This window comes from Sulfurimonas sp., from assembly GCF_014859695.1.
GTDB lineage: Bacteria > Campylobacterota > Campylobacteria > Campylobacterales > Sulfurimonadaceae > Sulfurimonas.
This window is the reverse complement of record NZ_JACUTS010000011.1, coordinates 1-42,759: the sequence shown is the minus strand read 5'-3', so window position 1 is coordinate 42,759 and position 42,759 is coordinate 1. Positions and strand designations below refer to the sequence as shown.

Genomic DNA, 42,759 nt, shown 5'->3' with positions numbered 1-42,759 from the left:
GGCTAACCAAATCACTTATTCAGAATTGCAGAAATTAAAAGGTGCGTAAGGTCAGATAGTAAAATAGAAGTATTAAATTGCTTCGTTCAGGAAACTTATATGCCATTTTTACTACTTTTAATCGCACTATTTATTTTTGCTTTAGTTCGTGGTGAGCAGAATGCGTCGTTTGTTATTTTGATGATGATTGTTGTTGCACTACTTGCAACATACTACAAACCATTTAGAGACTCTTTGAGAGAGTTTTTTTAGTTTGTTTCCAAAATACCTACTTTTATAAACTAATATTTTATAAAAAGATATAAATTGAAAACAAACTTCTTGCTTTTGTTTTAAAAAATAGCTAAAATATAAATTATGAATTTACAAAATGATATAAAAATAAAACAACTATATCAAATGTTACCAGAGGGGGTAGTTGCTCCAGCTTCTTGGCTTGCAGAGCAGGGCTATTCTATGCAGCTACTTTATCAGTACACTAAAAGCGGTTGGCTCAAAAAAACTTCAAGAGGCTCATACATAAGAGGCGATGCGAAGCCATCTTGGCAGGGAGCTGTTTTAGGACTGCAAAAACTTAGCAATCAGCCATTTCACATAGGTGGTGTAACATCTCTTAATCTTCAAGGTTATGCTCATTATCTTCCATTGAACAACTCACAAACAATATATCTGTACGGCACTCAAAAACTTCCAGCATGGTTTAAAAATATAAAACTTGAACAAGAGTTTTATGTGATGAAAAAGCCCTATTTTAAGACAATAGGTCTGAAAAGCATACCATCAAATATAAAAGATTGGGAAATGGTAGTCTCATCTCCTGAGAGAGCTATCATGGAGCTTCTTTATCAAGTAAAACCCGATGGACTTAGCTTTGAGTTTGCAGCAGAGATATTTGAGGGATTAACAACTCTTCGACCATCTTTAGTCAATGAACTTTTAACTATGTGTGAAAATATAAAAGTCAAACGCCTTTTTCTTTTTTTGACAAGCTACTTTAACCACCCTTGGGCAAAGCATATAAAAAAAGAGGGTTTAAAACTGGGAACTGGCAGAATGCAAATAGTAAAAAACGGTGTCTTTGACAACGAGTTTTTAATAACAGTACCAAAGGAGTACCATGCTAGATAAAAATTCTATTTATTATAAACAAGTGCAGCTACTTTTGGAAGTATTGCCTTTTGTTTCAAAAGAGGAGTGCTTTGCTCTCAAAGGCGGTACGGCTATCAATATGTTTGTAAGAGATATGCCACGACTCTCCGTAGATATAGATCTTATGTATCTTCCAGTAGAAGATCGACAAACCAGCCTTCAAAATATTGCCGAGTCGTTTGAAAGAATTGCTCGTTCTATAGAGTCTTCAATGCGAGGTGTAAAAGTATATAGACTAGATCAACAAGGAGATGGAATACTCTCTAAACTTCAAATTGAAAAAAACAGTGTTCGCATCAAAATAGAAGCTTCACCAGTGATCAGAGGAACAGTGAGAGAACCGAGTGTGCTAAGTGTATCGGCAAGGGTGGAAGAGGAATTTGGTTTTGCAGAGACTAGCGTAGTTCACTTGGACGATCTGTATGCTGGAAAATTGTGTGCAGCACTTGATAGACAACACCCTAGAGATTTTTTTGATGTACGAGGACTGCTTGACAATGAGGGTATAAGCGATACTCTTATGGATGTTTTTATAGTGTACTTGATAAGCAGTAATCAACCTATATCAAAACTACTGCAACCAAACTTGATAGACATCAAAAGAATTTACGCCCAACAGTTTGTCGGGATGCCCATAGTTCCAATGCCATTGGAAGTTTTAGAAGAAACTAGAGTAGAGCTTGTTAGCACAATTCATTCTAAACTTACTCAAAATCATCGTGATTTTTTGATAGGCTTTAAAGAGGGTAATCCTGACTGGAGTTTGCTTCCTTTTGAGAACATAAAAGAACTTCCATCTGTAAAGTGGAAAATGCTCAACCTTGAGAAAATGCCAAAAGCCAAAAAAGTTGAAGTTTTACAGAAGCTAAAAGATACACTAAAAATCTAAAATAAGGAGAAGTAGCAATGGAACAAGTTAAAACCGTAATGCAAGAAGAGTTTACAAAAAACTATGATTTTCACAAAGATTATGATGATATGGTTATCCACAAAGAGACAGAACAAATTTTCAAAACCAACTTTGTAAACGGTATGGTTCAGTTAGTTCCAGTGAGTAACATCACTGCTATGGAAAAAATAGAGCAAGGGCTTAGTGAGTTTGCGAAAGAGTTGAAGAGGCAAGGGTTTTAAAATTATTTATTAGCGTTATTAAATATTAATGAATATAATAGACAAAAGCTTTTTAGAATATAATTTTTGATAAAATAAAATGCATAAAGAGGACACAATGACACGAGACGAAAAGCATATTTCAAGAATACTTTTTAAAAATAAAATCCATGAAGCAGATGGGCAAAAGTTTGAAGATATGTTTAGTGCCATTATGAACTATAAAGAGCCTGAATTCACACAGGTAAAGCCTTGGGGGAATATTGGTGATAGAAAAAATGACGGTTGTGTTTTAAGCAAAGGGATATATTTTCAAGTCCATGCACCTGAGGATGTAAAAAAATCGTATCATGAAATTATAAAAAAAATACAAACTGATTTTAATGGATTACAAAGCCATTGGGGAAATATACAAGAATTTTACTATGTATTGAATGACAAATATCAAGGTGTAAATCCTGATGCTCTCCAGCTACTCGAAACAATAAAGCAATCAAATAGTCTCAAAGGATGCAAGTTTATCGTAGCGAAAGACTTGGAAAATATGCTTTATAGTCTTGATGATGATCAGATTATGGCTATTGCAGGACATATTCCAGATCCTGCAAATTTAACATCATTGGATTATGACATTTTAAATGAGATATTAGAACACCTAAAAGGGAAGTCGTTAAACAATGGAGCCGAAAAAATTGTAGCTCCTGATTGGGACGAAAAAATAAAGTTTAATAATTTGACTATCAATGAAAGTGTAAGACTTACAAACGGCTACTTTCAGCTTGGAACTTTAAGTGAGTATCTCAAAAACAATAGTGACTTTGCCGCCCAAGAACTTCAAAATAAAATCAATGCCATGTATAAAGAACTTGCGAAATCCTACGGTGGAAGTGAACTTTTTTGGGAACTTGTAAATGAAATCTCACCACGAAGCAGTGCAGAGTATCAAGCTTCATCTATAGTGATTATGTCGATGTATTTTGAAACATGCGATATTTTTGAGGAGCCTGTGCAATGATAATGCCTGCAAAGCACATTAACTTCTCAGAATCACTTTTAGGGTTCGGTAGTTATATACTTCAAAATCTAAGTGAACCGAAAAGTGTAGATGAACTATGGCAGAAATATCAGCAAGACCTACAAAACGAGTTTTATTTTGCAAAACACAGTTTTGATAACTTGATTATGACCATTTTATTTTTATACTCTATAGATGCTGTCAAAGAAGAAAATGCGAAGGTGGTGAAAAATGAAACTCATTGAGCTGTCGGCAAACAAAGAAAGCTTTAAAACCGTAACATTTAACAAATCTGGACTTAGTTTTGTAATAGCTAAACAAAAAAATCCAGAGTCAAGTGATAATAGTAAAACATATAACGGTGTAGGTAAATCACTGATTGTTTTACTTATCCATTTTTGTTTGGGAGCAAAAAAAGATCATTACACTTCGTTTATAGAGAAACTGCCTGACTGGGTATTTTATTTGACCGTTGAGATAGATGGCACACAGCATGTAATCTCACGAAAAATGAGTGAACCAACAAAGATATGCTTCGATGATGAAGATCCTATGACGGTAGATAATTTTTATGAAAAAATAAGACAGATGGTATTTAGTTTTCCAGCAGATATACAAAATCTGACTTTTAGAAATACTCTACCATTTTTTATAAGACCTCTTAAAAAATCATATGTAGATGCTGACAACCCATCAAACTTTTTTACAGACTATCAAAAGCTTATAGTAAATTCATTTTTGATGGGATTAGATACAAATCTCGTACAAGAAAAATATAAACTCAGAAAAGAACAAGAGAGAGTTGAAGAGCTTGAAAAAAATATTAAAAATGATGACTTGCTAAAAGAGTTTTTTACTCAAGACAAAGATGTCAATTTAAAAATCATTGACTTAGAAGATGAGATAGAAAAGCTTCGAGAGAGCAGAGAAAAATATGAAGTGGCAGAAGACTACTACGATGTCAAAATAGAAGCGGATACCATCGAAAAAGAGCTTGCAAAAAAACACAACGAAATAGTGCTTTTAGGCAATCAGATAGAAAACATCACCAAAAGCTTAAAAACTTCACCTGACCTTGGAAGAGACTCTATAGAGAAAGTCTATGAAGAGGTAAAGGTAGTTTTTCCTGAAAATGTTTCTAAAACACTTCATGACCTTGAATCGTTTTATGCAAAACTCACAAGTAATAGAATCCAAAAGCTCTCAGAACAAAAACAACTCATCTCAAAAAGACTAGAAGAGAACCTTGAAAAAGAGGTAGAGCTTAAAAAAGAGCTAGATAATAAGATGAAATACTTAGGAGCACATCAAGCACTTGATGTAGTCATAAAAGTGAGTGACCGCCTTAAAGACTTAGAAGCTCAAAAAGAGAAACTTCAAAACTATGAAGAGCTTATAGGAAACTACCATAAAAAATCTTTAGAGATTAAAGAGAGCTTCATAAAATACGCACAAAAAACGGAAGAATATCTTGAAGAGATAAAACCTGTCATAAAAGAGAAGCAAGAATTTTTTAGAAAGTTGGCAAAACGATTTTACCCTAACAATGCATCGGGTATTACCGTGTATAACAATGAGGGAGAAAACCAACAACGCTACGCCATAGAAGCAAAAATAGAGTCCGATAATTCAGATGGTATCAACAATGTAAAAATATTTTGCTATGACATGACGATGCTATTTAAAGGGCACGGACACAATGTAAAGTTTAGCTTTCATGATAGCAGACTTTTTGACGGCATAGACGAAAAACACAAAGCGGAGATATTTAAAGTAGTAAATGAACTCTTTAATGGTACAGATTTCCAATACATCGCTACAGTAAATCAAAACCAACTCAACGAAGTTAAATCGATACTAACAGAGCAAGAGTACAAAGAGATCATAGAGCAAAATACGATTTTGACTCTAACTGATGAAGATGATAGTGAGAAGCTTTTGGGTGTGAAGGTGGATGTTAGGTATGAGTGAGATAGCTCAACTAAAAAATCTTATGTATAAACAAGAATTAATACAAGCAGCATCTTCTTTTCAACATAAGACCAAGAACTATTTAAATAAAGTAGGAAAAAATTGTGGTTAAGGGAACTGAACTAATATTAGATTTAGAAAAAAAATTAAATTTATACTCAAACCATATAGAAGAACAAAATTTTATTGAAAACACTCAATGTAAAGAGCTGGTTGATATTGTGTTTTCAGTTTTTGAAAAAAAAGAACTACAAAATGAAGTAAAAAATTTCAATGAAAAATATGATGAAGCTCTTTTAATTGAAGATAACAAAATAAAGTATAGTTATCCAAATAATTTTTCAAAAATAGGCATAGAAATATTTGAAAGGTTGTACTTTGATGATAAAGAAATAGCATTAAAAAAATGGCTAGAAATAATTGAACTATTTGAAAGTTATGGCTTTTGGTATTGGTTAGTTGAACTCTCTTTAATTGAAGAAATAAGAGAATACTTTTTAGATGAAATAACAGAGTATATTATTAAGAATAAGGAAATAAAAGAGGATTGGATAAAAAGGTTTGAGGAATATGAAACCAATAGACCATCCTATCATAGGTATTTTGATATAACTAGAATTCCAAAAAGTTTTGATAATTATTTTGATATTTATAAATTTTTTAAAGAGAATAAATATCAAGACTTTTTATTTGACAGATTTGGCATTGATACAAAAGCTTCATTTGTTTGGTGCTTAATACAGCATGAAGTCCCTCGTCCATATTATTATAATAATGATTCTTATTCAAGAATAAATAGGCTTTTAGTTGAGCTAAAAGATGATTACTTTGTCGTTGGAGAGATATTAAGTAGTGAAGAAGTAAGGTTTAATACTTATTTATTATCAAATTCACAATATTGCCATTATGGTTTTTTAAATATTATTACTATGCATATCTATGTGAACAATTTAGTAAAAAGTGATGAGTTTGATTACCGTAAACAATGGCTTGAACTCATATCTAATCAAACTGTTAATATATTTATTTCAACTCTAATGCATAGTAATAAAAATGATATAGCTCAAATAGTTTTTTATGTATTAAATTATTTGGCTCAAAGCTATTTTAAGTCAAAACAGGAGCTAGTCACTTTATCATTAGAGAAACTTTTAAATAAGTTAGGTTCATTAGTTTTAAAAGATGATACCTTGCTTTTTAACACTATTGTTGAGGAACTAGTTAAAAGACAAATTAAACTGTTTGAACATAATGATAGTATTCAAAAAGATTCCTATTTTATTTTAAATTGGTATTTAAAAAATCTTATTCAAAGAGAGAAAGTTGATGATGAAGACTATTGCACTTTAAAAGCAAAGATCACAACTGGTATTTATAAAAATATAAAAACAGCACTGCACAAAAGTATAGAGACAAAACACTTCTATATTAATAGCTCCGAATTGTTAAAAGATACAGACTTTCATCTTTTTTATGAATTATCCTCAGACGAGTTTAAAAACAATTGGACGAGCTTAGTAGATATTAAAAAGCTAAAAGATGAAATGCAAACTGATGATAGGCACTATGCTTCAAGTTTAGGAAAATTCTATTTAGAAGTATTGAACTTATTTTATAGCAAAACTTATGACGAAAGACTAGAAAAAACAATTGTAGAACTGGTTATTAAACTTGGTATAGAAGAAGAGTTGGGAATATTTTTTTCAACCCATGAAAACAAGCTTTATGATTCATTTTTAAATATATTAAATAACTTTCAAGATGAAAACTATCAATTATTCATAAATAAGATTTTTAAGGTAAAAGATATTAAAAATCTTTTACAGATTTATCATGTCACTATTTCAAATGACAGAAAAGAAGTTTTAAAAACGAAAATATTGAATTTTGATTTTAAAAGTGCGAAGTTTCACAACTATAATGATTTACAAAATAGTATCAATTTTGCATTAAATCATAATTTTAACGATATAGCAAATACCTTAGTTAAAAAATACAAAGAAGCACTAGAGCAAGACAAGCAAGAGCTATTAAAAAGAAAGAGTGCTAAAAAAGAAGACACAAAGATTGATAAAACAAAAGATACTAACACTGTTAGAATAGATCTAAATGATGTTTTAAAATCAAAGATATTAGCATTTGAACAGCTTAAATATAAAAAAGATTTAGTAGATATTTACCATGATGAGTCTAAAACCTTAGAAGAAAAACTAGAAGCCATAAACAGATTAAATTTACCATCAATAAATACAAAAAGCTTTAAGGATAATGAACTAAAACTAGAACTATCAGGTTATAAAGGTTTTATAACAGCATTGATTCATTTAGATGAAAAGCCTTTAACTGCATACGATATTTTAAGACGATTAAATCAAAATAAACCTAATCATCAGTATTTAATCAATATGCTAAGAGCTTATTATGAGGCTTATAAAGATGATGTACATAAAAAAGAGAAATTTGAACACATAATTAGTGAATATAAAAAGCTTGAAGAAAAATTAGAAAATTATGAAAAGGAACTCTACGATTATCAAGTTTTATTGGCACTTTATGCTGATATAGATGATTTTAAGTCATTTTCTGAGCTGTGGAGTGAATTACCAGAGGTGTATTACTATGATCTTTATATTGCACAGATTAGATGTAAGTTTTTACAAAAAAACAAACAATTTACAGAAGCATTAAACTATCTCGAAGAACTAAAACTACATCATAAAAGTTTTAACGAGGATGATACAAAAAAAATAAGTGAACTTGAAGAGAAAATAAAAAATCAAATAACTATTGAAGTAAAAGAAAAGATAACATCCCATGTAGTTTTAGAAAACTCAAGAATATTAAACAAGTATGAGGCAAAAAATTATTGGCTTCAAATAAAAGACATGGATGATCAAAGTCATGCACATATATTCGCAAGTCAGGAAAGTTTTGAAGAGTATATCAGAGATATTATGCTTCATATTGCCGAGGAATTACTAGAAAGAAAAGTAAACTTACATAGAGTGAGCCAAAACAATAAATTAGAATTAGAAGATATTATAAACGATTGGGTTACTTCTTTATTGTCACAAAGAAAGAGTTTTTTAGGATGGAAAGTTTTAGATCAAAAAAGAGGTGGTGTTTCAGGAAGCAAAGAGGGAGTTGGCGAAAAAGACTTGGTTGTCAAAAACTCAAAAGATAGAAACCTCTTTTTATTTGAAGCTTTTAAAAACAAAATAGAAGACCACTTAAATAAACTTGATGGTTATAATGCCACTGGATGTAAACTGATCTTAGTATTTGTTTACACTAAAGAAAAAGATTTTACTAATTATTCAACTAATTATAAAGATAAAATATCAAAAATGAATTATACAGGCTTTGACACTATAAATTTACCAGTGAATGTTGAAAAAGTTGATAGCCCAAGTTATACAATTCATCTATATAAAGAGATAAGACAAAAAAATAAAGAAGATACAATAATCTTGCATTATTTGTTAGATTTTAATTGAAAAGGCAAAACAAAAAATGAAAAAAAATATAATAGAAGAAAAGAGTATAAACGACAACAACTACCAAAAACTAAAAGAGCTTTTTCCTCATGCGGTGAGTATTGATGAAGATGGTAAATACATCATCGATAAAGAGAAGTTGCAGATGAGTTTGGACCCTAGTAAAGCCCAGATGAAAGAGGATGGGTATGGGCTTAATTGGGTTGGGAAGAAAGAGGCTTACCATAGTGCTTTTTCTAAAAACTATAAGGTTTTGAAACCGCTTAAAGATGATAGTAAGAATTGGGATGAGACGGAAAATATTCTTATAAAAGGGAATAATCTTGATGCCTTGAAGATACTTCGACACAACTATTTTGAATCTATCAAGATGATATATATCGACCCACCTTACAATACTAAAAACGATGGATTTGTCTATAACGATAATTTTACAAGTTCTACAGAAGAGACACTTGAAGAACTTGGATATGATAAAGAGTATATAGACTATATAGAAAATATTCAAGGAGCAAAAACGCATAGTGGGTGGCTTAGTTTTATGTATCCAAGGCTTTTACTTGCTCGTGATTTACTTAAAGAGGACGGGGTAATATTTATCTCTATTGATGATAATGAGGTGGCACAACTTAGACTGCTTTGTGATGATGTTTTTGGGCAAGATAATTTTATAGCCAATGTGATTTGGGAGAAAAAATACAGTCCACAAAATGATGCTAAATGGTTTAGTGATAATCATGATCATATTTTGGTTTATACAAAAAATAAAGAGATTTGGAGACCTCATTTGCTGCCAAGAACTGAGGAGCAAAACAGTAGATACAAAAATCCAGATAACGACCCAAGGGGAAATTGGAAATCAAGTGATTTTTCAGTTAAAACATATTCAGAAAACTATGATTATCCCATTACTCTTCCATCTGGGAGAGTTGTAAATCCACCTAAAAGTAGATGTTGGAGAACATCGAAAGAAAATTATCAAAAATTATTAAACGAAAATCGTATTTGGTTTGGAGCGGATGGAGATAATGTTCCATCGATTAAACGATTTTTATCAGAAGTGCAACAAGGTACAGTTCCTTTAACAATATGGAAGTATAAAGATGTTGGACATAACCAGGATGCTGCAAAAGAAATTAGAGATATATTTGATGGGTTTGCACCTTTTGATACACCTAAGCCTACTAAGTTAATATCTCAAATTTTGAAGTTATCTACTAAAAATAACGACCTTATCCTAGACTTTTTCGCAGGAAGTGGAACAACGGCGCATGCGGTTATGGACTTAAATGCCAAAGACGGTGGAAATCGTAAATTTATTTGTGTACAGTGGGCAGAAGCTACACCAGAAAAGAGTGAAGCACGAAAAGCTGGGTATGAGACTATTTTTGATATCACAAAAGAGAGAATAAAAAGAGCTGGGGAGAAGATTGTAGCGGGAGACTTAACCAAACAAGATTTAGACATAGGTTTTAGAACTTTTGAAGTGGTAGAAGACCAAAAACAAAAGATCTATCAAAAATCACTTGAAGAGGTAAGTCAAGACGACTTGGTGGAGATGATGGAAAAGCCTGATATTCAAACTTGTGAAGAGATACTTTACAACCTATTTGTAGCCGAAGCTTTACTACTTAGCACAAAACACGAAGAACTTATAAAAGATAAACTTTATTTGGCTTCAAATGTAGCGTTTATACTTGGAGATATAACATCTGATGAGTTGGTTGAGGCACTAAACGATAAAAAAGAGTGTGAGTATATCACGGTTTATAGCCCAAATATCAGTAACGATAAGTTTACACTAGAGATTGAGAGCAATATAAGTAAACTTGGTATCAAACCTGATAAGTTGAGATTTAGGGGTTAAGATGAAAAAAGAGCAGATATTAGAGTATTTAAAAAGTCACAAAGATGAGTTTGCTAAAAAATATCAAATTACAAAACTAGCTCTTTTTGGCTCAGTTGCAAGAGATGAAAGCCATGAGAGTAGCGATATTGATATAGCTATTGATACAAAACTAAGTGATTATTTTTTGCTTTATGATTTCAAAGAGAGTTTGGAAAAAGCATTTGGTACAAAAGTAGATATTGTAAGAGTTAGAGAAAAAATGAATGCATCTTTGAAAAAAAGAATTTTAAAGGATGGTATCTATGTATGATAAAGAATTAGTGCTTGATATTTTAGACCAGATAGTAGAAGCGATAGAAATAGTGCAAGAGCGATGTAAGTTTGCGAATTGTGAAAATGACTTTATGGATACAAAAGAGGGACAAGAGAAGTTAGATAGTATATGTATGAAGCTTATAGCTGTAGGTGAAAGCCTTAAAAACATAGACAAACTTACAGATAAAAAACTTTTAGAAGAGTATCCTCAAATAGAGTGGAGAAAGATAAAAGGGATACGAGATTTTATTTCACATCACTATTTTGATTTGGATGCGGAGGTGATATTTGGGATTTGTCAAGACCATATTAATGATTTGTTGGTAGTGTTAAAACAGATGAGAAGTGATTTAGAGTAATGCTAAAAATAAAATTTGATAGACTAGATTATCAAGAACAAGCGGTAGATAGTATCAGTGATGTATTTAAAAATATAGCTTTTATACCAAATGACAATAGAAAGAGCAATCCGACCTTTGAGCTTGAGAGTTCAAAAAGTATCTTAGTAGAAAATATTACAAAAGTACGAGAGTCGAACAAAGTCGATATAGGTGAAGTGTCTATCAAAGATGAGCTAGTAGTGGATACTTTGATGGAAACAGGTACTGGTAAGACTTTTACTTTTTTGGAGTCTATCTATAGGCTTAATCGTGACTATGGACTAAGTAAATTTATCATCTTAGTACCTTCCAACCCTATACGACAAGGTACAATCAAAAATATAAAAATCACAAAAGAGTTCTTTGTAAAAGAGTATAGCAAACAAATATCAGTATTTAACTATAGTGAAAAAACTGTATTAAATTATATCAATGCGAGTGATCAAAATATCTCAGTGCTTGTATCGACTTACCAGTCATTTAACAAAGCTTCTAACAACATAAATAAAAGTAAGATAGAACAAAGCCTCATCGGTCGTGCAAAGAGCTATATGCAAGCTATCGCACAGCTTCGCCCTGTAATAGTCATAGATGAACCGCATCGATTTGAGGGTAAGCAGACTGCAAAATACCTCAAAGAGTTTAATGCACTTTTTACCTTGCGTTTTGGAGCCACTTACAAAGGGGAAGAGTATAAAAATCTTATATACACTTTAGATAGTGTTGATGCTTTTAGTCGAGGTCTAGTTAAAGCTATCACGGTTGATACTGTTGGAAATGAAAATGTAGATAATCATACTATTGCATTTACAAAAGTAGCTGGAAGTAGTCAAAAAGATTATAAAGCTACTATTGAGTACAAAGATGTAAACTCTAAAAATCAAAAAGTAGTTTTAGAAAAGAGTGAAAACCTGGGCGAGAAAGTGGGTATAGAGTATCTTAATAGCTATGTGGTAGAGAAGATTACTAAAAGTGAAATAATCTTTACCAATGATATTTCACTGCCTCTTGGAGTTAGTGAGAGTTATGGTGTGCTTCTTGATGAGATGCAGCGTGTTATTGTAGATACTGCTATTAAAAATCATTTTGAGAGGGAAGAAGAGCTATTTAAACTTGATATAAAAGCACTTTGTCTCTTCTTTATAGATAGAGTTGATAAATATCTTACAGATGAGGGTATAAATGGAGAACTAGCGAAACTTTTTGAAAAATTGTATCTTAAAAATTTAGAAGAAGTTTTAAAAAGAGAAAACCTTGATGAAGAGTATAAAAAGTATCTTTTGAAAACAAAAGAAAGTCTAAACGAGATACATAGCGGATACTTTGCTAAGTCTAAAAAAGAGGGAGATGAAGCGGAAGCGATAGAGCTAATACTCAACAAAAAAGAGGAGCTACTCTCTTTTGATAGTGATTTGAGATTTATCTTCTCTCAGTGGGCTTTACAAGAGGGGTGGGATAACCCAAATGTAATGACACTGTGCAAACTGGCCCCAAGTAGCTCTAAAATATCCAAACTCCAACAAATTGGTCGTGGACTTAGACTGGCTGTTAATCAAGATGGTAAGAGAATAACTGGGGATGATAGTAATTTTGAGTTTATTAATGAGCTTTTTGTAGTGGTGCCATCAACGGAAGAAAACTTTGTAGCTTCCATACAAAATGAGATAAGTGAAAATAGCATTAAGCAAGTTTCAAAACGGTTTAACGAAGATGTTATGGTAGAAAATCATATAGCAGCTACACCAAGAGCGGCAACTAAACTACTTGATGAACTTGAAGAGATGGGATTTATTACTATCAATGAAGATGACATGAGTGAAATAACTATATCAAAAGAACAATATAGCTCAAAATCAAAAGAGTTGGAGTCTTTAGAGATGAAAGGGTGCGATAGCAAAAAACTAAAAGAGTATTTTGATAGCTTCTTTAAAACATCTAACCGAGTTAAAGCTAAAGATAGAAGTGGTAAAAAAGAAAAAGGAAAAATCAAAATTCATCAAGCCAACTTTAAAAAGTTTAAAGCTCTGTGGGACAACCTAAACTATGATGCAGTTGTAAAGTATGATATTGATAGCGATACTTTAATCAAATCAGCGATACAGATGATAGATACAAACTTTGAGATAAGCGGGCAAGATATCATCATAAAAAGAGATAAGAATGTTGAAAGTAAAGAGAAACATGATAGCCAAAAAGATACTGTAGCAGTTGAAACTCACTCGATTTTTACACTTTATGAGTTTATAAAAGCATTATCAAACAATACTAAACTTAGTATGCAAACAATAGCTAAAGTCATGCATGGAATTAAAAAAGAGAAGTTTGACTTAATACCTCAAAATGAGAATTTAGCACTTAAAAAGATAGAAGAACAGCTTATCAGTGCAATCTATGAAACGATTATAAATAAAATATCTTATGACTTAAGAGAGATAAAAACTTGTAACACTTCTCTTACCGATAAAAATGGCAACATGAAAGAGTTTATACAAGAGGGCAGTCTAGGTGTTGAAACTTATAAAATAAAATCAAAAAATGTAAGAGAAAAGTCAATTTATGATGAAGATTTTATGGAGGTTGATAGTAGTATTGAAAAAATAACAATAGATGAGTCAAGTGATAAAAAAATTGTAGTTTTTGGAAAACTGCCAAAAGTCAATATTCCGACCGCTCATGGAAGAAACTATAATCCAGATTTTGGATATGTAATAGAGTCTAGTGATCACAAAGAACTATACTTTGTTGTTGAGACTAAGGGGTATGATAAATTTGATGATATAAGCACTAAAGAGAAATTGCAGATAAAAAGTGCCGAAGCATTTTTTAAAGAGTTAAAAGACAAAGGTGTAAATGTAGAGTATAAGACCAAGATAAATAAAGATGATTTATCTCAAATGATTAAGGATATTTTGAAGTAAGATTTTGTTAGTTTTTTTGATAAAAAGGCTAAGGTAGCTAGTCCTAGCCTTTTTAATTAAATTGAAGTGTCTCTATTCTTACATTTTTACTTTTAGAGTTAAATTTTTTTCAGTTATCAAATAATGATCACTTTTGATACTTACTTATATATAAATTTTGCTTGTATATGAGCAAAACCTCTCGATTTCCATTCATTTGTTTTTTATCTAGTTCAAATGTAAACTATACTCTATATTAGCCCTTTTACAGATAGAAGGGCACTTTCACTGAAACTATATTTTCCACCATCAGAAATTCTGTAATGTTTATTTATTTTCAATATGTCCCCTTTCTTTATTCTTTTTGTTAAAGTTTTTGTCGATTGATAACCTAATATTTCAATGGCTTTTTCCAAGCCTCTAATATTAAACTCATCAAACAAATCAACTTTGCTGCACTTGCATAGCATCGCAGTCTCTACAACTTTTCTTAGATCTCTTATCTCGTTGATAATGATCTGATTGACATTAGGAATATTTTCCATAATGATCAATACTAAAGATAGTTCGGGTCTAAACTAGATGTCAATCATTAGAAAAACTTTAAAGCTCATAGTGCTTTCAAACTGACTTAACATACATTTCAGCTCTCGTTTTCCTCTTAAATTCGCAGATAAAGCAAGATACGAACTCGTCTTTTTCCATTTAGAGCATGTCGGCTACTTCCTGCGTGAGTCGGACATACTCTTCTTATTTTTATTATATAATGCAGAACCACTCTGCTTCTTGTTTTGCGCTAAACTTCTAAGTTTACATCTTAATTAATTTAATTCATTATGCATAATCCGAAAGTGTCAACTATGACTTCACTCTCTCTTTGTGTCATGCATTTTATATTTTTAAAGTAGGAACTTCAATTTTGTCAAACCATTGTGTTTGAACACAAAAATTTTAACCAAAAAAAGTAAATTTGTAAAAGATGGGTAGCAATAGGGTAACAATGAAGTTTTTTTCGTAAGCTTAAAGTGTTGTTTATAAGCCTATTTTAGGGAGTTTTAAAGGATTTTAAAGTGGTGGACCCTCAGAGATTCGAACTCTGGGAGGTATAACCCTCGCCGGTTTTCAAGACCGGTGCAATCGACCAACTCTGCCAAAGATCCACGTTTATAGTTGAAAAGATTTTTTAAGTTAATAACTGGAGGTGCCACCCAGATTTGAACTGGGGATAGCAGCTTTGCAGGCTGCGGCCTTACCACTTGGCGATGGCACCAGTCAAAACATATAAAATCAATGGTGCCCGAGGCCGGACTTGAACCGGCACAGTATTACTACCGGGGGATTTTAAGTCCCCTGCGTCTACCGATTTCGCCACCCGGGCAACGATGGGTGTTTTTTTAACAGTTAATAATTTAAAATAAATGGAGCGGGAAACGAGGTTCGAACTCGCGACCCCAACCTTGGCAAGGTTGTGCTCTACCACTGAGCTATTCCCGCAACTTATGCACTTAATTTTAAGTGAGCGGAATTATAGCCATTTTATTTTTGTTTGTAAAGAGGTTTTATAAAAAAATCTCAAAAAAATGTTATAATCGCATCAATATAAGATACAGCGATTAAAAAATGAAGGATTTTAATGAGAAGTGATACTATAAAAAAAGGTTTTGACAGGGCTCCTCACCGTTCACTACTCCGTGCAACGGGGTTAAAAGATGAAGATTTTGACAAACCATTTATTGGGATAGCGAACAGCTATATAGATATCATCCCGGGTCATTTTTTTCTTCATGAGTATGGTGAAATTGTAAAACAGGCAATCCGTGAAGAAGGTGGTGTTCCCTTTGTTTTCAATACTATCGGTGTTGATGACGGTATAGCGATGGGGCACGACGGTATGCTCTACTCTCTTCCTTCCCGCGAGATTATTGCGGATTCTATTGAAACTGTTATGAATGCTCATAAACTTGATGCTCTCATCTGCATTCCAAACTGCGATAAAATCGTTCCGGGTATGATTATGGGTGCGCTTCGCGTAAATGTTCCGACTATTTTTGTCTCGGGTGGACCGATGGCGGCAGGTCACAAAAAAGATGGTACTCCAATTGACTTGTCAACCGCTTTTGAAGCTGTAGGAGAACATGCAGAGGGGAAAATGACAGATGAAGAGCTTTATGAGATAGAGTGTAATGCATGTCCAAGCGGCGGAAGCTGTTCAGGGATGTTTACGGCAAACTCTATGAACACTCTTTGCGAAGCTATGGGAATTGCACTGCCTGGCAACGGTACTATTTTGGCAATGACTCCTGCAAGAATCGAGCTCGTTAAAAAAGCGGCAAAGAGAATTGTTGAGATGGCAAAAGCGGATAACAGTAAGTACAACATGAAAAATATTCTGAATGAAAAAGCTGTTCACAACGCATTTGTGGTTGATATGGCTATGGGCGGAAGCTCAAACACGGTTCTTCATATGCTCGCAATCGCAAGAGAGGCAGATGTTGATTTCCCGATAGAGAAGATCAACAATATTGCAGACAAAGTAGCGCATATTGCTAAGATATCTCCTTCATTAACAACTGTTCATATGGACGATATAAATAGTGCAGGCGGTGTAAATGCGGTTATGAAAGAGGTAAGCAGAAGAGGCGGTCTGCTTCATCTTGACAGCCTTATGGTAACGGGTGAAACGCTTGGCGAGCGCATAAAAGATGCTAAAATCTTAGATGAAAACATTATCCATACAAATGAAAATGCCTACTCTCCAGTCGGTGGCTTGTCGATTCTTTTTGGAAATCTTGCACTTGAGGGCGCGGTAATTAAAACTGCAGGTGTTGAGTTAAAAATGAGACAGTTTAAAGGCAGTGCAATTTGCTTTAACTCCCAGAGTGAAGCAATCGCGGGCATAATGAGTCATAAAGTGAAGCCGGGCAATGTTGTTGTCATCCGCTATGAGGGTCCAAAAGGCGGTCCTGGAATGCAGGAGATGCTTGCACCTACGGCACTTATTCAGGGCATGGGGCTTGGCGAGAGTGTTGCGCTTATTACTGATGGCAGGTTCTCCGGAGCAACCAAAGGTGCCAGCATTGGACATGTTTCTCCCGAAGCTGCAGAAGGCGGTTTGATAGCGCTTGTAGAAGACGGGGATGAGATAGAGCTTGATGTAGATAAGCATATCTTGCAGCTTAATGTAAGCGAAGATGAGCTCCAAAAGAGAAAAGCTGAGTACAAGCCTCATAAAAATGAGGTTAAATCTAAGTGGCTTAAGCGCTACCAGCTTTTAGTTTCAAATGCTTCAAACGGAGCAGTTTTAAAGACGGAAATTTAATCGAAAAATACTTTGTCGTTCTCGAAAAACTTGTTTTTCGTAGCTTCAGGGGGTTGTAGGGACTTTAGTCCCTGCCACTGAAACGGACGCGTTCGTTTCAGTGTTTAACATTAATAAAATAGAGAAATAGGAATAAAAATTTTGAATGTAATTGCAATAAAACATAACGGAGAGATTATCGATTTACAGACAGCCAAAGAGCTTGGTTTTGAGGGTAAGCAGATTCATCTTGACAACTCGCCCGACTCTTTGGAGGTTCTTCGACACTCAACGGCACACCTTATGGCTCAGGCTATAAGATCGCTCTACCCAGATGCAAAGTTCTTTGTGGGACCAACTGTAAAAGAGGGTTTTTACTATGACTTTAAAACGACACAAGAGATAGGTGAGGGTGACCTTAAGGCAATAGAAAAAGAGATGCTTTCACTCGCTAAAAAGAAGTATGAGATACAGAAGTATGAGATCTCCATGGCTGAGGCAAAAGAGAAGTTCAAGGATGACCATTTAAAACTTGCAGTCATGGAGCGTATCCCGAGCGAGACCGTTTCTATCTACAAGCAGGGTGAGTTTGAAGACCTTTGTCGCGGACCGCACCTTCCAAATATCGGGCTTATAAGATACTTTAAACTTACAAAAATAGCAGGCGCATATCTCGGAGGAGACTCCAAAAACGAGATGCTAACGCGTATCTACGGTATAGCGTTCGCTGATAAAGAGGCACTTAAGTCTTACCTTGACATGATGGCAGAGGCTGAGAAGCGTGACCATCGCAAAATTGGTGCTGAGATGAAGATGTTTGCATTCCGCGAAGAGGTAGGAGCCGGCTTTCCTATCTGGCTTCCTGCAGGCGGAAGACTTCGCGCAAGACTAGAATCACTTCTATTTAAAGCACATAGAAAACGTGGATATGAGCCTGTTCGCGGTCCTGAGATGTTAAGAAGCGATCTTTGGAAGACGTCTGGACACTACCAAAACTATGGCGAAAATATGTATTTTACGCATATTGACGAGATAGAGTTTGGCGTAAAACCTATGAACTGTGTCGGTCATATTAAAGTATATGAAGAGGATTTGCACTCGTACAGAGATCTGCCTCTTAAATACTTTGAGTATGGCGTTGTTCACCGTCACGAGATGACCGGCGCACTTCACGGGCTCTTTCGTGTTCGTGAGTTTACACAAGACGATGCGCACATCTTTTGTAGAGCAGACCAGATTGAAGAGCAGATTATAGAGGTTGTTGATTTTGTAGATAAAATTATGTCCACATTTGAGTTTGATTACAAAATGATGATCTCTACAAAACCTGAAAAAGCAGTTGGAAGTGATGAGGTGTGGGAAGTTTCTACACAGGCTTTAAAAAATGCGATGGATAAAAATGGGCTTGTTTATGAGATAGATGAAGGCGGCGGAGCATTTTACGGACCCAAAATTGACATCAAAATAACTGACGCAATCGGCAGAGAGTGGCAGTGCGGAACGATTCAGCTCGATTTCAATCTGCCTGAGAGATTTGAACTTGAGTACAACGGCGAGAACAATGACAAAATTCAGCCTGTCATGATTCATAGAGCAATTTTAGGTTCTTTTGAGCGTTTTATTGGTATATTAACGGAGCATTACGCTGGAGAGTTTCCGATGTTTATCGCTCCGACACAGGTCGCAATCGTTCCAATCGCTTCTACGCACAACGATTACGCTAAGGAGTTGTCGGATAAGTTGATGGATTTAGGGGCAGATAGTGAAATCTACTCTAAAAATGACTCTTTAAACAAAAGAGTCAGAACAGCGGAAAAAACAAGGGTGCCTATGTTAGTAGTTATAGGCGATGAAGAGGTTGCATCTCGAACTGTTGCGATTCGTGACAGAAGAACGAGAGAACAATATAACTTAAGTGAAAGCGAATTTCTTTCTCTTATACAAACTAAAATAAATGAGGTAAATTTTTGAACAAAAAAGACCGTGTCATAATGAATGACGATATTCGTGTACCGGAAGTGCGTTGTAATGTAGATGGAGCAGAATCTTTAGGAATAATTTCAATTGATGAAGCTATGCAAAAAGCGAATGAGTTGGGTTTAGATTTGGTTTTAATAGCTCCAGATGCAAAGCCTCCCGTGGCTAAGATTATGGATTACGGTAAGTTTAGGTACCAAGAAGAGAAGAAACAAAAAGAACAGAGAAAAAATCAGGTTAAGATTGATGTTAAAGAGATTAAGCTCTCTGTTAAAATTGCAGAAAATGATATTGCATATAAGGTCAAACATGCAAGAGAGTTTCTTGAAGAGGGCAAACATGTGAAGTTTCGCGTATTTTTAAGAGGTCGTGAAATGGCAAACCCTAGTGCTGCAAAAGATGTACTTCTAAGAATTTGGCCTATGGTTGAAGATGTTGGCGTTATGGACAAAGAGCCTAAGTTTGAAGGTCGCTACTATAACATGTACGTTATCCCTCAAAAATAGCGAATAGCGGTTGCGAAGCAAATTTTCTTCAGAAAAATAGCTCTTCGCGAAAGAGGTAAGATTTTAAATCTTACCTTACTTCTTAGCTATTTTGGCTTTTAACTCTTCCATCTCTATCGCATCTTTTACATATTTTACAACAATAAGTTTTTCAGTATCGTTTATATACCACTCTGCAATGTGCTCTTGCTCAAGGCTTTGAAGCTTTGAGACATCAACATCATCTTGTGGAAGGTAGAGATGAGAGTATCTGGTCGGATTTTGAAGCTTTAGCGTCCATAGAAGCCATAAGAGAGCTGCAACAGCCACTGAGATACCGATTGTTTCTCTATCGCTAAACTCTAAAAGAAGCCCCGCAGTCGTACCGCCCACGAATGTTGCAAAATAGGCGATAGAGTTGGAGATACCAAGAGCGGTACCTTTTTGGTGTACTTTGGCAAACTTGGTAATCATTGATTGAACAAGAGGCTCCATCATGTTAAATGCAACAAAAAACATGACAACGCCAACTACAAAGAAGGTGCTTGAAGTAGTAAGCCCCATAGTCAAAAACGAGCCAATAAAGAGAACTATAGAGAGAAGAAATATCTCTTTTGGTTTGTTGTATTTTTCGCCAAATACTGCAGCAGGACCCATCGCTACAAGACCAAATAGCATTGCAGGAAGATACGCCATATAGAGGTCTGACTTCTCCCATGCAAAAGTGTCGCTTGTCAAAATAATAGGAATAAGAACAAAGGCGATAGTCATAAGACCTTTTTGCATCGCGTTGATAATAATCATATTTAAGAGATTCGGATCTTTTAATATATCTGAAGTTTTTGACGTTGCATGGTATGTATGTTTGATTTTGGGAGGTGTGGGAACTTTTGTAAAAAGAAGAATTATTCCCAAAAGAGCAAAAATTGCTGTAAGTATAAAAAGAAAATCTACCCCATAAGCAGCACCCAAAACAGGTCCAAGCCCCATAGCAAGAGCAAAACTAAGAGCAATTGACGCGCCCATAATTGCCATGGCTTTGCCGCGAATCTCCTCCGCAACCAAATCAGAGATCATAGCTGTAATAACCGAGCCAATCGCGCCTGCACCTTGAAGAAAACGTCCAATCATAAGAGTGTATATATTGTCGGAGTATGCACAGATAATTGAGCCGATTAAAAATACGAGAAGACCAAAAAGCAGAGTAGGTTTTCTGCCTATCTTATCGCTCATGGTCCCAAATGGAACTTGAAAAATAGCCTGAGTCAATGCATAACCGCCGACGACGATACCTACGAGAAGAGGAGTTGATCCTTCAAGCTCAAGTGCATAAATGGAGATGACCGGTAAAACCAAGAAGAGACCTAAAAACCTTAGAGAGAGGATTGCTGAGAGGGGAAATACTTTTTTAAACATTATCTACCTTAAATATTATATAATGGCGTAATTATATTGAAAAGATTGTTTACACAAACTTTTTAAATCAAAAAAACTTATGTTTAAAGTAATTTGCAAGGATGTTATGTGAAGTTGGTACTGGCTACTTCCAATAAGGGGAAAGTAAGAGAGATAAAAGCGCTTTGTGAAGATTTTGAGGTAGTTCCTTACAGCGAACTTATTGATGAGTTCGAGATTGTAGAAGATGGAGATGACTTTAAAGAGAATGCTCTTATAAAAGCAAGAGCTGTTTTTAAAGCCCTGAATGATAAAGATGTAATAGTCTTGGCAGACGACAGCGGAATAAGCGTTGATATTCTTGGCGGGGAACCGGGAATTTACAGTGCAAGATACGCAGGAGCGGATGCAACGGATAAGGACAATCTGTATAAACTCATAGATGCTCTAAAAACAAAAGGGGTAGAGAGTTCACCGGCGCACTACACTGCCGCTATAGCAATAGTAACAAAAGAGGGCGAATACTCCGTTCACGGCTGGATGTACGGAAATGCAATAAACAGGGCTATAGGGGAGGGCGGTTTTGGATACGACCCTATGTTTGTTCCGCTTGGATACGACAAGACCTTAGGCGAGCTGGACGATGAGACAAAAAAGAGCATCTCTCATCGCGCAAAAGCACTAAGTTTGGCAAAAGTAATTCTACAGACTTTCTAAAAGTCTAGAGAACTTTCAGACTTAGCCTATAAAGAGCATCTTCCATTTTAGTTAAAAAAGTCTCCAGTTTAGAGTTATATATAAGTAAAGTACGCATCTAGTTCCCCTATAAATTATAACCCCCATAAGCAAATGTTATTCCCGAGTTACAATAGAGGCAAAATCTAGTTGAACATAAACAGTAGAAAAACTCCAAAAACTATTCTATAAACTCCAAAAGAGACAAAGGTAAATTTTTCTAAAAATTTTAAAAAGAGTTTTATTGTGAGGTATGCGACAACAAAAGAGGTGACAAACCCGATTGCTAGAACAATGATATTTGTTTGTGTAAAATCTTCATAATGTTTCAGTAAGTCGTAAGCGGCAACTGCAGCCATGACAGGAAAAGCAAGCAGAAAGCTAAACTCTGCACTTGCCTTTCTGCTTAGACCTACAAGAAGTGCACCGATGATGGTTGAACCCGCTCTGCTGGTTCCGGGGATAAGAGCAAAGACTTGAGCAAAACCTATTATCATGGACTGCTTGAGTGTTATTTTTTCTACGTCATGGATTGTTTGTTTATCTTCATGTACAAAAAATTTCTCTACAATCAAAAATATCACTCCTCCTATTATAAACATAATAGCGACTATATTTATGCTAAAGAGCTCCTTTATCTGGGAGGAGAAGATGAAGCCTATAATAGCCAAAGGAAGAAAAGCTACAAAAACCTTTATCCAGAGATCTATCTTTTTGATAGTAAATTTATCTTTGTAGTTAAAGATTACGGCAAGAATTGCCGAGAATTGGATGATGACCTCATACGCCTTATTGACAGTATTTTGTTCAATCTCCAAAAATTTGCTTGCTACTATTAGGTGTCCTGTAGAGGAGATAGGCAAGAACTCCGTAAAACCCTGAATTATGCCTAAAATTATCGAATCATATACCGTCATAAAAGCCTTTGTGTGATGAGAAGTTTAGAAACTTTGCTGCAATTCTAGCATAAAACTAAAGTAAGGCTTTAAGTTATTTGGATATAATGCGAGGTTTTAAATTATAATTTATTAGGAACTTTTATATGTTACTTTTCACGCCCGGACCTACTCCGGTACCTCAAAATGTTCGTAATGCCATGAGTGATGAGACGATGCACCATCGTACTCCGGAATTTGAGGCTATTTTTGAAAAAACAAGAAAATATCTTTTTGAGCTCTTTAAAAGTGATGAAGTCGTTATGCTTGCCTCAAGCGGAACAGGCGCCATGGAAGCGGCTGTTATAAACCTCTCTCACAATACGCTCTTAAATATAAACTCAGGAAAGTTCGGAGAGAGATTTGGCAAAATTGCCACGGCTCATGGACTTGGAAATATCGAGATTAAAAACGAGTGGGATACTCCCGTAAGTGTTGAAGCTGTTGTAGAAGCTGTTAAAAACAACTCAAACATTGATGCTATTGCAGTTCAAATTAGCGAATCGGCAGGCGGCTTACGTCACCCTGTAGAGGCGATTGCAAAGGCTGTTAAAGAGATTAATCCAAATATTATGATTATAGCTGACGGCATTACTGCTGTGGGTGTTGAAGCGATTGACGTGACAAATATCGACTGTCTAATCGCTGGAAGCCAAAAAGCACTTATGCTTCCTCCCGGACTTGCAATTTTGGGTCTTAGCAATGCTGCGATAGAGAAGATAGGCAAAGGAAAAGGGTACTACTTCAACCTTGCAACAGAGATAAAATCTCAAAGAAAAAACACTACTGCATGGACGGCGGCTACAACTCTTACTATCGGTCTTTTGGAGATACTAGAGACGATTGAGAAAAACGGCGGTCTAGAGAAGCTCTACGAAGAGACTGCGGTAAGAGCCGACGCCGTTAAATCTGCGCTTGAAGCCTTGGGTCTGCATATCTATCCAAAAATGCCGGCACTCTCCATGACAACGGTAGACGATGAGAACGCATCGCAAATCAGAAAAATGCTTAAAAATGATTTTGGCGTAAATGTTGCGGGCGGACAAGACCATTTGGATGGTAAGATTTTTCGTATAAACCAGATGGGATTGATTGCTCCCTATGAGATTGCATGGGTTGTAAACTCCATTGAGCTCTCTCTTGCAAAACTCGGTCGCAGACCTTATGATGGAACTGCAAACAGAGTATTTAATGAAAAATATTTCAAAGTAGGTGTGTAGATGATTTTAGAGCATGAGATTCCTAGCGGTTCAAAACTCTACTTTGGCAATAGCGCTAAGATAAAAAGAGAGATAGAAAAAGTTGCTAGCGATATCTTGTACTCTAAAGGGTTTGAAGAGATTGTTACTCCGATATTTTCATATCATCAGCATAAAAGTATTGCCGATGAGAGAGAGCTTATCAAAGTCAACGATGAGAAGAACAACTCCATCTCGCTTAGAGCCGACTCAACCATAGATGTCGTGCGAATCATAGAGAAGAGACTTGGGCGCAATACAGAACATAAAAAATGGTTCTATATTCAGAGTGTTTTTCGTTACCCTACGGATGAGCAGTACCAGATAGGTGTTGAGTTTATGGGTGAGAGCAAACTTTCATCGGTTTTAAACATAGCGGTAGAGATTTTTGATGCACTCGAAGTTAAGCCACTTGTTCAGATTTCAAATATGATGATACCAAAACTTTTAGTTTCAATGTTTGATGAACTGACACTTGAAGATTTTCGCCATGTAAATATAGAGAAGTTTTTAAATCTAAGAGTTGATTGGCTGGAGAAACTTGTCTACCTTCAACATGAACATCAAGTAGATGAACTGCTTGAGATAGTTCCCCCTGAGATAAAAGCGGAACTTCAAAAAATGAAAAATCTATGCGGTGCACTCTCTTGCCAAAACAGCGTATTGGCACCGATGTACTATGCAAAAATGCTCTACTATGATGAGCTCTTCTTTAGAGTGATAGATAAAAATGAAGTATATGCAAGAGGTGGAAGATATAAAAATTCAGAGCTAAGTTCTGTGGGTTTTGCAATCTATACAGATGTGTTAATAGAAACAAAAGCGAAGTAAAAGAGGTAAAATGATAAGAATTCAGAGTGGAAAGTGCCATATGATAGCACTTCTAAAAGTTCAATGCAGGGAGGCACTAAATGCCGAGTCGTAAAGCAGATTTAATAGTTGGTATACAGTGGGGCGACGAGGGCAAAGGCAAGATTGTAGATAGGCTTGCATGTGAGTATGATATGGTTTGCAGAAGCCAAGGCGGGCATAATGCAGGGCATACTATATGGGTTGATGGCACAAAGCATGCGCTTCACCTTATTCCCTCCGGTGTACTAAACCCAAAGGCAATTAATATTGTCGGAAACGGAGTTGTTCTCTCTCCTGAGTCTATTATTAAAGAGATGGAGCAGTTTGAGGGTTTAGAAGGACGTCTTTTTATCTCCGATAAAGCTCATCTAAATCTTCGCTACCATGCCATGATAGACCAAGCTAGAGAGAAGCTAAAAGGCGAAAAAGCTATCGGTACGACAGGCAAGGGAATCGGTCCTGCTTACTCTGACAAGATTAACCGCATAGGTGTGAGAGTGGGCGAACTTCTAAATCCTGCAAAACTTTGCGGCTCGATTATGGCTTATTTTGAGCAAAATAGAGAGATGTTTGATATTTTAAAAATCCAAACACCAAACGAAGCTGAGCTTTTAAGTGAACTTGAGGGGTATAAAAAAAGACTTGCTCCTTTTATCACAGATACGACGCAGATGATTTGGAGAGCGCTTGATGAAGAGAACAAGAGAGTTCTGCTTGAGGGTGCTCAGGGTACGATGCTAGACATTGATCATGGAACATACCCGTATGTTACTTCAAGCTCAACCGTGAGTGCCGGTGCATGTACCGGTCTTGGCATCAATGCTAAAGATATAGGTAAAGTAACAGGCATCGTAAAAGCGTACTGCACGCGCGTCGGCAACGGTCCTTTTCCAAGTGAAGATTTGGGTGAAGAGGGCAAAAGACTGGGTAAGCAGGGGCATGAGTTTGGAACAACAACAGGTCGTGCTAGAAGATGCGGCTGGTTTGATGCGGTTGCATGTAGATATGCAAGCCGCCTAAACGGTTGTGATGAGTTGGCACTTATGAAGCTGGATGTCCTTGATGGATTTGAAGAGGTCAAAATCTGTGTCGCCTATGAACTGGACGGCGTAGAGATAGATTATCTCCCTCAAAATCTAGAAGATGTAACACCGATTTATAAATCATTTAAAGGCTGGAGAGGTTCTGCCGGGGCTAGAAGATTTGAAGATTTGCCACAAGAAGCGCAAGAGTATGTTAAACTGATTGAAGAGATTACAAAAACAAAAGTAGGTATAATTTCTACATCTCCCGAGAGAGAAGATACGATAATCTTATAAGTAAAATCTGAAATCACACTAGTGTGATGGGCTTCCTGCCGAAGTAGTCGTAAGACTTTCTGTGAGAAAACCCAGCGTTCAGAAAAAAATTTAGTTTTTTTCTAAGTCATGCTTTAGCATAGAAGCGTAGCTATCGGAATTACTTCCGATTGCGTTATAATACAAAAGAAGGTTCCCTTCATTTTATGAAATAAAATTAAGGAAAGATTGTGAAGACTCGCTTTACTCCATTGGTCAAGTTTAAAAAAAACAGGATGCAAAAGAGTGAACAGTCTTTACAAAAAGCTAACGCTAACCTAAACAGCGCTGCTATTGCGCTGGAGTTGTCTTACAACTCGCTTGAGGACGTTGAACCGCCAAAGAGCGGTAAGATGAGCGATATGCTCGCTTCAAGAGTTTTGCTTGGATCTCAAAGAGAGCTCATACTTCATAACAAAGAGTGGGTTTCATTTGCTTCAAATCAGGTCACTCAAGCAAAAAAGCAACTAAAAGTCGATATGATGGAACATGAAAAATTTCAATACTTAGAACTTCAAGAGATAAAACAAGAGCTTAATAAGAGAAAAGTAGCAGAGGCAAAAAATCTGGATGAAATTGCTTTGATGGCTTATAACGGGAAGAAAAAATGATAAAACTATTCACAGCTCTTTTTTTTACTTTAGCAACTTTGAGTGCGCTAGAGACCAGCGATAAACTTTTTGAGTGTACGGAGATATTTAAAGCAAGAAAGAGCGAACTTCTTGTAGAGCTTGAGAGAATAGATGAGCAAAAACAGGCTCTTAGCGCGCTAAAGACGGCAACGGAAGAGCTGCTCAAAAAAAGAGAAGTAACGGTTTCTCAAGATGAAGAGGTGGTTGAGAAAAAATTGGCAGAAATCTCAACTAAAGAGAATACGATAAAAAAAATGCTCAAAAAAAATGAAGAGATTTTAAAAGAGATAAAAGATGTCAAGATGGACAAAATGTCCGAGACTTTTGCAAAAATGAAAGCGGCAAGCGCGGCAAGCGTACTCTCAGAGATGGAGCCCCAAGATGCCGCAGCTATACTTACTTCTTTAAAACCAAAAACAGTCGGAACTATTTTGAGTAAAATGGATGCAAAAAGAGCATCGGAATTGACTTTGCTGTTATCAAAATAATTAATATTAAGAAATCTTAGTTAGAATTGATTGAGAGCAATTAGGTGTAAGGGTTTTTAGTGCTTAAAAATATTAGTTTTTACGATTTTATGCATAGACAAATCCTCGTACTAATAGCACTTTTTTCTACAACGGCTTTCTCCTATGTAATATTTGGCATAGTATATGAATCATATTTTATAGAAATATTGTGGTACCTCTTAGTCCTCGGTGTTTCATACTGGGGGTATATTCTCTATAGGGCATACGCTGATAACGAGTATACGATTAAACAAAAAGAGGAGTGGCTAAGCAAGGTAAGATATTTTATCTTTTTCTACTTCTCGACATGGACGATAATGTTTCTGGTCTATATCGCCCGAGATAATTTACAACTTCATTATCTGGCAATTTTTACCCAGCTCGGCGTCTCTGTAGTTGCCACCACCATTCTTGTTTCAGAAAAAAAGTTGGCAGTTTTAATCCTTATCTCGTCAATGTTTCCAATTACAATTTACCTTATTTTTATAGGAGAGTTCTACTCTTATGTAATAGCCATACTTACGCTTGTTCTTGCATGGGTTCTCTTATACGGTTCAAGAAATACATATAACTATCTAATAAAAAATCATGCGCAGGCATACAGAGATTACCTGACGAAACTTGGGAACAGACGCCACTTTATAGATTTGCTTGAAGACGCTATAAAAATTCAAAAAAGTAGCAATAAATATATGTATCTTATACTTATTGATTTAGATCACTTCAAAACTATTAACGATGCATTGGGGCATGATATAGGCGATAAATTGCTTATAGAGGTCTCAGAGAGGATGCAAAATCTTACAAAAGAGCATAACGGAAATATCTCCAGGCTCGGCGGTGATGAGTTTTGCATACTCAGTGCTGAATTTAAAACAAAAGACGAGTGCATTGCAGATGCAGAAATTTTTGCAAAAGAGTTGCTAAATAGCATAAAACAAACATATATTATAGATGATCATTATCTCTACATTAGTGCCAGCCTTGGCGCAAGCATTATTGACAAGCCAACGCTCAGCGCCGCTACGCTGATTAAAGAGGCCGATATTGCCATGTATGAAGCAAAGGCAAAAGGCAGAGACAGTGTTATTATGTTTAACAATGAGCTCTCCATCAGAATAGAGAGAAAGCTTTCAGTTGAGAGGCTTTTGCACTTTGCCATTGAAAATAGAGAAATAACACTTGTGTACCAGCCTCAGTTAAATTTTAAAGGCAAGGTAATAGGGTGTGAAGTTCTTGCTCGCTGGAGCAGTGAACAGCTTGGTTTTATTTCTCCAGATGAATTTATACCTATTTCAGAGGAGACGGGCATTATTATAGAGCTTGGCTACTTTATTCTCCAAGAGGCGTTTAAAACATTTAAAGAGTGGCATGAAAAAGGTATAGAACTTGAACAGTTCTCCATTAACATAAGCATGAGACAGATATTTCACACAACATTTATAGATGATGTAGAGAAACTCTGCAAAGAGTATCTAAGTGATGAGCTAAGGTCAAAAATAGTCTTTGAGATGACTGAGACAAGTGTTGCTGAGGATGTGAGCATTATCATTAAAAAGATGAACAGGCTAAAAAAATGTGGTATTCGTTTCTCCATGGACGATTTTGGTACCGGATACTCATCCCTTAGCTATCTGAGTCAAATCCCTATAGATGAGCTAAAGATAGATAAATCGTTTATATTTGAGTTGAATAATTCAATCGATAGTACAAATATGGTAAAAACCATACTAAATATTGCCAAAAATTTAAACCTAAAGATTGTTGCAGAGGGCGTAGAGACAGAGTTGCAAAAAGAGTTTTTAATCAAAGAGTGTTGTGATATATTGCAAGGCTACTACTTCTCTAAGCCATTAACCAAAGATATGTTTGAAGAGTATTTTGGCGTAAACTCAAGAAGCTAGAAAAGCTTGGCACACTTTTGTCAAAATAACCTTTTTCTAATCGTAAACTAACCTTACTTATTGTAAAATACAAAAATTTAATTCTGAACAAATAAGGTCCGTCGATGAAAATATCACTTAAAACTATACCTCATATAGCCAATAAGATCGCAATTGATTTAAATAAAAGTGGTGTTGTTACGATGACAAAGGGTCTTGAGAACGTTGCAAAAGAGGCCGAGAAGATATTAGTACATGATGTCAAGCAGGAGATGGCTCTTGAAGAGAAGGTGCATGAGATATGTGAAGAAAATGAAGAGGAGATAGAGTTTAATCTCGTCGATGAGAGACAGCTCTTTTTTATGATTAAAAAGAAATTAGCTCCGGAGTTCGGCGTGCTTTTGAATTATGAGGAGAGATACTCTGATCTCTCACACAAAATTCTAGATGAGCTTTATGAAGAGGATTTAATCCACTTTGATGTGACGGAAAATCGTATAAAAAATATTATTTATAATGCAATCACATCATTTATTACGGAAGCTTCTGAACTTGATACTATCATCATGGATAAAATCAGAACATATAAAAAAAGATATATTCCCGGAACTGATGAATTTGATATTTTATATGAAAAGCTTTATAAAGAAGAGCTTTCAAAAAGAGGCATGGAGTAGTGAACATGAGTAGTTTGAAAAAAGCTTGGTTATATTTTGAAAATGGAACTTTTTTAGAAGCAAACAGTTTCGGCACTGAGGGCAACGTAGTGGGAGAGGTTGTTTTTAACGTCTCTATGAGCGGATATCAAGAGATAGTCTCAGACCCCTCTTATGCAGGACAGTTTGTGACATTTACTATGCCTGAGATAGGCAATGTGGGAGTCAACTCTCAAGACATGGAGAGCAGTGCTGCCCATGCAAAGGGAGTGATTGTTAGAAAATATCAAGAGAGATACTCTAACTTTAGAGCAGAGGGTTCGCTTGCCGATTTTTTAAAAGAGCAAAATGTTATGGGTATTTGCGACATTGACACAAGATATATAACAAAGATGTTAAGACGCGAAGGCGCTATGATGATGGTTGCTTCAACAGAGATAAGCGACAAAGAGGAGCTTAAAAAGATTTTAGAAAATAGCCCTAGAATAGAAAATGTCAACTATATAGAGCAGGTCAGCACGAAAACTCCATATATGCATACACAGTCCGTTTATGATGATAGAGAGTTTGAGTATAATGCAGCGCCGCAGCCCGAAGCAAATATAGTAGTTTTGGATTTTGGCGTAAAGAGAAATATTTTAAACGAGCTAGTGGGTGCGAAGATGGGTGTTGAGGTTATTCCAAATGACTTTAGCGCGCAAAACCTTATAGATAGATACAACAAAAAAGAGATTGACGGTGTTTTCCTCTCAAACGGCCCAGGCGATCCATTGGTTCTTAAGCATGAGCAAGAGCAGATAAAAAAGCTAATAGACGCAAAAGTACCTATGTTTGGAATATGTTTGGGGCATCAGCTTCTCTCAATCGCTCATGGATACGATACATACAAGCTCAAGTTTGGTCACCATGGCGGAAATCAGCCGGTTAAAAATATAAAAACAGGGCTTGTTGAGATTACGGCTCAAAATCACAACTACAATGTTGCAGAGAATATTGTAGAGGTTGCAGAGATTACGCATATGAATCTTTTTGACAATACGATTGAGGGACTAAAATACAAAAATGCCCCAATTTTTTCAGTGCAGCATCACCCCGAAGCAAGTCCTGGACCAAAAGAGAGCAGATATATCTTCAATGAGTTCTTATCTTTGATAAAAAGATAAGGATTCGTCCGTCCAAATCCTTCATATAACAGCAAATTGTTAATTTTACGTTAATTGTAAACAAATAATTAACAAATTTGCAAAGTTTGTCAAAAAGTTGTCATTATTTAAGAAATTTTAAACATTTATACTGTTATTATACTACCTGTTAATTAGTTTAATAAATTTAGCTTAATTTAATAGACTTAATTGCTTTGAATCTTTAAGGAGGCTATATATGGAGAATCGTCCATTAGAGTACGACTATACAGTTGCAAAGATGTTCATGTTTACAACAATTGTTTTAGGAATTGTTGGTATGCTCATCGGTGTAATTTTAGCGTTTCAGCTTGCTTTTCCAGGGGTTAACTTAATTCTTGGAGAAGGCTTGGCTGAATACACTAACTTTAGTCGTCTTCGTCCGCTGCATACAGATGCGGTTATATTTGGTTTTACGCTAAGCGGTGTTTTTGCAACGTGGTATTATGTTGGTCAACGTGTTTTAAAAGTGTCAATGGCGGAGTCAAAGTTCTTGATGACTTTGGGCAAGATACACTTCTGGCTCTATTTGGTTGTTGTTACAGCAGCTGTCGTTTCGCTTTTTGCGGGTGTTACATCTTCAAAAGAGTATGCGGAGTTTGAGTGGCCGATTGATATTGGAGTTGTAGTTGTATGGGTTATCTGGGGTATGGGTCTTTTCGGTCTTATCGGTATACGCCGTGAAAAATCACTCTATATCTCTATTTGGTACTATATTGCTACATTCTTAGGTATAGCTATGCTTTATCTTTTTAACAATATGGCTATTCCTACAATGCTTGGAGCATCGGCTGCAGGTGAATCTGGCATAGGTGCATGGTATCACTCTGTTTCTATGTACGCAGGTACAAATGATGCGTTAGTTCAGTGGTGGTACGGGCATAATGCAGTTGCATTTGGTTTTACGGTTCCTATTGTTGCTATGATCTACTACTTTTTACCAAAAGAGTCTGGTCAGGCAATCTACTCATATAAACTCTCACTTCTCTCTTTCTGGGGACTAATGTTTGTTTATCTATGGGCTGGCGGGCACCACCTTTTGTATTCAACCGTTCCGGATTGGATGCAGACAATGGGCTCAATATTCTCCATAATATTGATTCTTCCGTCTTGGGGTTCGGCTATCAACATGCTTCTTACAATGAAGGGTGAGTGGCAACAAGTTGCGGCTTCTCCGTTGATTAAGTTTATGATTTTAGCTTCGACTTTTTATATGTTCTCAACATTAGAGGGTCCTATTCAAGCGATTAAATCAGTTAATGCGATAGCACACTTTACCGACTGGATTGTTGGTCACGTTCATGATGGTGTTCTTGGTTGGGTAGGCTTTATGATTATGGCTGCGCTTTACCATATGGCTCCGCGTGTATTTAAACGTGAGATTTACTCTAAGTCTTTAATGGTTGCGCAGTTCTGGATCCAAACACTGGGTGTTGTTCTATACTTCACTTCTATGTGGATTGCAGGTATTACGCAGGGTATGATGTGGCGTGCGCATGATGAGTTTGGTAACTTAGCATACTCATTTATTGATACGGTTACTGTTTTACATCCTTACTACACTATTCGTGGTATAGGTGGTCTACTCTATTTAGTTGGTTTCTTGATGTTTGCTTATAACATCTATAAAACTATGTCTGCTCGCCCTGTTGAAGAGCGTGAGCTACAAAATGCATCGCCTATGGGCGCGTAATAGAAAGGATTTAATATGTTTCATTGGTTAGAAAAACATCCGTTCTTTTTTGCGGTAGGTGTATTCGTAACAATTGCTTTTGCCGGTCTGGTTGAAATTCTTCCAAACTTTGCTCAAGCATCTCGTCCCGTAATCGGTACGGCTCCATACTCTACTTTAGAGCTGGCAGGTCGTCACGTTTATATTAAAAACAGCTGTAATGCATGTCACTCGCAGCTTGTTCGTCCGTTTAAATCAGAGACTGACCGCTACGGTCACTACTCTCTAAGCGGCGAGTATGCATATGACAGACCATTTTTATGGGGTTCAAAAAGAACTGGACCTGATTTGATGCGTGTTGGTAACTATAGAACTACCGACTGGCATGAAAATCATATGAAAGATCCTGCTTCTGTTGTTCCAGGCTCGATTATGCCTGCATACAAGTGGATGTTTGCAAATAAAGCAGATATTGATACTGCTTTTGCAGAGCAGTTGACGGTAGCACAATACTTCTCAGTTCCTTACAATGAGCCGGTACCTATGAGAGACGGTTCTAAAAAAATTGTTAAAATGGGCGCTAGTATAGCAGAAGCAAATGAGTTGGCACTCCAAGAGGCGAAGCTTATTGCAGCAGATATGAGAGATCAAGATGTCAAAGATGCTGTGGCACGTGGCGAGATTCCTGAGATAGTCGCATTAATTGCATATATGAATAGTCTTAAGTAGAGGTTTGTAGTGGATATAGCACAATTACAAGCATACGGATACTTTACATTAATAATATTGCTTGTCATAGCGTTGTATGGTTATATATACCATCTCTATACCAAGAAGAAAGATGTTGATGGAGTAGATTATGAGAGTTATAGTGATATGGCACTTAAAGACGACTTGGATGATGCTCCGGTGTCACCGAAGTCTGATGACAAAAGCACCCTTGAGGGTGCGCAGAGAAATAGGAGAGAGATATGAATAAGCTTTATCTTGGGGGAATCATATTTACTGCTTTGATGTTGATACTGACATATTTATCTGTCGGTGGATCAAAGGGCGGTTTAAATGATGATATTGTCAATGTACTTGCAGTTACGGGAGCGATTGCACTAGTAATAATTACTGTTTTCGTCGTAATCAAGTATGTACGTCAGATGCAGGTCGATACTGCATCCGGTGAGCTTGCGGATGAAAATTGGGATGGAATTGGCGAGTTTAAAAACAGTGTTCCGACCGGTTGGGCAGTTATGTTTTTACTTACTATGGTATGGGGAATGTGGTATTTTACAATCGGTTATCCGGTAAATGCATATTCACAAATCGGTGAGTACAACGAAGATGTTGCTGCGCACAATGCAAAATTTGAAGTAAAATATAAAGACATTACGGGCGATAAGCTTGTGGAGATGGGCGAATCTGTTTTCTTGGCAGAGTGTAAAGTTTGCCATGGTCTCAGTGCTGATGGTATTGACGGGAAAGCGGCTAATTTAAATATTAGAATGGATGAAGCATCAGTCAAGGCTGTTATTGAGAATGGTTCAAACAACCAACTTATAGGTTTTGAGATGCCGATGCCCGATCGCAATGGGTTAATGAATGCCAACACAGGCTATGCTCCTATAACCGATGCTGAAATAGATATAGTTTCTGCTTATGTCGCTAACGGTTTTAGCGGTAAGGGCGCGGATATATTTGCAGGTACTTGTGCATCTTGCCACGGAGAGGACGGTAGAGGTGTCGAGGGTTTAAGCCCAAATGTTAGAGAATTTGATATTGCATTGGTTAACAATGTTCTCACACATGGCAAAAAAGGCATAATCGGAGTTATGCCCAAATTTGACAGACTTAACGATAAGCAAAAAGAAGCTGTTGGCGCTTACATCGTTAACATAAGTAAATAAGGAGTCAGGGATGAATGATAACAGAAGTATATTTTCTCTCGACGGTATAACCGGCATGCTAATAGCAACTGTTTTGCTTTTAGTTATTTTGGTTGGATTAACAGCTTGGGCAATAAATGTTCAAAACACAAGTGCGACAAATTTTTATGATATTAAAGATGAGCATCTTATACAAATGAAGAGCGTTGATAACGCTAAGCATTTGGTAGATGTTAAGTAAGGAGTGTAGAATGGAAAAAATCATTTCATGGGGTCTGGTTATAATGGCTCTGTATACTCTTTACGCGGTTTTAACGCCAAATCATCTTTTTATCGGCTAGGAAATTTCTTTGAAGTTTTCAAGAGGGCTCGGTGCCCTCATACTAGCACTGCTTTTTAACACTTCTCTTTTTGCAAACTATTTATATAAAGATGAACTTATTTTTAATCCTGCGTTTAATGTAGAGGTTGAAAAACTTGGCTTAGAGCTACATCAAAAAACCGGAATATCTCTAAGGCTTGTAATGCTTAAAGAGTTGCCGCAGAAGATGAGTATAGTAGAGTATGAAAAAGAGCTGATGAAAGATTTTAGCGAGCCTACTATTTTGCTTACGTTTTCTGAAATGGACTCAAAAGTTGATATTTATGCAAACCAGACATCATTATATGAGTATTTTGATAAAAAACAGGTGTTAAGCCCTGTTTCATCATCCGTTCAAGCATTTGTTGTCGCACTTCTCAACATGGATTTTAGCGACATGAGCAGCGGCGGTACGATTTTGCCTCTGCTTGCTCAAAAAGCAAAAGAGGACGAGCTTTTAGGGAAGTATTCAGGTTCTATGTTTAACGGCTATGCAGATATTGCAGAGCAGATTGCCAAAAGCAAGGGAATTGTGCTAGAGAATGCAGTGGGCAGTGCAAATCAGACGAGCATTTTTCTTGTAAAAGTGTTGTTCTACGGTTTTATTTTTTATGGTATATTTCTTTACATTAAAAGAAAATTATATATTAGAAGGCAAAAAAATGAATCTAAGCAACGGTAGAATTTGGCCTTACTCGATTGCTGCTTCAATCATATTTATATTTGGCGCTTGTGTAGCTACGGTAATAGTTGCCAATACTCTTCCTGTTGAGAAAAGTGATACCTATATGATGGATTATCATGAAGCAAATGCAAAAGTAAACGATATCTTAGAATCTGCTATAGCATTTAACAAAAAGTATAAAATAGAGTATATAACAGATGGACTCAGTACGCAAAACAGCACTATAAAATATAGAGTTAGCGATATTGATTCTAACCCTGTAAATGATGCCCAAATAAAAGTTATTGTAACCAGACCAAACAACCATAAGCATGATCAAGAGTTAAGCAATCCAAAAATAGAAAACGGAGTCTACACTTTTGACTCGATTGAGCTTCCGCAAGAGGGAAGATGGGACGTTATGGCTAAAGTAGCGGTAGAGGAACTTCATAGATTTTACAACGTAAAAGCAGATACGAGAGCCAAGGAAATCATAGAATATTAGGTTATAATTAGCCTATGAATGAATCTTTGATTGTCCTCCCCTCGGCTCGCGCAATAAGACAAAAACTTCTCCATGTAGAGGGTTCTACCCTCTTTCTTCCAAACTATATTACTATGAGTGAATTTATCTCAAAGCTCTGTATGGTCGAAGATTTTAAGGCGCTCGATGAAGATGGCAGGATTTTGCTTCTGCTTGAGGCAAGCGACTTTAAAAATTTCACAAATCTTCAAATCCAGAGAAACTTTTTCACCTTTACAAAAAACTCATCCTACATATTTAAATTTTTTGAAGAGTTAAGTGCAGAGATGTACGACATAAAAGATTTGGCAACCTCGGACATCTACGGCGAGTATGAGGAGCATATAGCCATACTTGGGGAGCTATATGTAAGATATGAGGCACTCTGCAGGGAGCGGAAACTTCTAGATAGAATATTTCTGCCAAAACTCTACACTTTCAACAGAGCGTACATAAAAAAATATAAAAATATAGAGCTTCATGTTGATGGTCATTTGACAAACTTTGAGCTTGAACTTCTAGAGAAGTGCTGCGAGTTCAGCAGCATAAATATTCTCTTTAGTGCGAGCAGATTTAACACCAAGATGCAAAAAAAATTCTTATCTTTAGGCATAGGACTCGAGGCTGGAAACAGATATAAAATCTCGCTAAATACAAAAGAGATATTTCACAAACAGATGATAGAGCAAAACACTAAAGTGACATGTGAGTCCTTTAGCGAGCCTCTTTTGCAGGCGGCATTTGTCAAAAAAAAGATATATGACTTTGTGCAGATGGGCTACAGGGCTGAAAACATTGCAGTTATTTTGCCCGATGAGAAGTTTGCGCAGCTGCTTAAGAGTTTCGATACAAAATCAAACTTTAACTTTGCCATGGGAGAGCCGTTTAGCACAACCTCCATCTATGAGAAACTCGATGCGACATGCAGCTATATTGAGCAGGATTCTAAAGAGAATGAGGCGAGACTAGAGAGAGTCGGGGATGAGTTTTACGCTCCGCTTCGCTCAATCTATGCAAAAAAAAGCAAAGATACAGAGATATTAGAGTTTTTAAAGAGCTACAAAGAGAGTTTTTCTTCCAAAAGAGAGCTTAAGATTTTTAATGAGGAGCTTTACGGTCTTAAAAACATCCTCCCTTTTATGAGAGAGATGAGCGTGAAATCTCTGCTGCTTGTTTTCCTCCAAAGGCTCTCAAGCCGGACAATCGATGATGTAAGAGGCGGAAAGATAACCGTCATGGGTGTTTTAGAGACCCGCTCTGTTGAATTTGACGCGGTTGTGATAGTTGATTTTAGCGACAGTAACGTTCCTAAAAAAAGCGATAAAGATATGTTTTTAAACACACATGTAAGAGAGATGGCAAACCTGCCGACCATGAGCGACAGGGAAAATCTGCAAAAACATTACTATGAGATGCTTATAAACTCAAGCAAAGAGGTCGCAATCTCCTTTGTAAAATCCAAAGAGAGCAGCGCTTCAAGGTTTTTAAAACAGCTTGGCATAAAAGAGAGTAGCATCTACGGCGAAGACTCTTATGCCGGAGTGCTTTTTGCAAGCCCAGCGCCAAAAGTCAAAGAGGAAGAGGAGATAGTTTTAGAGTACAGTTTCAGGGGCAAAAACCTCTCAGCCACAAAACTAAAAACATTTCTTACATGCAAGAGAAAATATTACCACAAATATATAGAGCATATAGAGGGACATGAGATACCAAAAGATATGCCTAAAGAGTATGAAATCGGCTTGGATGTTCATGAAGCGCTAAAAGAGCTCTATGGCAAAAAAAGCTCTTATGACGACGTAGAGATGCTGAAAAAAGATCTGCATGCAGAGCTTGATAATGCGTGCGGAGAGAGTGAGCTTGAGAAGTACCTTATAGCTATGCAAAAGAGAAGAATGGAACTGTTTTGCGAAAACGAAGTAAAGAGATTTGCAAAGGGCTGGCAGGTATATAGATGTGAAGAGAAGATGCAGACAAGCTTCGCAGGAGTGACACTAGAGGGCGTAATAGACCGAATAGATAAATGTGCAAATGAGATAGCCGTACTTGACTACAAAACAGGCGCATATCCTCTCTACACTGAGAAAAACTTCACAGAGGCTACAGACTTCCAGCTGGAGTTCTACTATCTGCTGGCGGGCGGCTTAGGCAATATAACAGAGTGCGGATACTACGACCTAAAAGAGTCCAAAATAGTAGATGAACCGCTTTTAAAAGAGAAATTGGCACTTCTGGAGTCGCATGTGAATGATTTGCTAAACATAGAAGATGTAAACTTTAGCAAGTGTGAAGATGCGAAAAACTGCCTGTTTTGCGACTATAGAGTAATGTGCGGTAGGGAGTGATGTTTAATAATTGTCATTGCGAGCAAAGCCTCCTCGTCATTGTGAACGAAGTGAAGCAATCTCATGAAAGAATTTATAAAATTCTATAGCATAAGGGTATAAAATCTACCATCATAGAGGTAAAAAATGCTACCTTTGTATTTTAACTAAATATTTTCTATATAGAAAAAAACTATATAAGTATATTATATATAGTATAATACAAGCAATTTATATTTTTCCAACAAAGGATACCAATGTTTCAAAGTGGAAGCCCCGTAAAAGGAAAAGATTTTATAGATAGAAAAAAACATCTCCCACTTTTCAAATCATATCTTGATAACAATCAGCATATTATGATAAAAGCTCCTAGAAGATTTGGAAAAACATCGCTCATCAAGCATATGTTTGACTACGAAAAAGGTTATGATTTTATCTACATTGACATAAGACTGCATCACTCTCTAGATTCGTTGTCCAAACAAATAGTAGACAGTGCATATAGTTTTGTAAAGATTGAAAACTTCATCAGACAGACAAAAAACTCACTTTTAAAGCTTTTAAAATCTATCAAAACCATCTCCATTCCTGACATGGCAGAAGTGACTATTGATTTGGTTAGTAAAGAGAGTGACCCCATAGAGCTTTTTATCCACTCTTTAAACGTAGTAGATAGCATAGCGACCTCAAAAGGTGCAAATATCAAAGTTATATTTGATGAGTTTCAAGACATCACAAAACTCTATGACAAAAATATCCTAGAAGTGCTTCGTTCAGTTGCACAGCACCATGAAAATATTACATATGTTTTTTTAGGAAGCATCGAATCGATAATGACTGAAATCTTTGAGAGCAAAGCATCCCCATTTTTTCATTTTGCAAGTGTGATAAAGCTAGACGGTCTTGACGCTGATGAACTTTTTGACTACACCAAAACAGAGTTTGACAAACAAGGCATTGTCTATGACGCAGAGCTTTTGCGTAGCACCATAACTTTTTTAGAAGGTCATCCTGAGTACAGCGCAAAAGTACTCCAAACGCTTTACATAAACGCCATGTTAGAAAAAAAGCCCATAGATTACAGCTCCGCTCTTGAGGCTATAAGCTTTAGGGTAATAGAAAACAGAGCCTATCTTGACGAGCTTATAGCAAAACTTAAATCTAAAAAGCACCATTTTGAAGTGGTCTATGAAATGGCAAATAACCTTAGTCATGATGTGGATTCAGCCACACTTTACAACACTAGAGTATCACTAGAAAACATGGGACTTATAGCAAAACTGCAAAAAGGCGAGTACAAGATAGTAGATATATTTTTAAAAATCCTCTTGCAGCAACATGACGATAAAATGGTTGCACTTGAGGGAAGATTGGATATCGGGCTTGAGTATGATTATGAGAAATAAGGGAAAAATATGGAACCAATAACAAACTTTCTAAAAAAAATAGATGAGTACATAACTAAAGAATCCATAGATTTGCATAATTACGAAATATTTTATCGTGGTGAAAATAAATTTCATGAGTCGACAACTCCAAGTATATTCAGGGATGGTTTTTTAAAAAATGAGCACAAAATTTTTAGAGAACTTGAGCTGAGATATCCAAATATTTTTGATAATGCAAAAACTACAATTGACAAACTTTCTATTATGCAACACTATGGACTGCCTACGAGGTTGCTTGATTTTACCACAAATCCACTATTGGCACTTTATATGGCTGTTGACACAGATGATTATGCGAATTTTTGCTCAACTATCAAAATCGTTGCCATAAAAAAAAATAAAATAAAATACTACGATAGCGATGCAGTTTCTGTATTTGCAAATTTTTCAAAAATAGATGATAGTTTTAATGTTAATATTGTTGATAATTATTTCAACGATAATGGAAATATAGGAAAATATAACGTATGCAAAAGAATGGGTAAAAGAGGATTTTCATATATAAATTCATCAGAAAGTAAAAAATTAAATAAAAATTTAAAAAATGATTTAGGAAAATTGATAACTCAAAATAATCATGATTTACAATATTTACTTCATGAAATTAAAGGTGAAAAGCCTTATTTTCAAGATATGATTTGGATGGAACACTTAGATAAGTCAGTAGTATTTGTCAAGCCTAAACATAACTCTCAACGAATAATCAATCAAGCTGGATTGTTCGCAATATTTGGTTTAAATGATGGAAAAAAAGAAGCATTTTCTTTGGAAGAATGTGCAGATGATGAACATTTTAAACTGAATACTTTTAAGCTATGTGACTTTGGCGCAGAAGCTATGATGTGTGATAAAAGCTTTGCTGATTCCATTAGGAAAGCCTTAGGTACACTAGGTGTAACTATTGACAAAGTGTATCCTGAAATAGAATATTCAAGTCAGCATATCAAAAATGTATTTTCTAGTAAAGATGAAAAATGAAATTTTTTAGTTGTTTAAAATGTAATCAAGAATTTAAAAAAAATACTATTTTTGGTACTAAATTTAATTTATGTATCCTCCATTCTCTGAATAAAAACAAAGATAAATTTTGGCAACAAATTCAAAATGATTTAAATTTAAAATATACTTGTGAAAGAGGACAAGAAGAGTTAGATCACTATTATATTCAATATAATTCTATTGTTTTTCCAAAATTTCAAAAAGATTATGAAGATGACCGATATGACGCAACTTCAGAAATTAGCAATTTTTATTTTCTTCATGAAAGTTACCTCAACCATGATTGTGAACAAAGCCCAGAAGGTTATTATGTCGACAAGCTGATAGAAAAATGCCATATCGAATTTAATAACTGCACTTTCTTAGATGAGGTAAATCTACAACGGTACGAGTTTAAAGAATCTGTAATTTTTAACAACTGTACTTTTGAAAAAGAAGTGCACCTGAATGACTCACTTAATGCTTATATTGAATTTAGAAGTTGTGATTTTAAAGATCAAAAACTCAAGTTAAATGATAAAACTTTTTATAAATTATTTCATTTAATAGATTGCAACAATATAGCTTTACTGAATATGGAAAATATAAATTTTATGGATTCTGCATCATTTAGCCAAAGCAATTTAAAAAAAGTTAAATTTAATGAAGCTCGTTTTGGAGGTATGGCTATATTTGTCAAAACACATTTTTATGAAGATACAAAATTTAATTATTGTTTATTTGAGGAAAATGTATTTTTTAATGAAGCAATAGTACATAAAACAATTGATCTCAAAAATGCAATTTTTAAAAAAGAAGTGAATTTTTTAGATATGAAAAATGAGAATGAAAATGTCTTAAAAGCTAAAAATATTGAAAACCGTGAAACTGCTAGAATCATCAAACACTCTTTTGAAAAGCAAGACAATATTATTGAAGCTAATAAATTTTATGCGTTAGAGATGCACAAAAGAGATGAAGAGCTTTCAGAAATTAAAAAAGATAATTTTAAGGATTGGATTGTTTTTAAACTCCATAAAATTTCATCTAATCATTCGCAAGATTGGGTTTTGGTTTTGCTTTGGATAATTAATATTTCTTATGTTTACAAGTTTTTAAAAGATGGTTTTGTATATTTACCAGACAGAGTTTTATTTGCTGGTTTATTTGTAGCTTTTATAAGTATGTTTATTTTGATTTGTAAAAAATTTTTATTTATAAAAAAACTAAACTGCATAACAACTGCACATTTTATTACCATGATGCTCTTTTTATTATATAGTAGTATGACATTGGACAATATTTCAAATTTAATAAATCCATTTTCAATTATGACAACTGAAACAATAACGATTGATTTGCTTATTTTTAAAAGCGCAGTAGTATATCTTATCTACCAATTCATAGTTTCAATCAAACAAAACACCCGGAGAAAATAGATGTCAAACAACCAACTAAGAGTAATTTATCTAAATAGTATTCAGACATGTTTGAATAGTAAAAATACAACTAAAGGAAAAAAATGAGCGAAGAAGAAAAAAACAAAAACAATCCGTTGCATGGCGTCAATCTGCAGCATATTTTGGAAACTTTGGTTGAGCGTTACGGGTTTAAAGAGT

The 42,759-nt window shown here is 35.6% G+C and carries 39 protein-coding genes and 4 tRNA genes; 36 read left to right on the top strand and 7 right to left on the bottom strand.

Annotated elements, in window-relative coordinates:
- Positions 1-99 precede the first annotated feature (99 nt).
- The 12 genes from IBX42_RS03830 (at position 100) to IBX42_RS03775 (ending at position 14,204) form a co-directional block, all read left to right on the top strand.
- Positions 100-252 (top strand): hypothetical protein, encoded by a 153-nt coding sequence (locus IBX42_RS03830; protein ID WP_294929043.1) that lies wholly within the window; start codon positions 100-102, stop codon positions 250-252.
- A 105-nt stretch (positions 253-357) separates the two neighbouring features.
- Positions 358-1,128: a type IV toxin-antitoxin system AbiEi family antitoxin domain-containing protein gene (locus IBX42_RS03825; RefSeq protein WP_294929041.1), complete on the top strand. Its 771-nt coding sequence runs from the start codon at positions 358-360 to the stop codon at positions 1,126-1,128.
- Complete coding sequence (locus IBX42_RS03820) at positions 1,118-2,038, top strand: nucleotidyl transferase AbiEii/AbiGii toxin family protein (protein ID WP_294929038.1); 921 nt, start codon at positions 1,118-1,120, stop codon at positions 2,036-2,038. The genes IBX42_RS03825 and IBX42_RS03820 overlap by 11 nt, the downstream gene beginning before the upstream one ends.
- A 17-nt stretch (positions 2,039-2,055) precedes the next feature.
- Entirely contained in the window at positions 2,056-2,280 is a 225-nt protein-coding gene (locus tag IBX42_RS03815; protein ID WP_294929035.1) for a hypothetical protein, read from the top strand.
- Between the two features lie 97 nt (positions 2,281-2,377).
- Complete coding sequence (locus IBX42_RS03810; protein WP_294929032.1) at positions 2,378-3,274, top strand: ABC-three component system protein; 897 nt, start codon at positions 2,378-2,380, stop codon at positions 3,272-3,274.
- Positions 3,271-3,519: an ABC-three component system middle component 6 gene (locus tag IBX42_RS03805; RefSeq protein WP_294929030.1), complete on the top strand. Its 249-nt coding sequence runs from the start codon at positions 3,271-3,273 to the stop codon at positions 3,517-3,519. The genes IBX42_RS03810 and IBX42_RS03805 overlap by 4 nt, the downstream gene beginning before the upstream one ends.
- Entirely contained in the window at positions 3,506-5,245 is a 1,740-nt protein-coding gene (locus IBX42_RS03800; RefSeq protein WP_294929028.1) for a DUF2326 domain-containing protein, read from the top strand. Before IBX42_RS03805 ends, IBX42_RS03800 begins: the two co-directional genes overlap by 14 nt.
- A 104-nt stretch (positions 5,246-5,349) precedes the next feature.
- Positions 5,350-8,742 (top strand): hypothetical protein, encoded by a 3,393-nt coding sequence (locus IBX42_RS03795; protein ID WP_294929025.1) that lies wholly within the window; start codon positions 5,350-5,352, stop codon positions 8,740-8,742.
- Between the two features lie 16 nt (positions 8,743-8,758).
- On the top strand, positions 8,759-10,609 hold the full coding sequence (locus IBX42_RS03790) for a site-specific DNA-methyltransferase (RefSeq protein WP_294929022.1): 1,851 nt from the start codon (positions 8,759-8,761) through the stop codon (positions 10,607-10,609).
- A 1-nt stretch (position 10,610) separates the two neighbouring features.
- A complete protein-coding gene (locus tag IBX42_RS03785; protein ID WP_294929020.1) occupies positions 10,611-10,901 on the top strand; it encodes a nucleotidyltransferase domain-containing protein in 291 nt (96 codons plus the stop codon).
- A complete protein-coding gene (locus IBX42_RS03780) occupies positions 10,894-11,265 on the top strand; it encodes a DUF86 domain-containing protein (RefSeq protein WP_294929017.1) in 372 nt (123 codons plus the stop codon). Before IBX42_RS03785 ends, IBX42_RS03780 begins: the two co-directional genes overlap by 8 nt.
- Positions 11,265-14,204 (top strand): DEAD/DEAH box helicase family protein, encoded by a 2,940-nt coding sequence (locus IBX42_RS03775; RefSeq protein ID WP_294929014.1) that lies wholly within the window; start codon positions 11,265-11,267, stop codon positions 14,202-14,204. Before IBX42_RS03780 ends, IBX42_RS03775 begins: the two co-directional genes overlap by 1 nt.
- 230 nt (positions 14,205-14,434) lie before the next feature.
- On the opposite strand, the gene IBX42_RS03770 is transcribed toward IBX42_RS03775, so the two are convergent.
- The 5 genes from IBX42_RS03770 to IBX42_RS03750 all read right to left on the bottom strand — a co-directional run bounded on the left by IBX42_RS03770 (position 14,435) and on the right by IBX42_RS03750 (position 15,677).
- The gene (locus tag IBX42_RS03770; RefSeq protein ID WP_294929011.1) at positions 14,435-14,728 is read right to left on the bottom strand and encodes a hypothetical protein; all 294 of its coding nucleotides are present in this window, start codon (positions 14,726-14,728) and stop codon (positions 14,435-14,437) included.
- A 526-nt stretch (positions 14,729-15,254) separates the two neighbouring features.
- Positions 15,255-15,343 (bottom strand) — tRNA-Ser (locus tag IBX42_RS03765).
- A gap of 36 nt (positions 15,344-15,379) precedes the next feature.
- Positions 15,380-15,453: transfer RNA gene (locus IBX42_RS03760), tRNA-Cys, on the bottom strand.
- 21 nt (positions 15,454-15,474) lie between these two features.
- Positions 15,475-15,561: transfer RNA gene (locus IBX42_RS03755), tRNA-Leu, on the bottom strand.
- 41 nt (positions 15,562-15,602) lie between these two features.
- A tRNA-Gly gene (locus IBX42_RS03750) sits at positions 15,603-15,677 on the bottom strand.
- A 139-nt stretch (positions 15,678-15,816) separates the two neighbouring features.
- Here IBX42_RS03750 and ilvD point away from each other — a divergent pair.
- The 3 genes from ilvD (at position 15,817) to infC (ending at position 19,964) form a co-directional block, all read left to right on the top strand.
- Positions 15,817-17,502 carry a dihydroxy-acid dehydratase gene (gene ilvD / locus IBX42_RS03745; RefSeq protein ID WP_294929008.1) on the top strand — a complete coding sequence of 562 codons (1,686 nt, stop codon included), beginning with the start codon at positions 15,817-15,819 and terminating at the stop codon, positions 17,500-17,502.
- A 141-nt stretch (positions 17,503-17,643) separates the two neighbouring features.
- On the top strand, positions 17,644-19,452 hold the full coding sequence (gene thrS / locus IBX42_RS03740) for a threonine--tRNA ligase (RefSeq protein WP_294929005.1): 1,809 nt from the start codon (positions 17,644-17,646) through the stop codon (positions 19,450-19,452).
- Positions 19,449-19,964 carry a translation initiation factor IF-3 gene (infC, locus tag IBX42_RS03735; protein WP_294929002.1) on the top strand — a complete coding sequence of 172 codons (516 nt, stop codon included), beginning with the start codon at positions 19,449-19,451 and terminating at the stop codon, positions 19,962-19,964. The genes thrS and infC overlap by 4 nt, the downstream gene beginning before the upstream one ends.
- A 75-nt stretch (positions 19,965-20,039) precedes the next feature.
- Here the strand turns inward: infC and IBX42_RS03730 are convergent, their stop codons facing one another.
- Positions 20,040-21,359 (bottom strand): MFS transporter, encoded by a 1,320-nt coding sequence (locus IBX42_RS03730; RefSeq protein WP_294929000.1) that lies wholly within the window; start codon positions 21,357-21,359, stop codon positions 20,040-20,042.
- Positions 21,360-21,467: 108 nt separating this feature from the next.
- Here IBX42_RS03730 and rdgB point away from each other — a divergent pair, with 108 nt between their 5' ends.
- Positions 21,468-22,055, top strand: a complete 588-nt coding sequence (gene rdgB, locus IBX42_RS03725) for an RdgB/HAM1 family non-canonical purine NTP pyrophosphatase (RefSeq protein ID WP_294928997.1) — start codon at positions 21,468-21,470, stop codon at positions 22,053-22,055.
- A gap of 164 nt (positions 22,056-22,219) precedes the next feature.
- On the opposite strand, the gene IBX42_RS03720 is transcribed toward rdgB, so the two are convergent.
- Positions 22,220-22,990 carry an undecaprenyl-diphosphate phosphatase gene (locus IBX42_RS03720; RefSeq protein ID WP_294928994.1) on the bottom strand — a complete coding sequence of 257 codons (771 nt, stop codon included), beginning with the start codon at positions 22,988-22,990 and terminating at the stop codon, positions 22,220-22,222.
- 125 nt (positions 22,991-23,115) lie between these two features.
- On the opposite strand from IBX42_RS03720, the gene IBX42_RS03715 reads away from it, so the two are divergent.
- The 20 genes from IBX42_RS03715 to IBX42_RS12570 all read left to right on the top strand — a co-directional run.
- Positions 23,116-24,228, top strand: a complete 1,113-nt coding sequence (locus IBX42_RS03715) for an aminotransferase class V-fold PLP-dependent enzyme (RefSeq protein ID WP_294928992.1) — start codon at positions 23,116-23,118, stop codon at positions 24,226-24,228.
- Complete coding sequence (locus IBX42_RS03710) at positions 24,229-25,077, top strand: ATP phosphoribosyltransferase regulatory subunit (protein WP_294928989.1); 849 nt, start codon at positions 24,229-24,231, stop codon at positions 25,075-25,077.
- Positions 25,078-25,157: 80 nt separating this feature from the next.
- Positions 25,158-26,417: an adenylosuccinate synthase gene (locus IBX42_RS03705; RefSeq protein ID WP_294928986.1), complete on the top strand. Its 1,260-nt coding sequence runs from the start codon at positions 25,158-25,160 to the stop codon at positions 26,415-26,417.
- 209 nt (positions 26,418-26,626) lie between these two features.
- Entirely contained in the window at positions 26,627-27,046 is a 420-nt protein-coding gene (locus IBX42_RS03700) for a flagellar export protein FliJ (RefSeq protein WP_294928983.1), read from the top strand.
- Positions 27,043-27,555 carry a PDP protein gene (locus IBX42_RS03695; protein WP_294928980.1) on the top strand — a complete coding sequence of 171 codons (513 nt, stop codon included), beginning with the start codon at positions 27,043-27,045 and terminating at the stop codon, positions 27,553-27,555. Before IBX42_RS03700 ends, IBX42_RS03695 begins: the two co-directional genes overlap by 4 nt.
- 59 nt (positions 27,556-27,614) lie before the next feature.
- Positions 27,615-29,480 (top strand): bifunctional diguanylate cyclase/phosphodiesterase, encoded by a 1,866-nt coding sequence (locus tag IBX42_RS03690; protein WP_294928977.1) that lies wholly within the window; start codon positions 27,615-27,617, stop codon positions 29,478-29,480.
- A 104-nt stretch (positions 29,481-29,584) separates the two neighbouring features.
- Entirely contained in the window at positions 29,585-30,136 is a 552-nt protein-coding gene (locus IBX42_RS03685) for a DUF507 family protein (RefSeq protein WP_294928974.1), read from the top strand.
- A 14-nt stretch (positions 30,137-30,150) separates the two neighbouring features.
- Positions 30,151-31,278, top strand: a complete 1,128-nt coding sequence (gene carA, locus IBX42_RS03680; RefSeq protein ID WP_294929047.1) for a glutamine-hydrolyzing carbamoyl-phosphate synthase small subunit — start codon at positions 30,151-30,153, stop codon at positions 31,276-31,278.
- 217 nt (positions 31,279-31,495) lie between these two features.
- Positions 31,496-32,989 carry a cytochrome-c oxidase, cbb3-type subunit I gene (ccoN, locus tag IBX42_RS03675; protein WP_294928971.1) on the top strand — a complete coding sequence of 498 codons (1,494 nt, stop codon included), beginning with the start codon at positions 31,496-31,498 and terminating at the stop codon, positions 32,987-32,989.
- A 15-nt stretch (positions 32,990-33,004) separates the two neighbouring features.
- Entirely contained in the window at positions 33,005-33,697 is a 693-nt protein-coding gene (ccoO, locus tag IBX42_RS03670) for a cytochrome-c oxidase, cbb3-type subunit II (RefSeq protein ID WP_294928969.1), read from the top strand.
- Between the two features lie 9 nt (positions 33,698-33,706).
- The gene (locus tag IBX42_RS03665; protein WP_294928967.1) at positions 33,707-33,943 is read left to right on the top strand and encodes a cytochrome c oxidase, cbb3-type, CcoQ subunit; all 237 of its coding nucleotides are present in this window, start codon (positions 33,707-33,709) and stop codon (positions 33,941-33,943) included.
- Positions 33,940-34,866: a c-type cytochrome gene (locus tag IBX42_RS03660; RefSeq protein WP_294928964.1), complete on the top strand. Its 927-nt coding sequence runs from the start codon at positions 33,940-33,942 to the stop codon at positions 34,864-34,866. Before IBX42_RS03665 ends, IBX42_RS03660 begins: the two co-directional genes overlap by 4 nt.
- Positions 34,867-34,876: 10 nt before the next feature.
- The gene (locus IBX42_RS03655; protein WP_294928961.1) at positions 34,877-35,086 is read left to right on the top strand and encodes a DUF4006 family protein; all 210 of its coding nucleotides are present in this window, start codon (positions 34,877-34,879) and stop codon (positions 35,084-35,086) included.
- A 109-nt stretch (positions 35,087-35,195) separates the two neighbouring features.
- Positions 35,196-35,888, top strand: a complete 693-nt coding sequence (locus IBX42_RS03650; protein ID WP_294928958.1) for a 3-dehydroquinate dehydratase — start codon at positions 35,196-35,198, stop codon at positions 35,886-35,888.
- A complete protein-coding gene (locus IBX42_RS03645) occupies positions 35,869-36,375 on the top strand; it encodes a FixH family protein (RefSeq protein ID WP_294928955.1) in 507 nt (168 codons plus the stop codon). The genes IBX42_RS03650 and IBX42_RS03645 overlap by 20 nt, the downstream gene beginning before the upstream one ends.
- A gap of 14 nt (positions 36,376-36,389) precedes the next feature.
- Positions 36,390-38,735: a PD-(D/E)XK nuclease family protein gene (locus IBX42_RS03640; RefSeq protein ID WP_294928952.1), complete on the top strand. Its 2,346-nt coding sequence runs from the start codon at positions 36,390-36,392 to the stop codon at positions 38,733-38,735.
- 236 nt (positions 38,736-38,971) lie between these two features.
- A complete protein-coding gene (locus IBX42_RS03635) occupies positions 38,972-40,120 on the top strand; it encodes an ATP-binding protein (RefSeq protein WP_294928948.1) in 1,149 nt (382 codons plus the stop codon).
- 9 nt (positions 40,121-40,129) lie between these two features.
- Positions 40,130-41,140, top strand: coding sequence for an FRG domain-containing protein (locus IBX42_RS03630; RefSeq protein ID WP_294928945.1), 1,011 nt, complete (start codon positions 40,130-40,132; stop codon positions 41,138-41,140).
- A complete protein-coding gene (locus IBX42_RS03625; RefSeq protein ID WP_294928942.1) occupies positions 41,137-42,579 on the top strand; it encodes a pentapeptide repeat-containing protein in 1,443 nt (480 codons plus the stop codon). Before IBX42_RS03630 ends, IBX42_RS03625 begins: the two co-directional genes overlap by 4 nt.
- Before the next feature lie 83 nt (positions 42,580-42,662).
- Positions 42,663-42,759: VF530 family DNA-binding protein (locus tag IBX42_RS12570; RefSeq protein WP_365943300.1), on the top strand; the 97-nt coding region annotated here is incomplete at its 3' end.

What these genes read in the sequence shown, in the direction of transcription:
- IBX42_RS03780 (WP_294929017.1), top strand. Translation starts at nt 10,894, where the DNA reads ATGTATGATAAAGAATTAGTGCTTGATATTTTAGACCAGATAGTAGAA.
- IBX42_RS03630 (WP_294928945.1), top strand. Translation starts at nt 40,130, where the DNA reads ATGGAACCAATAACAAACTTTCTAAAAAAAATAGATGAGTACATAACT.
- IBX42_RS03785 (WP_294929020.1), top strand. Translation starts at nt 10,611, where the DNA reads ATGAAAAAAGAGCAGATATTAGAGTATTTAAAAAGTCACAAAGATGAG.
- IBX42_RS03810 (WP_294929032.1), top strand. Translation starts at nt 2,378, where the DNA reads ATGACACGAGACGAAAAGCATATTTCAAGAATACTTTTTAAAAATAAA.
- IBX42_RS03705 (WP_294928986.1), top strand. Translation starts at nt 25,158, where the DNA reads ATGCCGAGTCGTAAAGCAGATTTAATAGTTGGTATACAGTGGGGCGAC.
- IBX42_RS03775 (WP_294929014.1), top strand. Translation starts at nt 11,265, where the DNA reads ATGCTAAAAATAAAATTTGATAGACTAGATTATCAAGAACAAGCGGTA.
- IBX42_RS03730 (WP_294929000.1), bottom strand. Translation starts at nt 21,359, where the DNA reads ATGTTTAAAAAAGTATTTCCCCTCTCAGCAATCCTCTCTCTAAGGTTT.
- IBX42_RS03800 (WP_294929028.1), top strand. Translation starts at nt 3,506, where the DNA reads ATGAAACTCATTGAGCTGTCGGCAAACAAAGAAAGCTTTAAAACCGTA.
- IBX42_RS03625 (WP_294928942.1), top strand. Translation starts at nt 41,137, where the DNA reads ATGAAATTTTTTAGTTGTTTAAAATGTAATCAAGAATTTAAAAAAAAT.
- IBX42_RS03655 (WP_294928961.1), top strand. Translation starts at nt 34,877, where the DNA reads ATGAATGATAACAGAAGTATATTTTCTCTCGACGGTATAACCGGCATG.
- IBX42_RS03815 (WP_294929035.1), top strand. Translation starts at nt 2,056, where the DNA reads ATGGAACAAGTTAAAACCGTAATGCAAGAAGAGTTTACAAAAAACTAT.
- IBX42_RS03635 (WP_294928948.1), top strand. Translation starts at nt 38,972, where the DNA reads ATGTTTCAAAGTGGAAGCCCCGTAAAAGGAAAAGATTTTATAGATAGA.
- IBX42_RS03820 (WP_294929038.1), top strand. Translation starts at nt 1,118, where the DNA reads ATGCTAGATAAAAATTCTATTTATTATAAACAAGTGCAGCTACTTTTG.
- ccoO (WP_294928969.1), top strand. Translation starts at nt 33,005, where the DNA reads ATGTTTCATTGGTTAGAAAAACATCCGTTCTTTTTTGCGGTAGGTGTA.
- IBX42_RS03720 (WP_294928994.1), bottom strand. Translation starts at nt 22,990, where the DNA reads ATGACGGTATATGATTCGATAATTTTAGGCATAATTCAGGGTTTTACG.
- IBX42_RS03825 (WP_294929041.1), top strand. Translation starts at nt 358, where the DNA reads ATGAATTTACAAAATGATATAAAAATAAAACAACTATATCAAATGTTA.
- IBX42_RS03695 (WP_294928980.1), top strand. Translation starts at nt 27,043, where the DNA reads ATGATAAAACTATTCACAGCTCTTTTTTTTACTTTAGCAACTTTGAGT.
- ilvD (WP_294929008.1), top strand. Translation starts at nt 15,817, where the DNA reads ATGAGAAGTGATACTATAAAAAAAGGTTTTGACAGGGCTCCTCACCGT.
- IBX42_RS03805 (WP_294929030.1), top strand. Translation starts at nt 3,271, where the DNA reads ATGATAATGCCTGCAAAGCACATTAACTTCTCAGAATCACTTTTAGGG.
- IBX42_RS03715 (WP_294928992.1), top strand. Translation starts at nt 23,116, where the DNA reads ATGTTACTTTTCACGCCCGGACCTACTCCGGTACCTCAAAATGTTCGT.
- IBX42_RS03790 (WP_294929022.1), top strand. Translation starts at nt 8,759, where the DNA reads ATGAAAAAAAATATAATAGAAGAAAAGAGTATAAACGACAACAACTAC.
- IBX42_RS03645 (WP_294928955.1), top strand. Translation starts at nt 35,869, where the DNA reads ATGAATCTAAGCAACGGTAGAATTTGGCCTTACTCGATTGCTGCTTCA.
- IBX42_RS03660 (WP_294928964.1), top strand. Translation starts at nt 33,940, where the DNA reads ATGAATAAGCTTTATCTTGGGGGAATCATATTTACTGCTTTGATGTTG.
- IBX42_RS03640 (WP_294928952.1), top strand. Translation starts at nt 36,390, where the DNA reads ATGAATGAATCTTTGATTGTCCTCCCCTCGGCTCGCGCAATAAGACAA.
- IBX42_RS03770 (WP_294929011.1), bottom strand. Translation starts at nt 14,728, where the DNA reads ATGGAAAATATTCCTAATGTCAATCAGATCATTATCAACGAGATAAGA.
- ccoN (WP_294928971.1), top strand. Translation starts at nt 31,496, where the DNA reads ATGGAGAATCGTCCATTAGAGTACGACTATACAGTTGCAAAGATGTTC.
- IBX42_RS03710 (WP_294928989.1), top strand. Translation starts at nt 24,229, where the DNA reads ATGATTTTAGAGCATGAGATTCCTAGCGGTTCAAAACTCTACTTTGGC.
- IBX42_RS03830 (WP_294929043.1), top strand. Translation starts at nt 100, where the DNA reads ATGCCATTTTTACTACTTTTAATCGCACTATTTATTTTTGCTTTAGTT.
- IBX42_RS03685 (WP_294928974.1), top strand. Translation starts at nt 29,585, where the DNA reads ATGAAAATATCACTTAAAACTATACCTCATATAGCCAATAAGATCGCA.